The organism is Pseudomonas ogarae (assembly GCF_014268695.2).
Taxonomy (GTDB): Bacteria; Pseudomonadota; Gammaproteobacteria; order Pseudomonadales; family Pseudomonadaceae; genus Aquipseudomonas; species Aquipseudomonas kilonensis.
Map to the genome: position 1 here is coordinate 519,044 of NZ_CP077086.1, position 56,390 is coordinate 575,433.

51 protein-coding genes (2 of these 51 running past the window's edge) are annotated in these 56,390 nt (G+C 61.2%); 17 read left to right on the forward strand and 34 right to left on the reverse strand.

The window, feature by feature from the left end; all coding sequences use genetic code 11:
• A protein-coding gene (ilvA, locus tag HU749_RS02190) for a threonine ammonia-lyase, biosynthetic (RefSeq protein ID WP_003196635.1) crosses the window boundary here: on the reverse strand, nucleotides 1-1,510 show its 5' portion. 5 nt of this gene lie to the left of the window's left edge; the window shows 1,510 of its 1,515 coding nt (coding positions 1-1,510); it begins with the start codon at nucleotides 1,508-1,510; its stop codon lies beyond the left edge, outside the window.
• A 137-nt stretch (nucleotides 1,511-1,647) separates the two neighbouring features.
• Between ilvA and rpiA the strand changes: the two genes are divergently transcribed.
• Nucleotides 1,648-2,322: a ribose-5-phosphate isomerase RpiA gene (gene rpiA / locus HU749_RS02195; protein WP_014336005.1), complete on the forward strand. Its 675-nt coding sequence runs from the start codon at nucleotides 1,648-1,650 to the stop codon at nucleotides 2,320-2,322.
• 148 nt (nucleotides 2,323-2,470) lie between these two features.
• On the opposite strand, the gene HU749_RS02200 is transcribed toward rpiA, so the two are convergent.
• The 4 genes from HU749_RS02200 to HU749_RS02215 form a co-directional block, all read right to left on the reverse strand.
• The gene (locus tag HU749_RS02200) at nucleotides 2,471-3,385 is read right to left on the reverse strand and encodes an SdiA-regulated domain-containing protein (RefSeq protein WP_079301489.1); all 915 of its coding nucleotides are present in this window, start codon (nucleotides 3,383-3,385) and stop codon (nucleotides 2,471-2,473) included.
• 119 nt (nucleotides 3,386-3,504) lie between these two features.
• A complete protein-coding gene (locus tag HU749_RS02205; protein WP_079301488.1) occupies nucleotides 3,505-4,443 on the reverse strand; it encodes an SdiA-regulated domain-containing protein in 939 nt (312 codons plus the stop codon).
• A gap of 235 nt (nucleotides 4,444-4,678) precedes the next feature.
• Nucleotides 4,679-5,344 (reverse strand): fumarylacetoacetate hydrolase family protein, encoded by a 666-nt coding sequence (locus tag HU749_RS02210; protein WP_014336008.1) that lies wholly within the window; start codon nucleotides 5,342-5,344, stop codon nucleotides 4,679-4,681.
• A 42-nt stretch (nucleotides 5,345-5,386) separates the two neighbouring features.
• Nucleotides 5,387-6,781, reverse strand: coding sequence for a D-2-hydroxyglutarate dehydrogenase (locus HU749_RS02215; protein ID WP_041475654.1), 1,395 nt, complete (start codon nucleotides 6,779-6,781; stop codon nucleotides 5,387-5,389).
• 205 nt (nucleotides 6,782-6,986) lie between these two features.
• On the opposite strand from HU749_RS02215, the gene serA reads away from it, so the two are divergent.
• On the forward strand, nucleotides 6,987-8,216 hold the full coding sequence (gene serA / locus HU749_RS02220; protein ID WP_003186856.1) for a phosphoglycerate dehydrogenase: 1,230 nt from the start codon (nucleotides 6,987-6,989) through the stop codon (nucleotides 8,214-8,216).
• A gap of 107 nt (nucleotides 8,217-8,323) precedes the next feature.
• Here the strand turns inward: serA and HU749_RS02225 are convergent, their stop codons facing one another.
• Nucleotides 8,324-8,749 carry a DUF4399 domain-containing protein gene (locus tag HU749_RS02225; RefSeq protein ID WP_186651462.1) on the reverse strand — a complete coding sequence of 142 codons (426 nt, stop codon included), beginning with the start codon at nucleotides 8,747-8,749 and terminating at the stop codon, nucleotides 8,324-8,326.
• A 133-nt stretch (nucleotides 8,750-8,882) separates the two neighbouring features.
• Between HU749_RS02225 and HU749_RS02230 the strand changes: the two genes are divergently transcribed.
• Nucleotides 8,883-9,449, forward strand: coding sequence for a transporter substrate-binding domain-containing protein (locus HU749_RS02230; RefSeq protein ID WP_079301484.1), 567 nt, complete (start codon nucleotides 8,883-8,885; stop codon nucleotides 9,447-9,449).
• A gap of 161 nt (nucleotides 9,450-9,610) precedes the next feature.
• Here HU749_RS02230 and HU749_RS02235 read toward each other — a convergent pair whose 3' ends face one another.
• The 12 genes from HU749_RS02235 to HU749_RS02290 all read right to left on the reverse strand — a co-directional run bounded on the left by HU749_RS02235 (nucleotide 9,611) and on the right by HU749_RS02290 (nucleotide 22,050).
• Complete coding sequence (locus tag HU749_RS02235) at nucleotides 9,611-10,240, reverse strand: class I SAM-dependent methyltransferase (RefSeq protein WP_186651460.1); 630 nt, start codon at nucleotides 10,238-10,240, stop codon at nucleotides 9,611-9,613.
• Nucleotides 10,241-10,408: 168 nt separating this feature from the next.
• A complete protein-coding gene (locus tag HU749_RS02240; protein ID WP_186651458.1) occupies nucleotides 10,409-11,053 on the reverse strand; it encodes a methionine ABC transporter permease in 645 nt (214 codons plus the stop codon).
• Nucleotides 11,043-12,167 carry a methionine ABC transporter ATP-binding protein gene (locus HU749_RS02245; RefSeq protein WP_186651456.1) on the reverse strand — a complete coding sequence of 375 codons (1,125 nt, stop codon included), beginning with the start codon at nucleotides 12,165-12,167 and terminating at the stop codon, nucleotides 11,043-11,045. The genes HU749_RS02240 and HU749_RS02245 overlap by 11 nt, the downstream gene beginning before the upstream one ends.
• 1 nt (nucleotide 12,168) lies before the next feature.
• On the reverse strand, nucleotides 12,169-12,978 hold the full coding sequence (locus tag HU749_RS02250) for a MetQ/NlpA family ABC transporter substrate-binding protein (protein ID WP_046065254.1): 810 nt from the start codon (nucleotides 12,976-12,978) through the stop codon (nucleotides 12,169-12,171).
• 37 nt (nucleotides 12,979-13,015) lie between these two features.
• Nucleotides 13,016-14,374, reverse strand: a complete 1,359-nt coding sequence (locus HU749_RS02255; protein ID WP_186651454.1) for an LLM class flavin-dependent oxidoreductase — start codon at nucleotides 14,372-14,374, stop codon at nucleotides 13,016-13,018.
• Entirely contained in the window at nucleotides 14,374-15,567 is a 1,194-nt protein-coding gene (locus tag HU749_RS02260; RefSeq protein ID WP_186651452.1) for an SfnB family sulfur acquisition oxidoreductase, read from the reverse strand. The genes HU749_RS02255 and HU749_RS02260 overlap by 1 nt, the downstream gene beginning before the upstream one ends.
• Before the next feature lie 23 nt (nucleotides 15,568-15,590).
• A complete protein-coding gene (locus tag HU749_RS02265; protein WP_095974112.1) occupies nucleotides 15,591-16,832 on the reverse strand; it encodes an SfnB family sulfur acquisition oxidoreductase in 1,242 nt (413 codons plus the stop codon).
• Nucleotides 16,833-17,208: 376 nt separating this feature from the next.
• Nucleotides 17,209-17,979 (reverse strand): hypothetical protein, encoded by a 771-nt coding sequence (locus HU749_RS02270; RefSeq protein WP_186651450.1) that lies wholly within the window; start codon nucleotides 17,977-17,979, stop codon nucleotides 17,209-17,211.
• A 535-nt stretch (nucleotides 17,980-18,514) separates the two neighbouring features.
• On the reverse strand, nucleotides 18,515-19,276 hold the full coding sequence (gene tcyN, locus HU749_RS02275) for an L-cystine ABC transporter ATP-binding protein TcyN (protein ID WP_186651447.1): 762 nt from the start codon (nucleotides 19,274-19,276) through the stop codon (nucleotides 18,515-18,517).
• A 3-nt stretch (nucleotides 19,277-19,279) separates the two neighbouring features.
• A complete protein-coding gene (gene tcyL / locus HU749_RS02280) occupies nucleotides 19,280-19,945 on the reverse strand; it encodes a cystine ABC transporter permease (protein ID WP_014336021.1) in 666 nt (221 codons plus the stop codon).
• Nucleotides 19,945-20,745, reverse strand: coding sequence for a cystine ABC transporter substrate-binding protein (tcyJ, locus tag HU749_RS02285; protein ID WP_027911796.1), 801 nt, complete (start codon nucleotides 20,743-20,745; stop codon nucleotides 19,945-19,947). Before tcyJ ends, tcyL begins: the two co-directional genes overlap by 1 nt.
• 312 nt (nucleotides 20,746-21,057) lie before the next feature.
• A complete protein-coding gene (locus HU749_RS02290) occupies nucleotides 21,058-22,050 on the reverse strand; it encodes a D-cysteine desulfhydrase (protein ID WP_079301892.1) in 993 nt (330 codons plus the stop codon).
• Between the two features lie 427 nt (nucleotides 22,051-22,477).
• Between HU749_RS02290 and betT the strand changes: the two genes are divergently transcribed.
• Entirely contained in the window at nucleotides 22,478-24,439 is a 1,962-nt protein-coding gene (gene betT, locus HU749_RS02295) for a choline transporter BetT (protein ID WP_162843731.1), read from the forward strand.
• Nucleotides 24,440-24,605: 166 nt separating this feature from the next.
• Here betT and HU749_RS02300 read toward each other — a convergent pair whose 3' ends face one another.
• Nucleotides 24,606-25,346, reverse strand: a complete 741-nt coding sequence (locus tag HU749_RS02300; protein ID WP_046065261.1) for an SDR family oxidoreductase — start codon at nucleotides 25,344-25,346, stop codon at nucleotides 24,606-24,608.
• A 116-nt stretch (nucleotides 25,347-25,462) separates the two neighbouring features.
• Between HU749_RS02300 and HU749_RS02305 the strand changes: the two genes are divergently transcribed.
• Complete coding sequence (locus HU749_RS02305) at nucleotides 25,463-26,353, forward strand: LysR family transcriptional regulator (protein ID WP_046065262.1); 891 nt, start codon at nucleotides 25,463-25,465, stop codon at nucleotides 26,351-26,353.
• 196 nt (nucleotides 26,354-26,549) lie between these two features.
• Nucleotides 26,550-27,587 (forward strand): L-glyceraldehyde 3-phosphate reductase, encoded by a 1,038-nt coding sequence (gene mgrA, locus HU749_RS02310; RefSeq protein ID WP_014336027.1) that lies wholly within the window; start codon nucleotides 26,550-26,552, stop codon nucleotides 27,585-27,587.
• A gap of 93 nt (nucleotides 27,588-27,680) precedes the next feature.
• Here the strand turns inward: mgrA and tauD are convergent, their stop codons facing one another.
• The 7 genes from tauD to HU749_RS02345 form a co-directional block, all read right to left on the reverse strand.
• Nucleotides 27,681-28,523, reverse strand: coding sequence for a taurine dioxygenase (tauD, locus tag HU749_RS02315; RefSeq protein WP_079301474.1), 843 nt, complete (start codon nucleotides 28,521-28,523; stop codon nucleotides 27,681-27,683).
• 50 nt (nucleotides 28,524-28,573) lie between these two features.
• Complete coding sequence (gene tauC, locus HU749_RS02320) at nucleotides 28,574-29,413, reverse strand: taurine ABC transporter permease TauC (protein ID WP_186651445.1); 840 nt, start codon at nucleotides 29,411-29,413, stop codon at nucleotides 28,574-28,576.
• Nucleotides 29,410-30,204, reverse strand: a complete 795-nt coding sequence (tauB, locus tag HU749_RS02325; RefSeq protein WP_095963000.1) for a taurine ABC transporter ATP-binding subunit — start codon at nucleotides 30,202-30,204, stop codon at nucleotides 29,410-29,412. Before tauB ends, tauC begins: the two co-directional genes overlap by 4 nt.
• A gap of 21 nt (nucleotides 30,205-30,225) precedes the next feature.
• Nucleotides 30,226-31,203 carry a taurine ABC transporter substrate-binding protein gene (gene tauA, locus HU749_RS02330; protein ID WP_186651443.1) on the reverse strand — a complete coding sequence of 326 codons (978 nt, stop codon included), beginning with the start codon at nucleotides 31,201-31,203 and terminating at the stop codon, nucleotides 30,226-30,228.
• A gap of 247 nt (nucleotides 31,204-31,450) precedes the next feature.
• The gene (gene gshA / locus HU749_RS02335; RefSeq protein WP_079301470.1) at nucleotides 31,451-33,034 is read right to left on the reverse strand and encodes a glutamate--cysteine ligase; all 1,584 of its coding nucleotides are present in this window, start codon (nucleotides 33,032-33,034) and stop codon (nucleotides 31,451-31,453) included.
• Nucleotides 33,035-33,304: 270 nt separating this feature from the next.
• Nucleotides 33,305-33,688 carry a PaaI family thioesterase gene (locus HU749_RS02340; protein WP_186651441.1) on the reverse strand — a complete coding sequence of 128 codons (384 nt, stop codon included), beginning with the start codon at nucleotides 33,686-33,688 and terminating at the stop codon, nucleotides 33,305-33,307.
• Nucleotides 33,688-36,012: a Tex family protein gene (locus HU749_RS02345; RefSeq protein ID WP_046064045.1), complete on the reverse strand. Its 2,325-nt coding sequence runs from the start codon at nucleotides 36,010-36,012 to the stop codon at nucleotides 33,688-33,690. The genes HU749_RS02340 and HU749_RS02345 overlap by 1 nt, the downstream gene beginning before the upstream one ends.
• Before the next feature lie 358 nt (nucleotides 36,013-36,370).
• On the opposite strand from HU749_RS02345, the gene ompR reads away from it, so the two are divergent.
• On the forward strand, nucleotides 36,371-37,111 hold the full coding sequence (gene ompR, locus HU749_RS02350; protein WP_003196691.1) for an osmolarity response regulator transcription factor OmpR: 741 nt from the start codon (nucleotides 36,371-36,373) through the stop codon (nucleotides 37,109-37,111).
• 114 nt (nucleotides 37,112-37,225) lie between these two features.
• The gene (locus HU749_RS02355; protein ID WP_003196694.1) at nucleotides 37,226-38,539 is read left to right on the forward strand and encodes an ATP-binding protein; all 1,314 of its coding nucleotides are present in this window, start codon (nucleotides 37,226-37,228) and stop codon (nucleotides 38,537-38,539) included.
• A gap of 134 nt (nucleotides 38,540-38,673) precedes the next feature.
• Here the strand turns inward: HU749_RS02355 and rimK are convergent, their stop codons facing one another.
• Both rimK and rimB read right to left on the reverse strand, forming a co-directional pair.
• Entirely contained in the window at nucleotides 38,674-39,579 is a 906-nt protein-coding gene (rimK, locus tag HU749_RS02360; protein ID WP_003196697.1) for a 30S ribosomal protein S6--L-glutamate ligase, read from the reverse strand.
• Nucleotides 39,576-40,058, reverse strand: coding sequence for a retropepsin-like aspartic endopeptidase RimB (rimB, locus tag HU749_RS02365; RefSeq protein ID WP_018608792.1), 483 nt, complete (start codon nucleotides 40,056-40,058; stop codon nucleotides 39,576-39,578). Before rimB ends, rimK begins: the two co-directional genes overlap by 4 nt.
• A 236-nt stretch (nucleotides 40,059-40,294) precedes the next feature.
• On the opposite strand from rimB, the gene HU749_RS02370 reads away from it, so the two are divergent.
• From HU749_RS02370 to HU749_RS02380, 3 genes are all read left to right on the forward strand, one after another.
• The gene (locus tag HU749_RS02370) at nucleotides 40,295-40,699 is read left to right on the forward strand and encodes an RNA-binding S4 domain-containing protein (RefSeq protein ID WP_014336037.1); all 405 of its coding nucleotides are present in this window, start codon (nucleotides 40,295-40,297) and stop codon (nucleotides 40,697-40,699) included.
• Nucleotides 40,700-40,944: 245 nt separating this feature from the next.
• Entirely contained in the window at nucleotides 40,945-41,847 is a 903-nt protein-coding gene (hslO, locus tag HU749_RS02375; protein ID WP_014336038.1) for an Hsp33 family molecular chaperone HslO, read from the forward strand.
• Nucleotides 41,848-42,025: 178 nt separating this feature from the next.
• On the forward strand, nucleotides 42,026-43,570 hold the full coding sequence (locus HU749_RS02380) for a phosphoenolpyruvate carboxykinase (protein WP_014336039.1): 1,545 nt from the start codon (nucleotides 42,026-42,028) through the stop codon (nucleotides 43,568-43,570).
• Nucleotides 43,571-43,802: 232 nt separating this feature from the next.
• On the opposite strand, the gene HU749_RS02385 is transcribed toward HU749_RS02380, so the two are convergent.
• The gene (locus HU749_RS02385) at nucleotides 43,803-44,156 is read right to left on the reverse strand and encodes a DUF1493 family protein (protein ID WP_046064046.1); all 354 of its coding nucleotides are present in this window, start codon (nucleotides 44,154-44,156) and stop codon (nucleotides 43,803-43,805) included.
• Nucleotides 44,157-44,420: 264 nt separating this feature from the next.
• On the opposite strand from HU749_RS02385, the gene HU749_RS02390 reads away from it, so the two are divergent.
• The 3 genes from HU749_RS02390 to HU749_RS02400 all read left to right on the forward strand — a co-directional run bounded on the left by HU749_RS02390 (nucleotide 44,421) and on the right by HU749_RS02400 (nucleotide 48,148).
• On the forward strand, nucleotides 44,421-46,349 hold the full coding sequence (locus tag HU749_RS02390) for a RecQ family ATP-dependent DNA helicase (protein WP_186651439.1): 1,929 nt from the start codon (nucleotides 44,421-44,423) through the stop codon (nucleotides 46,347-46,349).
• 107 nt (nucleotides 46,350-46,456) lie between these two features.
• Nucleotides 46,457-47,683, forward strand: coding sequence for a 3-hydroxyacyl-CoA dehydrogenase (locus HU749_RS02395; protein ID WP_186651437.1), 1,227 nt, complete (start codon nucleotides 46,457-46,459; stop codon nucleotides 47,681-47,683).
• A 45-nt stretch (nucleotides 47,684-47,728) separates the two neighbouring features.
• Nucleotides 47,729-48,148 carry an acyl-CoA thioesterase gene (locus tag HU749_RS02400; RefSeq protein ID WP_046064049.1) on the forward strand — a complete coding sequence of 140 codons (420 nt, stop codon included), beginning with the start codon at nucleotides 47,729-47,731 and terminating at the stop codon, nucleotides 48,146-48,148.
• A 78-nt stretch (nucleotides 48,149-48,226) separates the two neighbouring features.
• Here the strand turns inward: HU749_RS02400 and HU749_RS02405 are convergent, their stop codons facing one another.
• The 4 genes from HU749_RS02405 to HU749_RS02420 all read right to left on the reverse strand — a co-directional run bounded on the left by HU749_RS02405 (nucleotide 48,227) and on the right by HU749_RS02420 (nucleotide 53,133).
• A complete protein-coding gene (locus HU749_RS02405) occupies nucleotides 48,227-48,706 on the reverse strand; it encodes a glycine zipper domain-containing protein (protein ID WP_079301466.1) in 480 nt (159 codons plus the stop codon).
• 261 nt (nucleotides 48,707-48,967) lie between these two features.
• Nucleotides 48,968-51,316, reverse strand: a complete 2,349-nt coding sequence (locus tag HU749_RS02410) for an FdhF/YdeP family oxidoreductase (protein WP_186651435.1) — start codon at nucleotides 51,314-51,316, stop codon at nucleotides 48,968-48,970.
• Nucleotides 51,313-52,152, reverse strand: a complete 840-nt coding sequence (gene fdhD, locus HU749_RS02415) for a formate dehydrogenase accessory sulfurtransferase FdhD (protein ID WP_079301464.1) — start codon at nucleotides 52,150-52,152, stop codon at nucleotides 51,313-51,315. The genes HU749_RS02410 and fdhD overlap by 4 nt, the downstream gene beginning before the upstream one ends.
• A gap of 93 nt (nucleotides 52,153-52,245) precedes the next feature.
• Complete coding sequence (locus HU749_RS02420) at nucleotides 52,246-53,133, reverse strand: LysR family transcriptional regulator (RefSeq protein WP_014336050.1); 888 nt, start codon at nucleotides 53,131-53,133, stop codon at nucleotides 52,246-52,248.
• Between the two features lie 133 nt (nucleotides 53,134-53,266).
• Here HU749_RS02420 and lysM point away from each other — a divergent pair, with 133 nt between their 5' ends.
• A complete protein-coding gene (gene lysM / locus HU749_RS02425) occupies nucleotides 53,267-53,707 on the forward strand; it encodes a peptidoglycan-binding protein LysM (protein WP_046064053.1) in 441 nt (146 codons plus the stop codon).
• A 576-nt stretch (nucleotides 53,708-54,283) separates the two neighbouring features.
• On the opposite strand, the gene yrfG is transcribed toward lysM, so the two are convergent.
• A complete protein-coding gene (gene yrfG, locus HU749_RS02430; protein ID WP_046064054.1) occupies nucleotides 54,284-54,946 on the reverse strand; it encodes a GMP/IMP nucleotidase in 663 nt (220 codons plus the stop codon).
• An 88-nt stretch (nucleotides 54,947-55,034) separates the two neighbouring features.
• Between yrfG and nudE the strand changes: the two genes are divergently transcribed.
• Together nudE and cysQ are read left to right on the forward strand one after the other, a co-directional pair.
• Nucleotides 55,035-55,601: an ADP compounds hydrolase NudE gene (gene nudE, locus HU749_RS02435; protein ID WP_079301501.1), complete on the forward strand. Its 567-nt coding sequence runs from the start codon at nucleotides 55,035-55,037 to the stop codon at nucleotides 55,599-55,601.
• Nucleotides 55,598-56,390 carry the 5' portion of a 3'(2'),5'-bisphosphate nucleotidase CysQ gene (cysQ, locus tag HU749_RS02440; protein ID WP_186651433.1) on the forward strand. The gene runs 35 nt beyond the window's last position, so the window shows 793 of its 828 coding nt (coding positions 1-793); the start codon lies at nucleotides 55,598-55,600; its stop codon lies beyond the right edge, outside the window. Before nudE ends, cysQ begins: the two co-directional genes overlap by 4 nt.

A 56,390-nucleotide genomic window follows, 5' to 3' on the forward strand; every position in this document is an offset into this window, starting at 1 on the left:
CCAGGAACAGTTGATAGGCCGGGTTATCGCTTTCATCCCAGTATGGGTAGCCGATTTCTTCCAGCGCGGCCGGCACCAGATGGCGCTCATCGTGAGGCACTTGCAGTCCGGCGACCACGCGGCCATCGGCCGCGCCATGGTTGCGGTAGTGGAACATCGAGATATTCCAGCGCCCACCCAGCTTGTTGAGGAAGTTGAACAGCGCCCCCGGACGTTCCGGGAACTCGAAGCGCAGCACCACTTCGTCGATGACATGGGCCGCATGCCCGCCGACCATGTGGCGAATATGCAACTTGGCCAGTTCATTGTCGGTCAGGTCCAGCACCGGGAAGCCTTGTTCGGTCAGGCTGGCGATCAGCGCGCTGCGCGGGTCGTTTTCCGGATGGGTCTGCACGCCGACGAAGATGTGCGCTTCGCTGCCGGTGTTGTAGCGATAGTTGAATTCGGTGATCTGGCGCTTGCCGACGGCTTCGCAGAACGCCTTGAAGCTGCCCGGCTTCTCGGGGATGGTCACGGCGATGATCGCTTCGCGGCCCTCGCCCAGTTCGGCGCGTTCGGCAACGTGGCGCAAGCGGTCGAAGTTGACGTTGGCACCGGAGTCGATGGCCACCAGGGTCTGGCCGCTGATGCCCCGTGACTCGACGTACTTCTTGATCCCGGCCACGCCCAGGGCGCCAGCAGGTTCGGTGATCGAGCGGGTATCGTCGTAGATGTCCTTGATCGCGGCGCAGATCTCGTCGGTGCTGACGGTGATCACTTCGTCCACGTAATGCTTGCAGATATCAAAGGTGTGCTGGCCGATCTGCGCCACGGCGACGCCGTCGGCGAACAGCCCCACGGTCGGCAACACCACGCGCTCGCCAGCGGCCATGGCCGCTTGCAGGCAATTGGAATCGTCCGGCTCGACGCCGATGATCTTGATGTCCGGGCGCAGGTATTTCACGTAGGCCGCGATCCCGGCAATCAGCCCGCCACCGCCCACCGGGACGAAGATCGCATCCAGGCGCCCCGGGTGCTGGCGCAGGATTTCCATCGCCACGGTGCCCTGCCCGGCAATGGTGTGGGGATCGTCATACGGGTGGATGTAGACGTAGCCTTTTTCGTCGACCAGTTTCAGCGAATAGGCCAGGGCTTCGGGGAACGAGTCACCGTGCAGCACCACTTTGCCACCGCGCGAACGCACGCCTTCGACCTTGATTTCCGGGGTGGTCTTGGGCATCACGATGGTGGCCTTGACGCCCAGCACCTTGGCCGCCAGGGCCAGGCCTTGGGCGTGGTTGCCCGCCGAAGCCGTGACCACGCCGCGTGCGCGCTCTTCGTCACTGAGCTGGGTCAGCTTGTTGTAGGCCCCGCGAATCTTGAACGAGAACACCGGCTGCAAGTCTTCGCGCTTGAGCAAAATGCTGTTGCCCAGCCGCTCGGAGAGCTGGCGAGCGGTCTGCAGCGGGGTTTCTACGGCAACGTCGTAAACGCGCGAGGTGAGGATCTTTTTGACGTACTGTTCAAGCATCGGAAAGCATCACTGAGCGGGTTGGGCAGGGCCAAGGAGTCTAACCCGGCTTTTAGCTGGGCGACCACACGAATCCCAAGGTTTTGTTGGGTTATACTCGCGCCCCTCTTTACTTCCTGCCCGCTTTCGGAGCCCGCATGACCCAGGATCAACTCAAACAGGCCGTGGCCCAGGCCGCCGTCGACCTCATCCTCCCGAAGCTGGATGACAAGAGCGTCGTCGGGGTTGGCACCGGCTCCACGGCCAATTGCTTCATCGACGCGCTGGCGCAACACAAGGGTGCGTTCGACGGCGCGGTCGCCAGCTCCGAAGCGACCGCCGCGCGCCTCAAGGGCCACGGGATTCCGGTGTACGAGCTCAACACCGTGAGCGACCTGGAGTTCTACATTGACGGTGCCGACGAAAGCGACGCGCACCTGAACCTGATCAAGGGTGGCGGCGCGGCCCTGACTCGCGAGAAGATCGTTGCGGCCGTGGCCAAGACCTTCATCTGCATCGCCGATGCCAGCAAGCTGGTGCCGGTGCTTGGCGCGTTCCCGCTGCCGGTTGAAGTCATTCCCATGGCCCGCAGCCATGTGGCCCGCCAATTGGTGAAGCTGGGCGGCGACCCGGTGTATCGCGAAGGCGTGTTGACCGATAACGGCAACATCATCCTGGACGTGCACAACCTGCAGATCACCAACCCGGTGGAACTGGAAAGCCAGATCAACGCCATCGTTGGCGTGGTCACCAACGGTTTGTTCGCTGCGCGTCCTGCGGATGTGCTGCTGCTGGGGACCCCTGAAGGGGTGAAGACCCTGCGGGCTGAATAAGTCGGCGAAATAACCTGAAGTATTCCCCTGTGGGAGCGAGCCTGCTCGCGATAGCGGTGTGTCAGCCAACATTGATGTGGCGGATAAGCCGCTATCGCGAGCAGGCTCGCTCCCACATTGGGTTCTGTTGTGGATCGAAATAATTGCATCAAGGCTGTGGCTTCTTGAACACGTAGAACAGATTCGGCTCGCTCACCAGATACAGGTTGCCATCGTCGTCCATGGCGAGTCCTTCGGCCTGGGGCACGTTTTTTTGCAAGCCCTGCCGGCCTTTGCTCAACGACAGGGTGCTCAACGGCCGGCCGTTGATATCCAATTCGATAATCAGCCGAGACTCATCGGACAGCGCCAGCAAATGGCCGCTGCGCTCGTCGTATTGCAGGCTTGAAAGGTCGCGCACGAACAGCCCGGCATCGCGCTTGGGGTTGTTGATCACATGGACCGCGTAGGACTTTTCTGGATTGTGGTGGGGAAACCCATGCACTTCATAAATCAGCATCGGGTCGCGTTCCTTCGCCACGAACAGGCGTTTGCCCACTGAGTCGTAGGCCAGCCCTTCGAATCCCTTGTTGCCGCTCATGTGCACGCCGAGGGTCATTTGCTCGGCGTCGGCTGCGTCGAGGAATCGGGTGTCGGCCTCCAGGTGAATCTTGATCAGGCGATGCTGGCGCTCGTCAGTGATGACATAAGTGTCTTCGCTGATGAATTCCACCGCCTCCGGATCGCCAAAGCCGATCAGGGCGATGCGCCGCAGGATCTTGCCGTCCAGCGACAACTCGATCATTTCGGCATTTTGATTGGTGACGGTGAACAGGCTCTTGCGGATCGGATCGAACGTCAGCGCTGAAACATCATCGTCCAGGCCCTCGATCACCTGCGCTTCGACCGTGACCCGGTATTGATCCAGGGCGATGGTTTCTTCGCTGATGGGTTGCCAATAGGTGTTGAGGTTGAACCAGGCGCGCTCGAACAGGCGCAGGTACTGGCCGGCTGCGATCAAGAGAATCAGCACCAGCGTCAGCAGTATCAGGATCAAGGGTTTGGGGCGGGCGAGTCGACGCATGTTGAGGGGCTCGGATGAGAACAGGTGAGTGGAAATACCACGGCTGCCTGAACTGAAACTTAATGGCTGTGTGCCACACCCTACAACGAAGGAAGACTAATCCTACATAGTTAGTGCTGTCAGCGCTGTTTTTCGAAACGATAGAACAGGTTCGGTTCGCTGACCATGTACAGGTTGCCGGCCTCATCGACGGTGACGCCTTCGGCACGAGGGATCGTATCTTTCAAGCCGTTGAAACCGCCCAGCAAGGTCATGAAGCTGACCTGCTCACCTTTTTCGTCCAGTTCCAGCAGCAGATGGGAGTCGGCCGAAAGCACCAGCATGTGACCGGTTCGCGGGTCGATCGCCAATGCCGAGAGGTTGCGCAGGTCCAGTTCATTGCTAGCATGGATCTGCTTGTCGCCCTTGAGCAGCTGGCTGCCATCGCTTTTCCAGGTAAACAGCGCCGGCGGGCGTTCCTCTCCGAGCGCCAGTTGCTGGTTGCGTGGATCCCAGATGACTCCTTCGAACCCTTTGTTCTGGTTTTCTGAGGCCCCCAGGTCGTAGTGAGGGAAGTCAGTGCTGTTGAGCTCGCGTGTGTTGGCATCCACCTGGACGATCGAGAGCGTGTGACGGCGTTCGTCGGTAATCGCCAACAGGCCATTGGGCATATAGGCCACGCCCTCGGGATTGCTCCAACCCACCAAGGGCATCTTGCGCAGCACATCGCCTTGAAGGCTCAGTTCCACCAGGAACGGGCGCTTGCCCATGACCGCGAACAGGGTCTTGGTCTGGGGGTTGTAGGCCACATCGGACGCTTCGTCCTCCTCCATGCCTGGTAGCGGCTTGGCGTCGATCACGGTGTGGTAGTCCGGCAGCCAGATACTCACCTGGCGTTGAGCCGGGCTCTGGAGGTGTTCCGATAGCCAAAGCAGGCCGCGGTCGTCCCAGTGCATCGCGAACGCCAGGCCGTAGGCAGCGGCCACTGCCAGCAGCGACCAGGCATACCTGGGCCAAGGGAGGGCGAAGCTAGGGCGACGGGCAGGTTTGGCGGCTGGCAGTGCTTGGGTTGTGGCCATCGGGGAATGCGTTCCAGAAAATTCGGCGAGTGGAATGGCTAGCTCAGACGCCCCATTCCCTGGAATTATCCGGATGGCATGTGAAAAAAACGGTAAATGGTGGGACGGGCCTCCATCCGCCCCCTGTGGGAGCGAGCTTGCTCGCGATAGCGGTGTGTCAGCCAACATCAATGTTGGATGTGATGGCTTTCATCGCGAGCAAGCTCGCTCCCACAGGGGGGCACAGGTTCTGCGTTTAGCGAACGCTGCTTTCGAAGCGGCTCGCCCCCGGCAACTCCAGTACCAGTTCATCGCCTGCATTCAACGGCCCGACGCCCGCCGGGGTGCCGGTGAGGATCACGTCGCCGGCCTGCAGCGAGAAGCAGCCGGCCATGTACTGGATCATCGGCACGATGGGGTTGAGCATCAGGCTGCTGTTGCCGTCCTGGCGCACTTCACCGTTGATGGTCAGGCGAACAGGGATGTCGGTCAGGTCGGCAAAAGTGCCGCTCGACACGAACGGTGCGATCACCGCCGCGCCGTCAAAGGACTTGGCAACCTCCCACGGCAGGCCCTTGGCCTTGAGCTCGGCCTGTTTGTCCCGCAAGGTCAGGTCCAGGGCCGGGGCGAAACCGGAGATGGCGTCCAGCACTTCTTCGACGCTCGGGCGGGGCGACAGCGGCTTGCCGATCAGTACGGCGATTTCCGCCTCGTAGTGCACCGAGCCGCGGTCGGCCGGAATACTGAAACCGCCTTCCAGCGGCACCACGCAACTGCCCGGCTTGATGAACAGCAAGGGTTCGGTGGGTACCGGGTTATCCAGTTCCTTTGCATGTTCGGCGTAGTTACGGCCAATACACACCACTTTCCCGACCGGGAAATGAATACGTGTACCGTCGACATACTGGTGCTGATAGCTCATTACCGACTCCTGCTTCTGGGGTTCATCAGGTGTTTTTAGGCGTCAAACCGCGAAAATCTTGCCCGGGTTCATGATGCCGTTCGGGTCGAATACCGCCTTCACCGCTTTCATGTACTCGATTTCCACTGGCGAACGACTATAGGTCAGGTAGTCGCGCTTGGTCATGCCCACGCCGTGTTCGGCGGAAATCGAGCCGTTGTATTTCTCGACGGTTTCAAAGACCCATTTGTTCACGGTCGCGCACTTGGCGAAGAACTCATCCTTGCTCAGGTTTTCCGGCTTGAGGATGTTCAGGTGCAGGTTGCCGTCGCCGATGTGGCCGAACCAGACGATTTCGAAATCCGGGTAGTGCTCGCCGACGATCGCGTCGATTTCCCGCAAGAAACCCGGAACCTTGGAGACGGTCACCGAGATGTCGTTCTTGTAAGGCGTCCAGTGGGAGATGGTTTCGGAGATGTATTCGCGCAGCTTCCACAGGTTCTGCAGTTGGGTTTCGCTCTGGCTCATCACGCCGTCCAGCACCCAGCCTTGCTCCACGCAATGCTCGAAGGTTTCCAGGGCGTGGTTGGCGACTTCTTCGGTGGTGGCTTCGAATTCCAGCAGGGCGTAGAACGGGCACTCGGTTTCAAACGGTGCTGGCACGTCGCCGCGACCGAGGACCTTGGCCAGGGCTTTGTCGGAGAAAAATTCGAAGGCGGTCAGGTCCAGTTTGCCCTGGAAGGCGTGCAGCACCGGCATGATCGAGTCGAAGTCCGGCGTGCCGAGCACCATGGCGGTGAGGTTTTTCGGTGCGCGGTCCAGGCGCATGGTGGCCTCGACCACGAAGCCCAAAGTGCCTTCGGCGCCGATGAACAGTTGCCGCAAGTCGTAGCCGGTGGCGTTCTTGATCAGGTCCTTGTTCAGCTCCAGCAGGTCACCCTTGCCGGTGACGACCTTCATGCCCGCCACCCAGTTGCGGGTCATGCCGTAGCGAATGACCTTGATCCCGCCGGCATTGGTGCCGATATTGCCGCCAATCTGACTTGAACCTGCCGAAGCGAAGTCTACCGGGTAATACAGGCCATGTTCTTCGGCCTTGTTCTGCAGTTGTTCGGTGACCACGCCAGGCTGGCAGACCGCGGTGCGGTCGGTGAGGTTCACGTCGAGCACCTGGTTCATGTAGTCGAACGACACGACCACTTCGCCGTTGGCCGCCACGGCCGCGGCGGAAAGCCCGGTACGCCCGCCCGAAGGCACCAGCGCGATTTTGTGCGCGTTGGCCCAGCGCACGATGGCCTGGACCTGTTCGGTGGTCTTGGGAAAGACGATGGCCGAAGGCGCAGGGGCAAAATGCTTGGTCCAATCCTTGCCGTAAGCGTTCAGGGAGTCGGCATCGGTCAAGACCTTGCCAGGCTCAACCAGGGTCTTCAGCTCATCTATCACGGCAGGATTGGTCATCGACAGAACTCTCGAACAATTCATGGTCATCCTGAGAACGCTTCACGTCGCAGGAATGAGTGTTTAGCGGGGTGCATATGCTAGCATACCGACCCCGCAGCGTAGTGCCCAACGGCTGTTCTGCGGCGACGGCTGTCACGCCGGTCGGGCCAGCATGCGCTGTCCGATTCCCTGCCATTTTTCTCCGGGACACAGGTTTACGCAGATGAGCAAGACTTCTCTCGATAAGAGCAAGATCAAGTTCCTTCTTCTCGAAGGCGTCCACCAATCGGCTGTCGACGTCCTCAAGTCGGCGGGCTACACCAGCATCGAGTACATCACCAGTTCTCTGCCGGAAGCCCAGCTCAAGGAAAAGATCGCCGATGCTCACTTCATCGGCATTCGCTCCCGTACCCAATTGACCGAAGAGATCTTCGACCACGCCAAGAAACTGGTGGCGGTCGGCTGCTTCTGCATCGGCACCAACCAGGTTGACCTCAACGCGGCGCGCGAGCGCGGTATCGCGGTGTTCAACGCGCCGTACTCCAACACCCGTTCCGTTGCCGAGCTGGTGCTGGCCGAAGCGATCCTGCTGCTGCGCGGCATCCCTGAGAAGAACGCTTCCTGCCACCGTGGTGGCTGGATCAAGAGCGCGGCCAACTCCTTCGAAATCCGCGGCAAGAAGCTGGGTATCGTCGGCTACGGCTCGATCGGCACCCAGTTGTCGGTACTGGCTGAAGGCCTTGGCATGCAGGTGTTCTTCTACGACACCGTGACCAAGCTGCCCCTGGGCAACGCCACCCAGGTCAACAACCTGCACGAGTTGCTGGGCATGTCCGACATCGTGACCCTGCACGTGCCGGAAACCGCTGCCACCCAGTGGATGATCGGCGAGAAGGAAATCCGCGCCATCAAGAAGGGCGGGATCCTGATCAACGCCGCGCGTGGCACCGTGGTCAAGCTCGACGCCCTGGCCGACGCGATCAAGGACAAGCACCTGATCGGCGCCGCCATCGACGTGTTCCCGGTGGAGCCACGCTCCAACGACGACATCTTCGAAAGCCCGCTGCGTGGCCTGGACAATGTGATCCTGACCCCGCACATCGGCGGTTCCACCGCTGAAGCCCAGGCCAACATCGGTCTGGAAGTGGCGGAAAAGCTGGTCAAGTACAGCGACAACGGTACTTCGGTATCGTCCGTGAACTTCCCGGAAGTGGCCCTGCCGGCACACCCTGGCAAGCACCGTTTGCTGCACATCCACGAAAACATCCCGGGTGTGATGAGCGAGATCAACAAGGTCTTCGCGGAAAACGGCATCAACATTTCCGGTCAGTTCCTGCAGACCAACGAGAAAGTCGGCTACGTCGTGATCGACGTCGACGCCGAATACTCGGACCTGGCGCAAGAGAAGCTGCAGCACATCAACGGCACTATTCGTTGCCGCGTGCTGTTCTAAGCAGGCCTGGCTTGCAATAAAAAACGGGAGCCCCAAAAGGGCTCCCGTTTTTTTGCCTGACACAACATCAAAACCCTGTGGGAGCGGCGGTGTGTCGGCCAGGGCTGTTACTTCACATCCACCGTGATTTTCTCGGACACGATCGACGGATCGAACGGCATATGGCCGCTGTCGCCCAGGATCAATTGCAGGGTGTGCTTGCCCGGGGTCAGTTTGATGGTGGCTTCGGTTTGTGCCTTGCCGAAGTGCATGTGATGCGCGTCGGTCGGAATCGGCGCGCCGGCGGCAGGCAGTTTGTCGGCATCGATGAGCAAATGGTGATGGCCAGTATTCTTGGTCATATCGCCCGCCGGAGCCAGGGCGATGTTCTTGACGCCGAACTTGACCTTGAACTCTTGGGCGACGGTGGCGCCGTCTGCCGGGGAAACGATGAACACTTCTGCACCTTTGGGCGCCGGGGTCGCGGCGCTTGCCAGCATCGAAGCGCCCAACAACAGGCCGGCCAACGCGGCACGAGACATAAAGCTTTTCATTTTTTTCTCCAGTTTTTCCATGAAATCCGCCTGGCCATGACAACTTCATGACCAATCGTTGTCGAAGCCTGCAACAACCATAGCAAAGCGAGCCTGAAACGAGCGTCGCTTGTAAAAATACAAAGGAGTGACCATGCGCTTTCTGCCTGGCCTGATTTGCCTGCTACCCCTTTTGAGCCCCCTGGCTCATGCCGAACTGATCGATGACATCAATGACCGTGGCGAACTGCGCATTGCCCTCGAGGCCAACACCGCGCCCTTCAACTTCAAGGAAGACGGCAAACTCACCGGTTTCGAAGTGGAACTGGGCGAAATGCTTGCCGGTGAGCTCGATGTACGCCCCGACTTCGTGGTCACCGATGCCGCGGATCTGCTGCCTGGAGTGGAGAGCGGCAAGTACGACGTTGCCATCAACCACATAGCAATGACCCCGGAACTGGCGGAACGTTTCGACCTCAGTGCGGCTTACAGCCAACCGGATGCACAACTGCTGGCGAGCAAGGATGAGACGCCACGCCCGTTGGTCATGGCGCAGTCGTTCCAGCCGGAAAAAAAGAGCGGCCCGCCGCCGAGCCTGGTGATTCCGTTCCAGAAGGGCAACCCGGCGTTCAAGGCCAGCCTGGACAACGCCCTGACACGTATCAAGGATGACGGGCGGTTGGAGCAGTTATCGCAGAAGTGGTTGGGCAAGCAGGAGTGAAGCCGTTCAGGTGATGAGGCCTGACATCAATCTTCATTGGCCGATAGACCGCCATCGCGAGCAAGCTCGCTCCCACATTGGATCTGCGGTTGCTCACAGATCATGAGTCCACCGCTGATCGAGTGTGGGAGCGAGCTTGCTCGCGATGGCGTCTTCAAATGCTAAGCAGGTTTACGCCAGACACTCGCCAACCAAGGCTGTTGCTCCCGCGGCAGGCCCGCTGGTCGGTAGTAATGTTCCAGTTCCACGAAGCCTGCGTCGCCAAGCAGCGTGCGCCACGCCGCGAGGTCGTGGTAAGCGCCGAAGCGCTGGCCGTTCCAGCCCTCCTGGTTTTCGCCCCGTGGGTTTGAGCTGAACAGCACGCCGCCGGGCTTGAGGGTGGCGTGCAGTTGTTTGAGCACCCGAGGCAGTTCCTGGACGGGCACGTGAAACAGCACCGCGTTGGCGAAAATGCCGTCAAAGCGTCCGGCCGGCAGGTCGAGTTCCAGGAAGTCCTGTTGCCACACTTCGCAACCGCTGTCCTGGCGCGCCATCCGGGCAAACTCTTCTGAGCCGTCGAGGCCGACCGCCACATGGCCCAGGCCGGTAAACGTGCGCAAGTCGCGCCCCGGGCCGCAGCCGAAGTCCAGGATGTGCAGCGGTGCCTGGCCCTGGATATGGCGCAGCAAGGCGTCGATGTTCTGGCTCACATCGTGATCGCGGGTGCCTTCGCGAAAGCTTTCTGCCACGGCGTTGTAATGGCCCAGGGTCGTGGCGGTGATGGCGTGCAGGTCTTCGGTGGTGTGCTTCATGATTGGGGGCTTGAGTGGGGAGCGTCAGCCGACTATACCGCAAGATCATTGGTCTACCTGTGGGAGCAAAGCTTGCTCGCGATGCGGTCGTCCAGCTGGCATCCATGTTGGATGGAATTCTGCTATCGCGAGCAAGCTTTGCTCCCACAGGTCAACTGCTCTCCCCGGTCAGCGCTTGTTCAAGCCCCGCGCCAGGCGGTCACCACTCAATTGGATAACAGCGACCAACGCCACCAGCAAAACGATCACCGTGAGCATGATCTGGCTGTCGAATCGCTGGTAGCCGTACCGGTAGGCGATGTCGCCCAGGCCGCCGGCGCCGATCGCGCCGGCCATGGCCGAAGAGTTGATCATGGTCACCAAGGTGATGGTAAAACCGCCGACGATGCCCGGCAGGGCTTCGGGCAGCAGCACATGCCAGACAATGTGCCAGCGCCGGCAACCCATGGCCTGGGCCGCTTCGATCAGGCCATGGTCGACCTCCCGCAGGCTGACTTCGGCGATGCGGGCAAAGAACGGTGTGGCGGCGATGGTCAGCGGTACTACCGCTGCCCACACGCCATAGGTGGTGCCGACGATGAGCCGGGTGAACGGGATCAGCGCCACCATCAGAATCAGGAACGGTATCGAGCGAAACAGGTTCACGAACGCGCCCAGGGCCCGGTTCAAGGCCGGCGCTTCATAGATCCCGTCCTTGCCGCTGGTCACCAGGATCACCGCCAGCGGGATGCCCGCCAACAGCGCGATCAGCGACGACACGCCGACCATCAGGAACGTGTCGATGAAACCCTGCAACAACCGATCAAACCACATAACCCAGCACCTCCACCCGTTGGGCCCAATTGCCCGCCCGTTGCCGCAGTTCCTCGGCGCCCCACGACGAACCGCTCACGGCCAGCAGCAATTGCCCCAGCCCGTGGCCTTGAATTCGCTCGATGCCGCCGTGCAGCAGCCGCACCCGTCCACCGAGGGCGCTGAACAAGGCGGCGAGATCCGGCTCTTCACGATCGATGCCGGTGAATTGCAGGCGTAGCACAGTGGCGGCATCCGCCGATGCCGGCTGCGCCTGCAAGCGGCTTTGCAGCTCTTCCGGTATCGCGTGTTGCAACGGTGCCAGCAGTGTTCGACTGACCTCGTGTTGCGGGTTGCCAAACACTTCCCAGACCGGCCCCTGCTCGACGACTCGCCCTTGCTCGAGCACCACCACCCGGTCGCAGACTTCGCGAATCACCGCCATTTCATGGGTGATCAACACGATGGTCAGGCCCAGCCGCTGGTTGATTTCGCGCAGCAGGCCGAGGATCGATTGAGTGGTCTCCGGGTCCAGGGCCGAGGTGGCTTCATCGCACAACAAAATCTGCGGGTCATGCACCAGCGCCCGGGCAATCCCCACCCGCTGTTTCTGCCCACCCGAAAGTTGCGCCGGATAGGCCTTGTGCTTGCCTTGCAGACCGACCAGTTCCAGCAGCTCGCGAACTTTGCGCTGGCGTTGCTCCTTGGGCACACCGGCGACTTTCAGCGGCAGCTCGACGTTCTGCCACACGGTCTTGGCCGACATCAGGTTGAAGTGCTGGAAGATCATGCCGATGCGCCGACGCAGTTCCACCAGGCGGTCTTCATCGAACTCGCCGATGTCTATCTGATCGATCAACACCCGGCCACTGGTGGGTTGTTCGAGGCGGTTGATGGTGCGGATCAGCGACGACTTGCCGGCGCCGCTGCGGCCGATGATGCCGAACACCTCGCCGCGCTGGATCGCCAGGTCGATGTCTTGCAGCGCGGCCACCGGACCCTGGGCACCGTTATAGGTCTTGCCCAGGCCGATGAAGCGCACATGAGCACGGTTGAGCTCGGGATGCAGTTCGGTCTGCCCGGCGCTCTGGAGCGTGGGGGCTTCGTGTCGGAGTCGAGCGTTGACGGCGTTCATGTCAGCTTTCCCAGCCGGCTTGGTAGAGCTTGCCGTGGGCCTTGTCCAGGGCGGCGCGCACGGCTGGCGAGTGTTGGTAGATGTCGACGAACTTGATCAATCGTGGATCGTTCTTGCTCTTGGGCTGGATCACGAACTGAATCACGTATTCCTTGTGATCGAGGCCGTCGAACAGCAAGGCAGAGCTGGCATCGAAGGTCTTGGCCAGGCGGATGTAGGCGGGATAACCCTGCACCAGGTCGGCATCTTCATAAGCGCGCACCAACTGCACGGCTTCGACCTGCAGGATCTTGAGTTTCTTCGGGTTGGCGACGATGTCGTCTTCAGTGGCCTTGTAGCCGACGCCCGGCTTGAGACTGATCAGCCCGGCCTTGGCCAACAGTTGCAGGCCGCGACCGCTGTTGATCGGGTCGTTGGCAATGGCGACGCTGGCGCCTTCTGGCAGCTCGTCGAAGCTTTTGTATTTTTTCGAATAGAGGCCGACGTTGTTGATGATCCCCGGCGCAAAGGGCACCAGATCGAACCCGGCGGCGGCCTTGGCATTTTCCAGGAACGGGATGTGCTGGAAGTAATTCACGTCGATATCGCCGGAGGCCAGGCTGACGTTGGGCGCGATCCAGTCGCTGAACTCCACCAACTCGACCTTCAAGCCTTGCTTGCCGGCTTCTTCGACGGCCGCCTCCAGGGGAATGGCGAACGCGGCGGTGGTGCCGATTTTCAACGGCGCATCGGCGGCAAACAGCGCCGAGCTGAACAGGCCGAGGGCCAGGGCCAGGGTTTTGACTGGCAGGGTCAGGAAGTGCTTGGTCATGTCGGGTATTCCAGTCATTGATGGATGAGTCACAGGGTCAGTGCCGGTAGGTCGAGCCAGTGTGTTGTTCGGGTAGGTGAGCCTCTGCGTGAAACAGTTTTTCGCGCAGGGTGCCGTTGTCGTATTTGGTCTTGTACGAGCCGCGTCTCTGCAACTCGGGGATCACCAGGTCGATGAAGTCCACGTAGCTTTGCGGCGTAACGATGCGGGTCAGGTTGAAGCCATCGAGGCCGGTTTCGGCGATCCAGGACTCCAGCTCGTCGGCCACTTGCTCGGGTGAACCCACCACCGTGATGTAGCGACCGCCCAGGGCGTGTTGCTCCAGCAATTTGCGCCGGGTCCAGTCGTTGTTCTGCAAGGTCTTGGTGGCGGACTGGATGGCGTTGCTCTTCACGTACTGGATCGGTTCGTCCAGTTCGTACTGGGAAAAATCGATCCCCGTCGACGCGGAAAAATGCGCCACCCCGGCCTCGGCGCTGGCGTAGCCCAGGTACTCGGCATGCTTGGCCCAGGCGGCCGCTTCGGTCTCGCCGACAATCACGTTCAGGCCCATGAACACCTTGATGTCCTCGGGGTTGCGCCCGGCCTCTAGGGCGCTGGCGCGGACCTTGTCCACCTGAGCCTTGGTCGCCGGTTTGTTCTGGCCGCTGATGAATACGCACTCGGCATGCCTCCCGGCGAACAGCAGGCCGCGCTCGGAACTGCCGGCCTGGAACAGCACTGGCGTGCGCTGGGGCGAGGGTTCGCAGAGGTGATAGCCCTCGACCTGGTAGAACTCGCCCTGGTGCCGGACCTTGTGCACTTTCTCTGGCCGGGCATAGATCCGCTGCTCGCGGTCGTTGAGCACCGCGTCGTTTTCCCAACTGCTCTCCCACAGTTTGTAGAGCACTTGCAGGTATTCGTCGGCCTGGTCGTAGCGGCGGTCATGCTCGACCTGCGCCGTCAGGCCCATGGCCTTGGCGGCACTGTCCAGGTAGCCGGTGACGATGTTCCAGCCGACCCGACCACGACTCAGGTGGTCGAGGGTGCTCATGCGTCGGGCGAACAGGTAGGGCGGTTCGTAGGTCAGGTTGGCGGTGAGGCCGAAGCCGAGGTTTTTCGTCACGGCAGCCATCGCGGACACCAGCAGCAACGGGTCGTTGACTGGTAGCTGGATCGACTCCTTGAGCGTGACGTCCACTGATTGTTGATAGACGTCGTAGACGCCGACGATGTCGGCGATGAACAACCCGTCGAACAATCCGCGCTCAAGCAATTGCGCCAGGGCGGTCCAGTATTCGATCGTATTGAACTGGGTCGACGTGTCCTGAGGGTGGGTCCACAGGCCGTGATTGATGTGCCCGATGCAGTTCATGTTGAACGCGTTGAGCAGGATCTTTTTCTTGCCGGCCGCCATCAGATAGTCCCTCGCAGCGGCGGTTTTTCATCGTTGAGGTAGAAGTTGCCCACCGCGTGGTATTTCCAGCGCACCGGGTCATGCAGGGTGTGCACCCGGGCGTTGCGCCAGTGGCGGTCTAGGCCATGTTCGGCCAGGGTCGCCTGGCTGCCGGCCAATTCGAACAGCGTGCTGCTGGCGGCCAGGGAAATTTCGGTGCTGATGGCACGGGCTTCGGCCACGGCAATCGAGGCGGCGGCGACTGTGTCGGCCTGAGTGTCGGCCTGGGCCCGGTCGAGAAACTCACCGGCGCGTTCCAACAGGGCTTCGGCGGCATGCAGGCGGATGCTCAGTTGGCCGAAACTCTTGAGGGTGTGTGGGTCGTCGGTGGCGACGTCGCTGGTGGCGTCGATCCAGGGGCGGGTTTTATTGCGGACAAAATGCAGGGCGTCTTCGTAGGCGGCGCGGGCGATGCCGGTGTCGATGGCGGCGTGAAGAATCTGCGCCAGCGGCCCGACCGGCGTCGGGCGTTCGAAGGCGCTCTGGAAGGGCACGATGTCTTGAGCGTCGACATAGACGTCTTCGAACACCACCGAACCACTGCCCGTGGTGCGCTGGCCGAAACCGCTCCAGTCGTCGATCACTGACAGGCCTTGGCTGTTGCGAGGGACGAACGCCAGTTGTTGCACGCCGTTTTCGTCCACCACCGATGTAGGGATGCGCTGGGCGTAGATCGCGCCCGTGGCGTAGAACTTGCGACCGTTGATGCGATAGCCCTCGCCCTCGCGGCGCAGTTGGGTGATGCGGTCATGGGCAGTCTTGGTGCCGAGCTCCGCCAACGCATTGCCAAAACGTTGGCCGGCCAGGACTTCGGCATACAGGCGTTGTTTTTGCGCTTCGCTGCCGTTTACCCGCAGTACTTCCAGGGCGTAGAAATGATTTTGTGGGATCTGCCCCAGCGAGCCGTCGGCCTGAGAAATCAGCGCAATGACCTTGGCCAGCGTGACGTTGGAAACACCGGCGCCGCCGTAGGCCTTGGGCACGCTGATGCCCCACAGGCCCGAGCGGGAGAAGGCCTCCAGTTCCGGGTACGGCAAGCGGCGCTCGCGGTCGCGCAGGGCGCTGTCGCGCTTGAAGTCATCGGCCAGGTCGCTGGCCACGATCAGGGCTTGTTCATCGCTGGTGATCACCGCGACGTGTTGAGAAAACGTCATGTACTGCTCCAGAGGTCGGGTCGTCAGATCCAGGAATGGCGGGCTGGCAAGGTGCCGTTCAGGTGGTAGGCGCCTACCGCGTGATACTTCCAGCGCACCGGGTCGTGCAGGGTGTGGACCCGTGCGTTGCGCCAGTGACGGTCGAGGTTGAATTCGGCGAGGGTGGCGCGGCTGCCGGCCAGCTCGAAGAGTTTTTCGCTGGCTTGCAGGGCGATCTCGGTGGTGAGCACCTTGGCCTCGGCCACGGCAATCGAGGCGCGGGCGGCCGATTGCGCCGTGATGGGGGCGGCACTGACCTGGTCCAACACCTGTCCGGCCTTGCGCAGCAAAGCTTCGGCGGCGTGCAGTTCGATTTTCAGTTTGCCAATGTCGGCGATCACGTAGAGGTCGTCACTGGCTCGGTCGACCTTGGCATCGATCCAGGGTCGGGCCCGCTCGCGAACGAAGGCGATGGCGTCGTCGATGGCACCACGGGCGATCCCCGCATCGATGGCGGCCTGGATCAGTTGGGAAATCGCGCCTTGCACACCGGGCGTTTCGTTGATACGCCAGTTATCCAGGACCAAGTCGGCATCCACCCGCACATTGTTCAGCAGCACGGTGCCGCTGGCGGTGGTGCGTTGGCCGAACCCTGACCAGTCGTCGACGATCCGCAGGCCCGGGGTGCCGCGCCGCACGAACGCCAGCACCTGGCGGCCTTCGTCATTCAACGCCTTGACCGCGACCCAATGAGCAAACAGCGCGCCGGTGGAGTAGAACTTCTGACCATTGATGACAAACCCGTCACCGTCAGCGGTAATCCGAGCCTTGAGTTCAAGGGTATTGCGAGTGCCGCGTTCCGGCCCGGCGTTGCCGATGCGCCAGCCTTCGAGCACGCTCTGCAAGAGGATTTTTTTCTGCCGTTCGGTGCCGGTGCCGAGAATCAGTTGGAGCACGCCGAACTGGTTTTGCGGGATCTGCCCGAGGGCCGGGTCAGCGGCGGAAATAATCGCGAACACGTCGGCCAGGGTGACGAACGAAACCTGTGGGCCGCCGTATGCCCGGGGAATGGCGATGCTGCCCAGCCCGCTGCGGGTGAATTGCTCGATTTCTGCCCAGGGCAGCTTGCGTTGCTGATCACGACGCGCGGCCTGCTGACGGGCGACCTGCGCCAGTTCATGGGCAGCTTTGATGGCCTCGGCATCGTTGCGCAACACCTGTGCAGGCAACAACAGCGGTGCGATGTCCAGGTCGCTCTGGACTTTTGCTTGCGCCAGATCCGACATTACAGCCACTCCGTGGCTGCAGGCAGTGCCTGGGCGTATTGCACTGGGGTGATTGTGTTTCGTTCCATACCCACCTCACATCTCAAGAAACGCCGCGATGAAGGCGGCGAGCGAAAATCAAGAATGTCCGGTGGTCCGGTGTATATACCCTAAGCGTGTATAAATTATTTTTGAACTAACTTTTAGGAATATATATAGGTTGGTTTTAAATTGAGGGCCGTATGCTCGCTTAGGAGCGAAGCAGCTTTTGTGGCGAGGGAGCTTGCTCCCGCTGGGTTGCGCAGCGACCCTTCTTTGTTTGCCAGTGGGTGCTAGGCACCCAAGCGGGAGCAAGCTCCCTCGCCACAAAAGCATGCTTGCCGCATGAGTATTTGCATCAGGGCTCTCGGCGGCGCGTTTCGGCGGCCATGAGCGGCTGTTTCGGTGCAGTGTTCAGGTACGGATTGGCGCAACCGATCTTCAACGTCCGTGGCGGTGCCCAGTGGGAGTTGTTGCCCACGCGGTCGAGGATGCAGTAGGTCACTTCCAGGCGCAGGTCTTCTCCTGCCTCCAGGATGATCTGCGGCGGGACCCAGATATTGATTGGTTGGCCGACCTCGCTGGCGGTAACCGCCGGCAAGTCCATGCGCACATCGCCCCAGCGCAGGGTCACGGCATCGCCGGCGGCCATGTTCAGGTAGGGTTCGATGGTCAGCGGTACGCCGCGCTTGATCTGGTTGGGGTTCACCCCTTGGCGTCGGATAGTGCCGGGGATGCGCACTGGCGTCAGGCCCTGGTTTTCATCGCCGCTCAGGGCCGACGGCTGCCCGCCGGGGCAATCGAGCTTCGCGTGTACCCGTTGCTTGGCGGATAGCGCCGGCCCACGTCCGACTTGCATCACCCGATAGTGAATGTGCGAGGCTCCATCGGCGATGAAACTCTCCGGGACCCGCAGGATGATGCTGTCTTGCACATCGGTCTGCGACAGCAAGCGCGAGCCGACGTAGCAGTTGTCCCAGAACAGTTCGATCAGGTCACCTGCGTCCATGCCCGGGTAGGGCGCAATGGCAACCTCCAGGTGAGCGGCGTTGGCGATATTGATGCCGGTAGGGTGGGCATTGGCCAGGGTGGGGGCGGCCAGTTCAGGACTCTTCGACTTACATGTCATGGTGTTCTCCTTGATGCTTGAAAACTAAGTCCGTTTCGGAAAGATCAACGGCGATGGCTGATCGCGACATATTTTTATGTGTGCAGCCATATAGGTTGGCTGTGCTTGGTCACTGTGCAGAACATAAATAATGTGCATCGCCTGTTGGACACTAGTATTTGTGATACAGGGCACTAGATAAGGGCTCAATAGTTTCAGTGTCAATAGAGGCACTTGCTTAATAATTCATTGTGAAAGGCTTCAGAAACGTCCTACGCATGAATGTTAAGAATGCTCGGCGTCACAGGCCCTTTTCCTAAGCTCGCCGGTTTATTAAAAGGCTCGAAAGAGCGTCTTTAGACTAAAGAGGAGGGGGGGGTGGGCCGCAGGGAAGTGTTGCGAGGGTGTGTCCATGCCGCACATAAAACGCTCGCGGATATTGAGTGGGGCGCAAGTTTCAAGTTGTTTCTTTATAGCGAAGTTGATGGCAGTGTTGTGTTGAGTGTGTGGCAGTGGTCCCACTTCCATCCCTGGAAGTGATGACACTCACCATAACTTACTGGGCGCCATGTCCGGCCGAGAGGAACTTGCTGAGGAACTGTCGCGTGCGTTCTTCCTTGGGCGCTGCAAACAAGGCCTTGGCTTCGCCTTGTTCGACGATCACACCTTTGTCGAAAAACACCACGCGGTTGGCCACATCCCGGGCGAAGCCCATTTCGTGGGTCACGATGACCATGGTGCGTTTTTCTTCGGCCAAGCCACGAATGGTTGCCAGCACCTCGCCCACCAGCTCCGGATCGAGGGCCGAGGTCGGCTCGTCGAACAGGATCACCGCCGGTTCCATCGCCAACGCCCGGGCAATCGCCACGCGCTGTTGCTGGCCGCCGGAAAGGCGTCGTGGATAGGCGTCTTCCTTGCCGGCCAAGCCGACCTTGGCCAAGAGCTTGCGCCCTAGGGCTTCGGCTTCGGCACGAGGAATTTTCTTCACCACCTGCGGGCCTTCAGTGACATTTTCCAATGCGGTGCGATGGGGAAACAGGTTGAAGTTCTGGAACACGAAGCCCACCTGCTGGCGCAAACGACGCACCAGGCCCTGTTGCTGGTTCAGCGGGCGACTGCCATCGATCTCGATGTCGCCGACCTTGATCCGGCCGCTGTTGGGCTCTTCGAGGAAGTTCAAGCAGCGCAGGAAGGTGGTCTTGCCCGAGCCGCTGGGGCCGATGATCGCAACCACTTCACCTTCTTCGATCTTCAAGTCGATGCCGTTGAGCACCACCTGACCCTTGAACTGCTTTGTCAGTTTTTCCACGACAATCATGGGTCAGGACTCCTGGTCATGCCGATTGACCCGGGCTTCCAGGACGTTCTGCAGGTGCGAGAGCACGCTGGCCAGAACCCAATAGATCAGCGCGGCGGCAAGGTACATGGTGAAGATTTCGAAGGTTCGTGCGGTGATCAACTGCGCTTGGCGGAACAGCTCCGGTACCTGGATGGTCGCCGCCAGCGCGGTGTCCTTGACCAGGGAAATGAAGCTGTTGCCCAACGGTGGCAGGGCCGTGCGTGCGGCTTGCGGCAGGATGGCCCGGCGCAGGGTCTGGGCGCGGGTCATGCCGATGCTTGCCGCCGCTTCCCACTGGCCACGCTCGATGGAACTGATGGCGGCCCGCAGGATTTCACACGCGTAGGCGGCCATGTTCAGCGAGAAACCGATCAGGGCCGCCGGTAGTGGATCCAGCTCGATGCCCAGTTGTGGCAACCCGTAATAGATCACGAACAACTGCACCAGCAACGGCGTGCCGCGAAAGAACGACACGTAGATGCGGGCGATCCAGTTCACCAGTTTGAAGCGCGACAGGCGCATCAGCGCCAGGCCGAACCCCAGCAGCAAGCCGAAAAACATGCCGCCCAGGCTGAGGATGACCGTGTAATACGCGCCCTTGAGCAGGAAGGGCGCGGAGTCCAGTGCGAGTTGAAGAGCTGCTTCCATTATTGGGTAACGTCAGCGCTGAAGTATTTTTCCGAAAGCTTTTTCAGCGTACCGTCGGCGCGCAGTTTTTCGATGGCCTTGTTCACTGCTGCCAACAGCTCAGGCTCGCCTTTGCGCAGGGCAATACCGGACTCCTGGCGCGAAAAGGCTTCGCTGGTGACGGTGGTGTCCTTGGCTTTCTTGGCGTATTCCAGAGCGGCCAGGCGGTCGATCAGGATGGTGTCGATACGACCGACGCGCAGGTCCTGGAACTTGGTAGGGTCGTCATCGTAGGTTTTGACTTGGGCGCCCGGTACTTCTGCCTTGACCCACTGTTCGTAGTTGGTGCCCAGGCCCACGCCGACTTTTTTACCGTCCAGGTCGGCGGCCTTCTTGATGTTCAATTCGTCGGCTTTCTTGGTCAGCACCAGCGCTTGAATCCCGGAAACGGTGTACGGCTCGGAGAAATCGTACTTTTTCTTACGCTCCTCGGAGATGGTCACCTGGTTCACCACTGCGTCCAGACGCTTGGATTCCAAAGCCGCGAGGATGCCGGCCCATGGGGTCGTCTGCAGCTTGACCTTCACACCCAGCTCCTTGGCCAGGGCTTCGGAGAACTCCACTTCGAAGCCGGTCAGTTTGCCGCTCTCATCAACGAAACTGAACGGTGGATAAGTGCCTTCCAAGCCGATCTTGATTTCGCCGGCGTCCTTGATCTTCTGCAGTTGCTCACCGGCAACCGCTTGCCCCAACAAGCCGGCGCTCAATGCCAGGCCCAGCGAACCTACCAACAGGTTGCGACGTAATGCGGAAAAATTCATGACAAGCCCCTGTGTTTTCTTATGAAGAGGTTATTTTGGCTGAGATAAGGCGTAGCCGCGATCTGAAAAGATTGCCACATCCTGCCTTAAAGCAGCTTGGGCGTCTCGCGGCAAATGCGCCTGCGGCGAGACTATAGGATGGGTTTTATAGATTGGAAAATAATATTAAATCATCCACATATTCCAATATGTAATGGGATTCTTCTGTGGGAGCGAGCCTGCTCGCGATGGTCTGTCAGCCAAATTGATCTTGGCTGATCCACCGCTATCGCGAGCAGGCTCGCTCCCACATAGAGGTTCCCCCCCGACATCTCAGAACGCCGCGCTGTAGGCAAACAACGCCGGTGCGCCACCGGTGTGCAGGAAGATGATCGGGCCTTCGTCGAAACGGTCGCGACCCATGCCGTCGAGCAGGCCGGCCATGGCCTTGCCGGTGTAGACCGGATCGAGCAACAGCCCTTCCTGGCTGGCCAGTAGCTTGACCGCTGCCAGTGTCCCGGCGTTGGGTTCGCCGTAGCGGGGGGCGAAATATTCGTCCCACAGGTTCACTTTGAACGCCTCTGGAAGGGCGACTTCGAGCAACGCTGCCGTGCGCTCGGCCAGGCCCTGGACCTTCGGAAACTGGTCCTCCTCGCTGCGCGAAACCGTTACGCCGATGACAGGCAGCGCCGGCAGGGCTTCACTCAGCGCCAGCGCCAGGCCACTATGGGTCCCGGCACTGCCCGAGGCCAGTACCACGGCGGCGAACTCAATCCCGGTGTCCTTGATCTGCTCGGCCAGTTCCAGGCCAGCGCGCACATAACCCAGTGCGCCCAAGGCGTTCGAACCCCCAATCGGCACCAGGTAGGGTTTTTTCCCGTTGCTGCGCAGGCGACCGGCCAGCGCCTGTAGCTGCTCATCGGCGTTGTCCAGGTTGTCCACCAGCTCGACCTTGGCGTCGAACAACTCCAGCAGCAACCGGTTGCCGTTGCCCAGGTAATTGCTGTCTTCGGTGCCGATGGGGTTTTCCAGCAAGGCCACGCAGCCCAGGCCCAGCTTTGCGGCGAGGGCAGCGGTCTGGCGTACATGGTTGGACTGGATCGCCCCGGCGGTGATGAGGGTATCGGCGCCTTGGGCGATGGCATCGGCGGCCAGGTATTCGAGCTTGCGCAGTTTGTTGCCGCCCAAGGCCAGGGGCGTCAGGTCGTCACGCTTGATATAGATGTCCCGGCCGAGCCAGGTGGAGAGGCGGTCGAGTTTTTCCAGCGGTGTCGGATGGCCGAGCAGGTCGAGACGGTTAAAGCGAGACAGCTGTTGTTTGATCATGGGTCCGTACTGGTTGTAGGCGATGCCTGGACTATAGGCACGCCGATATTCATGGGCAACCGGCATGTGGGAGCGAGCTTGCTCGTGATAGCGGCCTGACATTCAACATCTTCATTGACTGCTACACCGCTATCGCGAGCAAGCTCGCTCCCACAGGGGCTTGGCGCCAGTGAACGAATGCCCTCCAGGCAACGTCATACCCTCTCGTGGGCTAGTGTAGGAAGCGTGCCGTCGAGCCCTGCGATTAGTCCTTAGCTACCTATTCATGTTTAACTTGAACGCTCATTCAAGTTAAACCGTCGGTTTGCTGCCCGCTCACAACAGGAGGCTTGCCTTTGCCGAGTCCGTTTTCGACCACCCCGATTCTTTTTCCCGAGGAGCTTGTTTCATGAGTGCCTCGTCCCTTCCACCCAGCGGCCTGGTCCGCATGAACCCGCCGGTCTTTTACTTCGCCGCGACCTTCATCCTGCTGTTCGGCCTGGTGGTGATTGCCATGCCCGCGCAGGCCGGCGCCTGGCTGCTGGCGGCCCAGAACTGGGCGGCCAATACGGTCGGCTGGTACTACATGCTGGCGATGACGCTGTATCTGGTCTTCGTGGTGGTCACCGCCTTGTCCGGCTACGGCAAGATCAAGCTCGGTGCCGACCACGACGAACCCGAATTCAGTTATCTGTCCTGGGCCGGCATGTTGTTCGCCGCCGGCATCAGCATCACGCTGTTTTTCTTCTGTGTTTCCGAGCCGCTGACCCACATGGTCCAGCCGCCCCAGGGCGAGGCTGGCAACGCGCAAGCGGCACGGCAGGCCATGCAGATCCTGTTCCTGCACTGGGGTCTGCACGGCTGGGGCGTTTTCGCGTTCGTCGGCATGGCCCTGGCGTACTTCGCCTACCGGCACAATTTACCGCTGGCCCTGCGTTCGGCGCTGTACCCGCTGATCGGCAAGCGCATCAACGGTCCCATCGGCTACGCCGTGGACGGCTTCGGCATTATCGCCACGGTGTTCGGCCTCGGCGCGGACATGGGCTTTGGTGTGCTGCACCTCAATTCCGGGCTCGACTACCTGTTCGGCATCGCCCACACCCAGTGGATTCAGGTCGGCCTGATCGTGCTGATGATGGGCGCGGCGATCATTGTGGCGGTGGCCGGTGTCGACAAGGGCGTGCGGGTCATGTCCGACATCAACATGTTGCTGGCCTGTGCGCTGTTGCTGTTCGTGTTGTTCGCCGGGCCCACCCAGCATTTGCTCAACACCTTGATCCAGAACATCGGCGATTACCTCGGCGCCCTGCCGATGAAGAGCTTTGACCTGTACGCCTACAACGAACCCAGTGACTGGCTGGGCGGCTGGACGGTGTTCTACTGGGCCTGGTGGATCGCGTGGTCGCCGTTCGTGGGGCTGTTCATCGCGCGGATTTCCCGTGGCCGCACCATCCGTGAATTCGTGTTTGGCGTGCTGCTGATTCCCCTGGGTTTCACCCTGGCGTGGATGTCGATCTTCGGCAACAGCGCCATCGACCAGGTGCTGAACCACGGCATGAGTGCCCTGGGCATGTCCGCCCTGGAAAACCCATCGATGAGCCTTTATCTGCTGCTGGAAACCTACCCCTGGAGCAAGACCGTCATCGCCGTCACGGTGTTCATCAGCTTCGTGTTCTTCGTCACGTCCGCCGACTCCGGCACCGTGGTGCTGTCGACGTTGTCGGCCAAGGGCGGCAACCCCGATGAGGACGGGCCGAAATGGCTGCGGGTGTTCTGGGGCGCGATGACGGCCCTGGTGACCAGTGCGTTGCTGTTCTCCGGCAGCATCGATGCCTTGAAGTCGGCGGTGGTACTGACGTCCTTGCCGTTCTCGTTGATTCTGCTGCTGATGATGTGGGGCCTGCACAAGGCGTTCTACCTGGAGTCCCAGAAGCAGATCGCGCAATTGCACTCCCTGGCTCCGGTATCGGGTTCACGTCGGGGCACGGGCGGCTGGCGCCAACGCTTGAGCCAGGCGGTGCATTTTCCGTCCCGTGATGAGGTGTACCGTTTCCTCGACACCACGGTGCGTCCGGCCATTGAAGAGGTGACGGCGGTGTTCGTCGAAAAGGGCCTGACGGTGGTGACCCAGCCCGACCCGGCCAACGACAACGTCAGCCTGGAGATCGGCCACGGCGAGCAGCATCCGTTCATCTATCAGGTGCAGATGCGCGGCTACTTCACGCCGTCCTTCGCCCGCGGCGGCATGGGCTCGAAGGAACTCAACAACCGTCGTTACTACCGTGCCGAGGTGCACTTGAGCGAAGGCAGCCAGGATTACGACCTGGTGGGCTACACCAAGGAACAAATCATCAACGACATCCTCGACCAGTACGAGCGCCACCTGCAGTTTCTGCATTTGGTGCGCTGATCGAGGCGCTAGGCCTTCCATTGTCACTGGCCTCATCGCGAGCAAGCTCGCTCCCACAGGGTTAAGTGGTTCCCTCCTGTAAGGTTAGTGATTTCCTTGTGGGAGCGAGCCTGCTCCGGGCGGCGATCCGACGATAGCGGCTTGACTGGCGACGCAGGAAAAAGCCTCAGACCAGCCCGCCATTGGCCCGCAGGATCTGCCCGTTCACCCAGCCAGCGGCCGGGCTCACCAGGAACGCGATGATGCTGGCAATGTCTTGCGGCTGGCCGAGGCGTTCCAGGGGCGGCATCTTGGCGTAGTGCTGCACCTGCTCCTCACTCTTGCCGTGCATGAACAGTTCGGTCGCGACGGGGCCGGGGGCCACGGCATTGACCGTGATCTGCCGACCGCGCAATTCCTTGGCAAACACCTGGGTCAGGGATTCCACCGCGGCCTTGCTGGCGATGTACACCGAGTAGCCGGGCAGGTTCAGGCCCACGGTGCTGCTGGAAAAATTCACGATCCGGCCCCCGTCATTCAAACGGGTCGCGGCCTCGCGCAGGGTATTGAAGGTGCCACGGGTGTTGATAGCGAACGTCTGGTCGAACAGCTCGTCGCTGTGCTGCGCCAGGGGCATCACCTGGAGGATGCCGGCGTTGTTGATCAACACATCGACCTTGCCCAGTTGCGCTTCGGTTTCATCGAACATCCGACGAACATCGGTGGCAGAGGACACGTCTGCCTTCACCGCTATGGCTTGGTGGCCGGCCTGGCGCAATTGCACCACCAACTTGGACGCCTCGCTGGCGCTGTTGGCGTAGTTGATGACGACGGCGAAACCCTCGCTGGCCAGTTGCTTGGCGATTTCGGCGCCGATGCCGCGGGAAGCACCGGTAACGATGGCAACTTTGGACGTTTGAGTCGGCATGTTTGAGTCCTCTTGAAGTGGGTGAAGTCAGGTTCACATGTTTACTCTCGGCGATAAATGCCCGAAAGTTGCCTTGACTGTTCAACAATCACTAACAATAAAGGCGCCGGATTCAGATGGATCAAGTCAAAGCGATGAAGGTGTTCGTGCGCATCTACGAGCGAAGCAGCTTCACCCTGGCCGCTGAAGACTTGAACATGCCACGGGCCACGCTGACCCACACCCTCAATCAATTCGAAGCCTGGCTGGGCGTTCGCTTGTTGGAGCGCAGCACTCGCAAGGTGCGCCCGACCCTCGATGGCGAAGCCTATTACCCACGCTGCGTGCAATTGCTGGCGGAACTTGAAGAAGCCGAACTGGCGTTTCGCGGCGTGGCGCCCAAAGGCAAGTTGAGGGTGGACTTGCACGGAACCCAGGCACGGTATTTCGTGATTCCGGCGTTGCCGCAATTCATGGCCCGCTATCCCGAAATAGAACTGTTCATCAGCGAGGCCGATCGTTTCGTCGATCTGATCGCCGAAGGCGTCGATTGCGTGCTGCGCTCCGGTGAGCTGGCGGATTCGTCATTGATCGGTCGGCGTGTCGCCAATCTCCGGCAGATCACCTGTGCCAGTCCCGGTTACTTGCGCCAGTATGGCGAGCCGAAAAGCCTCGATGACTTGAAACATCACAGAGCGGTGAACTACGTCTCGCGGACCACCGCCAAACTCTATCCGTTTGAGTTCATGGTCGATGGCGAACTCAGGGAGGTACCGATCGGAGGCTCGCTGTCGGTGTCCGGCGCCGAAATCTATGCCGCCTCGGCCATCGCCGGCCTGGGCCTGATCCAATGCCCGCATTACCGGATGGAAGAACCGATCCGGCAAGGCCTGATGCAGGAAGTCCTCACCGCCACCCCACCACCGTCCATGCCGGTGTCGGTGCTCTATCCGCACAACCGACTCATGTCGCCGCGGGTTCGTGTATTCGTGGATTGGGTGGCGGAGGTGTTTGCGCAGGCGCGTTAGTGTGCCCCGTAGTTATCGTTGTCCTTGTGGGAGCGAGCTTGCTCGCGATGAGGCCTTGCCAAGCGATATTTTCATTGGCTGATCCACCGCTATCGCGAGCAAGCTCGCTCCCACTCTATTTGCGAACTTTCAGCCTGACCGATGCGTCTGTGAAGTGTTAGCTTCTGCCACCAGCGTCCGAACAGAGAGCCTTTCGATGACCTACACCGCTGCGCAAAACCGCTACGAGTCCATTCCTTATCGCCGCGTCGGTCGCAGCGGGCTGGTGCTGCCGGCGCTGTCGCTGGGGTTGTGGCACAACTTTGGCGACAGCACGCCCATCGATACCCAGCGCGCCTTGCTGCGCACGGCGTTTGACCTGGGCATCAACCACTTCGACCTGGCAAACAACTACGGTCCTCCCTACGGCAGCGCCGAGATCAATTTCGGCCGGTTGCTGCGTGAAGATTTCAAGCAGTACCGCGATGAGTTGATCATCTCCAGCAAGGCCGGTTGGGACATGTGGCCGGGTCCTTACGGCCAGGGCGGTGGCTCGCGCAAATACGTGCTCGCCAGCCTCGACCAGAGCCTGCAACGCCTGGGGCTGGACTATGTGGATATCTTTTATTCCCACCGCTTCGATCCCGACACCCCACTGGAAGAAACCGCCAGCGCACTGGCCACTGCCGTACAGCAGGGCAAGGCGTTGTACATCGGCATTTCCTCGTATTCCGGGGTGAAGACCCGGGAAATGGCAGCGCTGCTCAAAGAGTGGAAAGTCCCGCTGCTGATTCACCAGCCGGCCTACAACCTGCTCAACCGCTGGGTGGAAAAGGACCTGCTGGACGCCACCGACGAACTGGGTACCGGTGTGATCGCTTTCACGCCACTGGCCCAGGGCCTGTTGACCGACAAGTACCTCAAGGGTATTCCGGCCGATGCGCGGGTGAATCGTCCGGGCGGCGGCTCTTTGCAGGCTTCGCACCTGTCGGAGGAAAACATCGCCCATGTACGTGCCCTCAATGAGATCGCCCAGCGGCGCGGCCAAAGCCTGGCGCAAATGGCCCTGGCCTGGACCCTGCGCGATCCCCGCGTGACCAGCGCGCTGATTGGTGCCAGTCGGCCGGAGCAGATTATCGAGAACGTCGGGGCGCTGAAGAACCTGAGCTTCAGCGCTGAAGAGCTGGCCGAGATCGACCGGTTTGCCCAGGAAGGCGGGATCAATCTTTGGGAGAAGCCTTCGTCGGCTGAGTAACGAATCGGCTGATCTGCAATGATCAGCTGAATACACAATCCTGTGGCGAGGGGATAAATCCCCTCGCCACAAGAACAATTCAGATTCAGTGCCTCACCTGAAAAACGGCACATCCCCCAACACCGTCGCCCGGTGCATCACCCGGCGGGCGGGGCGGTAGTCATCGACGGCAAAGTGCTGGGTGACGCGGTTGTCCCAGAACGCCACGTCGTTGACCTGCCAGCGCCAGCGCAGGGTGAACTCCGGGCGGGTGGCGTGGGCGAAGAGCAGTTTCAGGATCACCTCGCTTTCGGTTTCCGACAGCTCGTTGATCCGCGTCGTGAAGCCTTCATTGACGAACAGCGACCGTCGCCCGCTCACCGGATGAGTGCGGATCACCGGATGGGACAGTGGCGGGTTTTTCCGCCGTGCCTCTTCCCAGCGCGCCAGGTCTTCGGCGGTGTTGCCAAACCGTTCCAATGGAAAGGACCGGGTGAAATCGTGGGTCGCTGTCAGGCCTTCCAGCAAGCGTTTCAAAGGGGCTGACAGCGCTTCGTAGGCCGCGATGCCGCTGGCCCACAACGTGTCGCCGCCAAACGCCGGCAGTAGCTTGGCGCTGAGCACCGCGCCCAGGGCCGGCGTCGGTAAAAAAGTTACGTCGGTGTGCCACACGGCGTTGTCGCGGACATCGGTGACGGCGGTGTCGAGCACCAGTACTTCGGGCTGCTCCGGTACGTTGGGGTAGATCGGGTGAATGTGCAGGTCGCCAAAATACGCGGCGAAACGCGCTTGTTGCGTCGGGTCGATCGGCTGGTCGCGAAAGAACAACACCTGATGCTTGAGCAAGGCCTGCTCGATGGCCTCGCGATGTTCCGGGTTCAGCGGCTGGCTGATATCGATCCCACTGATCTGCGCGCCGAGGGCTGTGCTCAAGGGAGTAATGGTCGGGCGGTTCATCGTCGTGTTCTCGGATTGGGGCGCCGAATGGTCGGCGTGGTCATTGGCTATCAATGGGCCTGGCCGTGCCATGGCACCAGTTTGCGTTGCAGGGCGCGCAGGCCCATTTCCATGGCGAAGGCGATCAGTGCGATCATCAGGATCCCCAGCACCACCACGTCGGTGACCAGGAACTGCGCCGCCGACTGCACCATGAACCCCAGGCCACTGGTGGCGGCGATCAACTCGGCGGCCACCAGCGTCGACCAACCCACGCCCAGGCCAATGCGAATGCCGGTGAGAATGTCCGGCAGGGCACCGGGCACGATCACATGGCGAATCAACTGGGCCCGGGTGGCGCCCAACGATTGCGCAGCGCGTAGCTTGGCCCGGTCGACGGTGCGCACACCGGTGGCGGTGGCAATGGCAATCGGGGCGAAGATCGCCAGGTAGATCAACAGCACCTTCGACAACTCGCCGATGCCGCACCAGATCACGATCAACGGCAAGTACGCCAACGGCGGAATTGGCCGGTAGAACTCGATCAACGGGTCGAGCACGCCGCGCGCGATGCGGTTGGCGCCAATGGCGATGCCCACCGGCACCGCCGTCAGCACCGCGAACAACAGGCCCAGGCCGATGCGTTCAAGGCTGGCGGCCAGGTGCTGCCAGAGGGTCGAGTCCATGTAGCCGCTGGTCGCCAGCAGCCAACCTTTTTGCAGTACGGCAGACGGCGAGGGCAGGAACAGCGGTTCGATCAGGCCGCTGGCGGTGACGGCCCACCAGACCGCCAGCAGTGCGATCAGGGTCAAGCCGCTGATCCAGCGCGTACTCAGGCTGGGCCTCAAGCCGCCGGCCGGGCGCTTGCTCGTCGTTTCACTGACGGCGGCTGGAATTTCGTAGCTGCTCATGCGCGCTCCTGTGGCCGAGTGGCGCTGCGTTGGGAGAACACCTTGGCGAGCACATGCTCGCGGGTTTCGATAAAGCGCGGGTCGGACTTGATCGACCGCGCCGACTCCCCGGCCCCGTAGCGCTGGCCGAAATCCAGGCTCAGGCGCTCGACGATCTGCCCCGGGTTCGGTGCCAACAGAATCAAGTCAGTGGCGAGGAACACGGCTTCTTCAATGTCATGGGTGATCAGGAACACCGGCTTGGCGGTGCGCTGCCAGACCTGCAGCAACAGTTCCTGCATCTGCTCGCGGGTGAAGGCGTCCAGCGCCCCGAAAGGTTCGTCCATCAACAGCACGCGCGGGTCGGCTGCCAGTGCCCGGGCCAGGCCGACGCGTTGCTTCTGGCCGCCGGAGAGCTGCCAGACACGGCGTTGCTCGAAACCGGCCAGGTCCACCAGGGCAAGCATTTCCCGGGCCCGGGCTTCGCGCTTTTGCTTGCCGACCCCAGCCAGTTCCAGGCCGAACCCAACGTTGGCCAGCACGTCCTGCCAAGGCAGCAGTGCATCGTCCTGGAACACCACGCCGCGCTCGGCGCTCGGGCCCTTGACGGGCGTGCCGTCGAGGGTGATCTGCCCGGCGCTGGGCTCGACGAACCCGGCAATCAGGTTCAACAGCGATGTCTTGCCACTGCCGGACGGGCCGAGGGCAACCAGCAATTGCTGGGGCCCCAGGGTCAGTGAAATATCCGCCAGCACCGGTTCCGCCGCGCCGGGGTACTGTGCGCTGATGCGCTCCAGCTGTAGCAAGGCCATCGCGTGTCTCCCTTTTTTCGCTCAACGAGTGATGTATTTGGCGCTGACGTAGGGCGCGTAGTCCGGCAGCACCGCTTCGACCTTGCCTTGCTGCTTGAGGAAGGCTGCGGTGTCGGTGATGGCTTGGGTGGTCGGTGCGCCGAGGCTCACGACCTGATCGGCCGCCAGGGGAAAGACGTTGCCTTGCAGCAACAGCGGGATATCGCTGGCCTTGGCGCCGGAGAGCTTCACCAGTTTGTCGACGTTGGACGCATCGGCCAGCCAGGCTTGTGGGTCATTGCGGTATTGGGCGTAGGCATCCAGGGTCACTTTGGCGAAGGCTGTGACAATTTCAGGATGTTTCTGGGCGAAGTCCTTGCGCACGATCCAGGCGTCGAAGGTCGGGGCGCCGAACTTGGCCAGTTCCGCGGAGGTGATCAGGACCTTGCCGTTTTCCTTGGCCACGCCCAGGGCCGGGTCCCAGACGTAGGTGGCGTCGATGTCGCCGCGCTTCCAGGCGGCGATGATGGCCGGTGGCGCCAGGTTGAGTACGGTGACTTTCGACGGATCGATGTTCCAGTGTTTCAACGCGGCGAGCAGGCTGTAGTGCCCGGTGGACACGAAGGGCACGGCGATTTTCTTGCCGATCAGGTCCTGTGGAGAGTTGATGCCCGAACCGTCACGAACCACCAAGGCTTCGGCGGCGCCGATCTGGGTGGCGATGAGGAAGGTTTCCACCGGGACCTTGCGGGTGATGGCCGCCGTCAACGGGCTGGAACCGAGGTAGCCGATCTGCACGTCGCCCGAGGCGATGGCGGTGATGACATCGGCGCCGTTGTCGAACTTGCGCCAGTCGATCTTGGTTTGGGTGGCTTTTTCATAGGCGCCGTCGGCCTGGGCGACTTTGGCCGGGTCGACGGTGGTCTGGTAAGCGACGGTCAGGTCGGCCGCCTGGGCAAACAGACTCGTTGCAGCCAGGGAGGCGGCCGCGAGAATGCGAAGGGGGAAACTCAAAGACATGGGAAGCTCCTCAACAGGCCGCCGGATGTTCGGCGTTGGAGGAGACTAAATGATCTAAGAATTAGAAAATAAATAACTTTTTAGAATGAGCTTATTTTCGAAAAAATCTATAAACATCGACTGGAAACCCTTGTGGCGAGGGAGCTTGCTCCCGCTGGACTGTGCAGCAGGCCCATTTTTACGACTGTTGCGCAGCCGAGCGGGAGCAAGCTCCCTCGCCACAAAAAGCGTTCTCGCACGCAGGGATTCAGTTACTGATCGCCAGGATGCTCGCCTGATACGAACCCACGAACACGTCGAAATCCCCCACCTCGTTCTGCTCCAGCTCAGTTTGCCGAACCAGGGATGCACTGGCGGTTTCTTCGAATGCAGCCTGTTCCTGGGCAGGCAAGGGCTCGGCGCGGAAGAATTCGGCGTGGGCCTTGCTTTGACGCAGGGAGAACTGGGCGAAGCTTTCCTGATGCTCGGCCATGGCGGCCAGCACTTGGGCGGAGGGCGTCAGGGACGGATCGCGGACTTTCGCCAATTGCGCGTCCAGTGCCTGGCGGTGGGCATCGCCACCTTGGCTCTGGTCGAGCAGCGAGGCCAGCGGGGCGATTTTTTCCAGCAATTCGACGGCCCAGGCCTGCATGTCCACCGACTGACCCTGGCGCTGCAATTGCAGGCCAGGTTTGCGGCCTTCCTTGACCACGGTCAGGAAGTTGCTCGTGGCGTTGCCGCATTCGTTGTTTTCCAGCTGCGGGCTGTCATTGAGACCGCAATACAGCAGGAACGCATCGAGGAATCGCGACTCGGTGAGGTCGATGCCCATCGGCAGGAACGGGTTGATGTCCAGGCAACGCACTTCGACGTACTGGATACCCCGGGCCATCAAGGCCTGGATCGGCCGCTCGCCGGTGTAGGTCACGCGTTTGGGGCGGATGTTGGAGTAGTACTCGTTTTCGATCTGCAGGATGTTGGTGTTGAGCTGCACCCACTCGCCGTTCTGGTGAGTGCCGACTTCGACGTACGGTGCATAAGGCGTCGCCACCGCTTTGCGCAGGCTGTCGGTGTAACTGGCCAGGTCGTTGTAGCAAGGCGTGAGGCCGGCCTGGGCGTTGCTCTGGTAACCCAGGTCGCTCATGCGCAGGCTGGTGGCGTAGGGCAGGTACAAGGTGTCCGGGTCCAGTTGCTCCAACTGGTGCGGGCGACCCCGCAGGAAACCGGCGTCCAGGGCCGGCGAGGCACCGAACAGGTACATCAGCAACCAGCTGTAGCGGCGGAAATTGCGGATCAGCGCGATGTAGGCCGACGACTGGAAGTCACGGTCGCTGGCCTCGACGCCTTCGGCCTGCCGGAGCAGGGGCCAGAGCTTTTCCGGCAGGGAAAAGTTGTAGTGGATCCCGGCAATGCATTGCATGGTCTTGCCGTAGCGCAGGGCCAGGCCCTGGCGATAGACGTACTTGAGCCGACCGATGTTCGAGGTGCCGTAATACGCGATCGGGATGTCCTCTTCCGCCGGCAGCGGGCACGGCATTGAAGGGCTCCACAGGTACTCGTCGCCAAGTTTGCTGTAGGCAAACCGGTGAATCTTGTCGAGGCTGCGCAGGGTATCGGCCGGGTTGGCCAGGGCCGGCGTGATGAACTCCAGCAGCGACTCGGAATAGTCGGTAGTGATCTGTTCGTTGGTCAGCGCCGAACCCAGGGCCTTGGGATGCGGGGTCTGCGCCAGGTGCCCATCGCCGGTGACGCGCAGGCATTCACGCTCGATGCCGTGCAGGCACTGTTCGAGCAGGGAGAGGTTGGCGCGCTCGCCGAGCAGGGCCAGGCGGCGGTTTAAAAGGTCGCTCAAGTTGAATTCCTTCACGCGTCAGTCGCCCCAATATGGGGGTGGGCAAGACGGTCTACAAGGGTGAAGTTGAAACTGGCGTTTTCGCCTGGTTTTCATGCTGCCAAAGACAATCATCACACCCCCTGTGGGAGCGAGCCTGCTCGCGATAGCGGTCTGTCAGTCAACTTTTATATTGACTGGTCCACCGCTATCGCGAGCAGGCTCGCTCCCACAAGGGGTTTCGGCGCGGCATTCATGGCATCGAAATTAACTCAAATCGATGACAGGGAGCTATAGGACAGCGAACGTGCCTTGCGCTTTTGCGACCAGTTTGTCGCCTTGCATCACCTCGGCCTCGACCACCAGCGTGCGCCGGCCGGGGTGGATGACCCGGGCGGTGCACAACACGTCGCCGTCGGACACGGCGCGAATGTAGTTGATCTTGCATTCGATGGTCGCGCTCTGCTGGTCAAAGCCATGGACACCGGAGCAGGCCAGTCCCATGGCAATGTCCACCAGGCTGAACAGCGCGCCGCCGTGCAGCTTGCCGCCGCGATTGCGCAGCGGCGGCTCAAGGCTCAGGGCGACTTGCGCCACCCCGTCCCCAAGGCTGTGCAGACGGCAGCCGAGCAGCTTGAAGAACGCGCTCTCCACCAACCCGGCAGGCACGTCCATCAGCGTTTCTTCAACTGCTTGGCGTTGGCGAACAACGAGGCCATGGCGTTGTTGGACGGAGCCGCGGTGGTGGTCTCCTTGCGTGGCGCGGTGTTCTGCGACTGGCGTGGCGTCGAACCAGGACGTGCACCACGGGCACCGTCGACTTTCTCGCCCGGCGTGTCGCTCATGCGCATCGACAGGCCGACGCGTTTGCGCGGGATGTCGACTTCCATGACCTTCACTTTCACCACATCACCGGCCTTCACCGCTTCGCGCGGGTCCTTGATGAACTTCTCGGACAAGGCCGAGATGTGCACCAGACCGTCCTGGTGCACGCCGATGTCGACGAAGGCACCGAAGTTGGTGACGTTGGTCACCACGCCTTCGAGGATCATGCCCGGTTGCAGGTCCTTGAGGTCTTCGACGCCGTCCTGGAACTCGGCGGTCTTGAACTCGGGGCGCGGGTCTCGGCCCGGTTTCTCCAGTTCCTGGAGGATGTCGGTGACGGTGGGCAGGCCGAAGGTTTCGTCGGTGAACTTCTTAGGATCCAGGCGCTTGAGGAACCCGGCGTCACCGATCAGCGAACGAATGTCGCGGTCGGTCTGGGCGGCGATGCGTTGCACCAGCGGGTAGGCTTCAGGGTGGACAGCGGAGGAGTCCAGCGGGTTGTCGCCGTTCATCACCCGCAGGAAGCCGGCGGCCTGTTCGAAGGTCTTTTCACCCAGGCGCGGGACTTTCTTCAGCGCGGCGCGGGTCTTGAACGCGCCATGTTCGTCACGGTGGGTGACGATGTTCTGCGCCAGCGTGGCATTCAGGCCAGAGATACGCGCCAACAGCGCCACCGAAGCGGTGTTCACGTCCACGCCCACGGCGTTCACGCAATCTTCCACCACCGCGTCCAGGCCGCGGGCCAGTTTCAGTTGGGAAACGTCGTGCTGGTACTGGCCGACACCGATGGATTTCGGGTCGATCTTCACCAGTTCCGCCAGCGGGTCCTGCAGGCGACGGGCGATGGACACCGCGCCACGGATCGACACGTCCAGGTCCGGGAATTCCTTGGAGGCCAGTTCCGATGCCGAGTAAACCGAAGCGCCGGCCTCGGAGACCATGACCTTGGTCATCTTCATGGCTGGGTATTTCTTGATCAGTTCGGCGGCCAGCTTATCGGTCTCGCGGCTGGCGGTGCCGTTGCCGATGGCGATCAGGTCCACTGAATGCTTGGCGCACAGGGCGGCGAGCACGGCGAGGGTCTGGTCCCACTTGTTGTGCGGCACGTGCGGGTAGACCGTGGCGTGGTCCAGCAGTTTGCCGGTGGAATCCACCACCGCCACCTTGCAACCGGTGCGCAGGCCCGGGTCCAGGCCCAGGGTGGCGCGTGGGCCGGCCGGTGCGGCCAGCAGCAGGTCATGCAGGTTGTGGGCGAACACGTTGATCGCCTCGGTCTCGGCGTTATCGCGCAACTCGCCCAGCAGGTCGGTTTCCAGGTGGGTGTAGAGCTTGACCTTCCAGGTCCAGCGCACCACCTCGGCCAGCCATTTGTCGGCGGCGCGATTCTGGTTCTGGATGCCGAACTGCTGGCCGATCATGCCTTCGCACGGGTGCATGGTGCCGGGCAATTCTTCACCGACTTTCAGTGCGGAGCTGAGAATGCCTTCGTTGCGACCACGGAAAATCGCCAGGGCGCGGTGGGACGGCATGCTCTTGAGCGGTTCGTCGTGTTCGAAGTAGTCGCGGAACTTCGCGCCTTCCTCTTCCTTGCCTGCGATCACCCGGGCACTGAGGGTGGCTTCCTGCTTGAGGTAGCTGCGCAGTTTTTCCAGCAGGTTGGCGTCTTCGGCGAAACGCTCCATGAGGATGTACTTGGCGCCTTCCAGCGCCGCTTTTACGTCCGCCACGCCTTTTTCGGCATCGACGAAGCGCGCGGCTTCGGCTTCCGGGGCCAGGGTCGGATCGTTGAACAGGCCGTCGGCCAGCTCGCCGAGGCCCGCTTCCAGGGCGATCTGGCCCTTGGTGCGGCGCTTTTGCTTGTAGGGCAGGTACAAGTCTTCGAGGCGGGTCTTGGTGTCGGCCAGCTTGATGTCGCGCTCAAGTTGCGGGGTCAGCTTGCCCTGCTCCTGGATGCTGGCCAGGATGCTGATACGCCGTTCGTCGAGTTCTCGCAGGTAGCGCAGGCGTTCTTCCAGGTGCCGCAATTGGGTGTCATCGAGGCTGCCGGTCACTTCTTTCCGGTAACGGGCGATGAAAGGCACCGTGGAGCCTTCATCGAGTAGCGCGACGGCCGCTTCGACCTGTTGTGGGCGTACACCGAGTTCCTCGGCGATGCGGCTGTTGATGCTGTCCATAAAACCACCTGACAAATTGTGAAATCAGGCTCGCCGCCGCAGAAGCAGGGCTCGGCGAGACTGGTTGAGCGGCCTGGCATGCGCCGCTGCCTGGGTCAAAAGGCTGCCTGTTGACCCGCGAAATTCAAAAAGTGCTGCCTGGCCAAGGGCAAAAAAATGTCACGCCGGGGTCACGATCCGGCATTCCCTGGCACAAAAGGCCGCGCATTATAACCAGCGTTCCGTCCTGAGGGGGGGACATGGTCTGTAGGCTTGATGCCCGGATTTGTGGAGATAGAGGAAAAATCTGCTAACAATGCACACGGTGCGTATAACGGCAGCTAGGCCATAATGCGCGCCGAGATCAAAGGAGCTTCCTATGAGCAGCACTGCACAAACTGCTGAAGGCGAAAAAATTCTTATTGTTGACGACGATCCGGGGCTGAGCAGCTTGCTGGAACGCTTTTTCGTCAGCAAGGGCTACCGCGCCCGCACCGTACCGAACACCGAGCAAATGGACCGACTGCTGGCCCGTGAAGTTTTCAACCTGGTGGTGCTCGACCTGATGCTGCCCGGTGAGGACGGCCTGACAGCCTGCCGCCGCCTGCGCGGTGCCAACAACCAGATCCCGATCATCATGCTCACCGCCAAGGGCGACGAGCTGAGCCGTATCAAGGGCCTTGAACTGGGCGCCGACGATTACCTGGCCAAGCCGTTCAACCCCGACGAGCTGATGGCCCGCGTCAAGGCGGTGCTGCGTCGCCAGTCGGCGCCGGTACCTGGCGCGCCAGGCAGCGAAGATGAGAGCGTGACCTTCGGCGACTATGAGCTGTCCCTGGCCACTCGCGAGCTCAAGCGCGGCGATGAGGTCCACATGCTCACCACCGGTGAGTTCGCCGTGCTCAAGGCGCTGGTGATGAACGCCCGCCAGCCGCTGACCCGCGACAAGTTGATGAACCTGGCCCGTGGTCGTGAATGGGATGCGCTGGAGCGCTCCATCGACGTGCAGATTTCCCGCCTGCGCCGGATGATCGAACCCGATCCTTCCAAGCCGCGGTATATCCAGACCGTCTGGGGCGTGGGTTATGTGTTCGTACCGGATGGCGCCGCCAGCAAGTGATCGGCGATTTGTAGGAGCGGGTGGCCTGGCCGGTTGAAATGTCTTCTTCCAGGCGACTCGCGGTCTGTCATTGTGCGAGCATCGCTCGCTCCTGCAAGTGTGTAGCGGTTATTCATGAAAACCCCCGTTTGGTTCCCCCAGAGTTTCTTCTCCCGCACCCTCTGGCTGGTGCTGATCGTCGTGCTCTTCTCCAAGGCACTGACGCTGGTGTACCTGCTGATGAACGAAGACGTTCTCGTGGACCGGCAGTACAGCCACGGCGTTGCCTTGACCCTGCGGGCCTATTGGGCGGCGGACGAAACCAACCGAGCGAAAATTGCCGAGGCGGCGACGCTGATCCGCGTTGTCGGGGCCGGCGTGCCGGAGGGCGAGCAGCACTGGCCCTACAGCGAGATCTATCAACGCCAGATGCAGGCCGAACTGGGCGCCGATACCGAGGTGCGATTGCGCATGCACTCGCCGCCGGCGCTGTGGGTGCGGGCCCCGAGCCTGGGGGATGGCTGGCTGAAAGTGCCGTTGTACCCGCATCCGCTGCGCGGCCAGAAAATCTGGAACGTGCTCGGCTGGTTCCTGGCCATCGGCCTGCTGTCGACGGCGTCGGCTTGGATTTTCGTCAGCCAGCTCAACCAACCGTTGAAACGCCTGGTCTACGCCGCCCGCCAACTGGGCCAGGGGCGCAGCGTGCGGCTGCCCATCAGCGATACGCCCAGCGAGATGACCGAGGTCTACCGTGCTTTCAACCAGATGGCCGAGGATGTCGAACAGGCCGGGCGCGAGCGCGAACTGATGCTCGCTGGCGTCTCCCATGACCTGCGCACGCCGCTGACCCGGCTGCGGTTGTCGCTGGAGTTGATGGGCGAGCACACCGACCTGACCGACGAGATGGTCCGCGACATCGAGGACATGGACGCGATTCTCGACCAGTTCCTGGCGTTCATTCGCGACGGTCGTGACGAGTCGGTGGAAGAGGTGGACCTCAGTGAACTGGTGCGGGAAGTGGCCGCGCCCTATAACCAGAACGATGAGAAAGTGCACCTGCGCCTGGAGCCGATCCAACCGTTCCCGTTGCGCCGCGTGTCGATGAAGCGTTTGCTGAACAACCTGATCGGCAATGCGCTGAACCACGCGGGCACCGGTGTCGAAGTCGCGGCCTATGTCTCCGGTGACACCAGCGCGCCTTACGTGGTGCTGAGCGTCATGGACCGTGGCGCCGGCATCGATCCCTCTGAGCTGGAAGCCATTTTCAACCCCTTCACTCGCGGTGATCGCGCCCGGGGCGGGAAGGGCACGGGGCTGGGCCTGGCCATCGTCAAGCGCATAGCCTCGATGCACGGCGGCAATGTCGAGCTGCGTAACCGCGTCGGTGGTGGGTTGGAAGCTCGGGTGCGCTTGCCGTTGGGCTTGATGCTGCCTCGGGATGCGGTGTAGCGGTCTCTCTCAAGTCAGGCAGAGAACCTGTGGGAGCGGGCTTGCTCGCGAAAACGGTGTATCAGGGACAATGATGTTGACTGACACACCGCTTTCGCGAGCAAGCCCGCTCCCACAGGTTTTGTACTGGTGCGTTAACCCTTGCCCTTGGTCCGGGTCATGTTCGGCCCGCCATTCTTTTCCAAATGCTCGATGATGATCCCTGCCACGTTCTTGCTCGTGGTGGTCTCGATCCCTTCCAGGCCGGGCGAGGAGTTGACCTCCATCACCAGCGGTCCGTGGTTGGAGCGCAGGATGTCCACGCCCGCCACGGCCAGGCCCATGACTTTTGCGGCCCGCAGGGCGGTCATGCGTTCTTCCGGAGTGATCTTGATCAGGCTGGCACTACCACCGCGATGCAGGTTGGAGCGAAACTCTCCGGGCTTGGCCTGGCGTTTCATCGAGGCAATCACTTTGTCGCCGACGACGAAGCAGCGGATGTCCGCGCCACCGGCTTCCTTGATGTACTCCTGGACCATGATGTTCTGCTTCAGGCCCATGAACGCCTCGATCACCGATTCCGCCGCCGTTGCGGTTTCACACAAGACCACTCCGATGCCCTGGGTGCCTTCCAGCACCTTGATCACCAGCGGTGCGCCATTGACCATCGCAATCAGGTCGGGAATGTCGTCGGGGGAGTGGGCAAAACCGGTTACGGGCAGGCCGATCCCGCGCCGTGACAGCAACTGCAGCGAGCGCAACTTGTCCCGGGAGCGGGCGATGGCCACCGACTCGTTGAGGGGAAACACCCCCATCATTTCGAACTGACGCAACACGGCGCAGCCATAGAACGTCACCGATGCGCCGATGCGCGGGATCACCGCATCGAACCCTTCCAGCGGCTTGCCACGGTAATGGATCTGCGGCTTGTGGCTGGCAATGTTCATGTAGGCGCGCAGGGTATCGATCACCACCATTTCATGGCCTCGTTCGGTCCCGGCTTCAACCAGGCGACGAGTGGAATACAGACGCGGATTACGCGACAGCACAGCGATCTTCATGCAACACCTGTGGCAGAGGTAGTGGACACCGGGAATGCCGGCTTGTCTTGAACGTATTTGGTACCCGGATTGACCACCAGTTGGCCGTCGATCAAGGCTTTGGAACCCAGTAGCAGGCGATATCGCATGGATTTGCGGCAGGCAAGGGTGAACTCGACCCGCCAGACCCGGTCACCCAGCGCCAGCGTGGTGCTGATCACGTAGCGGACCTGAGCGTGGCCGTTGGAACTCTTTATGGTCTTGCGGGCCACCAGCGGCGCTTCGCAGCGGCGATGGCGCAACTGCACCACCGTGCCGAGGTGCGCAGTGAAGCGCACCCACTTTTCGCCATCGCGCTCGAACGGCTCGATGTCGGTGGCATGCAGGCTGGAGGTGCTGGCGCCGGTGTCGATTTTTGCCCGCAGGCCCACGACTCCCAGATCCGGGAGCGCCACCCACTCGCGCAGACCGACAACGGTCAAATGGTCAAAAGTCTTCAATAAAAAAACCTGCGATCAGTACATCGGATCGTGGACTCCGCGAATCGCGGTATTCACGCAGAATAATCACAAAATGGCGACAGTTATCTACGCACTTGTTTGTGCTTGTAACCGATTGCGACCCAAGCCATGTGTGTGACGGTGGTTCGGCGGGCATTCTATCCGTCGGGCCGGATTCGTGCGCTCGACAAAAACGGTAGTACAGTTCCGGCTATTGGCAGAAAAGAGGAAACGCAGTGGCACAAAAAAAGGAAGAGGACGACAAGGTCCGTCTCGATAAATGGTTGTGGGCGGCACGATTCTACAAGACGCGGGCCCTGGCCAAGACCGCCATCGAAAGCGGCAAGGTCCATCACCGGGGAGAGCGTTGCAAACCGGGCAAAGAGCCCCGCGTTGGCGATGAGTTTGTCATCCGCACCGGGTTCGATGAAAAGACCGTGGTAGTCGAGGCCCTGTCGATCGTGCGTCGCGGCGCACCTGAAGCGCAGACGCTGTATCGCGAAACCGAAGCCAGTATCGCCAAGCGTGAAACCGCCGCCGCGCAACGCAAGGCCGGCGCCCTGGGTGTCAGCACCGACGGCAAGCCGAGCAAGAAGCAGCGCCGGGACCTGTTCAAGTTTCGTGGCAGCAATAGCGAATAAAGCGCCGATCATTTCACCGGTGGCGAGGGAGCTTGCTCCCGCTCGGTTGCGCAGCGACCGTAAGATTTTGGGGGCGCTGCGCAGCCCAGCGGGAGCAAGCTCCCTCGCCACAATGTGTCAGCCTACACATTCAGATGAGGCGTCAGCCCCTTCCCGTCAGGCAAACCCAAGCCTTGCTTGGAACCCGCCCTGAATGCCCATAAAATGCCCGCCATCATTTGTCATCACCTCAGATACCAGACCCTATGACTGATTTACCGGATACCGACTACACCCAACGTTTCATCTTCGATGACAGCGACGCCCGTGGCGAGCTGGTGGCGTTGGAGCGTAGCTACGCCGAAGTCCTCGCCAAGCACCCCTACCCCGAGCCGGTCGCACAAATGCTCGGCGAGCTGATGGCGGCTGCGGCGTTGTTGGTGGGCACCTTGAAGTTCGATGGCTTGCTGATTCTCCAGGCGCGTTCCGATGGTCCGGTGCCGTTGCTGATGATCGAGTGCTCCAGTGAGCGCGAAATCCGTGGCCTGGCCCGTTATGACGCCGAGCAGATCGGGCCTGACGCAACGCTGGCCGATATGATGCCCAATGGCGTGCTGGCCCTCACGGTCGATCCGACCCAAGGCCAGCGTTACCAGGGAATTGTCGATCTGGACGGGGCAACCCTGGCCGATTGCTTCACCAACTACTTCGTCATGTCCCAGCAGACCAATACCCGCTTCTGGCTTTACGCCGACGGGCGGCGCGCTCGCGGTTTACTGCTGCAGCAACTGCCTGCCGACCGTCTGCGCGACCCGGAAGAACGTGACGCCAGTTGGCAGCACATCACCGCTCTGGCCAGCACCCTGAGCGCCGATGAGCTGTTGAGCCTGGACAACGAAACCGTGCTGCATCGCCTCTATCACGAGGAGCAGGTACGCTTGTTCGACGGCCAGCCGTTGCGCTTCCAATGCAGTTGCTCTCGTGAACGTTCCGCCAATGCGCTGGTCAGTCTGGGTCTGGAAGATGCGCAGCAACTGGTGATCGAGCATGGCGGTGCCATCGAGGTCGATTGCCAGTTTTGCAACGAGCGCTACCTGTTCGACGCGGCGGACATCGCTCAATTGTTCGCTGGTGCGGGTGTCGACACACCGTCAGATACTCGTCACTAAAACGTTTCAGCGCAGGTAAATCTCCTGGCAAACGCCGGATTTACGCCGTACTGACGGGAGGGCCCTACTCTTTTTGGGGTTTTCTGGCATAATCCGGCCCACTTTTTTCGGGTAGTAGTGCGCGACTTCCTACTACAAAACGTTTGGAGCACTCGGCCACGGGCCGACGGGGAATCTCATGACGCAAGCCAATAACGCCGTGTACACCGATCTGAGTGTCGATGATCTGGTCAAAGAAGCCCTGAATCGCGGTGAAGGCGAGCTTGCCGATACTGGCGCGCTGGTTGTTCGTACCGGTCATCGTACCGGTCGCTCGCCAGTCGACCGTTTCATCGTGGAAGAGCCAACCACCCAGGACGCCATCGCCTGGGGCCCGATCAACCGCAAGTTCCCGGCCGACAAGTTCGATGCCCTGTGGAGCCGCGTCGAAGCCTACCTGGGCGAGCGCGAGCGTTTCGTCTCCCACGTGCATGTAGGCTCCGATCCTGCGCACTACCTGCCAGTCAAGATGACCACCGAGACCGCGTGGCACAATCTGTTTGGCCGTTGCCTGTTCATCAACCCCGAGCAATACAACGCCGGCGGCAAGGATGAGTGGCAGATCCTCAACGCGCCGAATTTCGTTTGCGAGCCTGAGCGTGACGGCACCAACTCCGACGGCACCGTGATCATCAACTTCGCGGCCAAGAAAGTGCTGATCGCCGGCATGCGCTACGCCGGTGAAATGAAGAAAGCCCTGTTCTCCGTGCAGAACTTCCTGCTGCCGGCCGTTGACGTGCTGCCGATGCACTGCGCCGCGAACATGGGCGAAGAAGGCGATGTGACCCTGTTCTTCGGCCTGTCGGGCACTGGCAAGACCACCCTGTCCGCCGATGAAAGCCGTTACCTGATCGGTGACGACGAGCACGGCTGGGGCGTGGGCGTGGTCTTCAACATCGAAGGCGGCTGCTATGCCAAGTGCATCGACCTGTCCGAGAAGAACGAGCCGGTTATCTGGAAAGCCATCCAGCACGGCGCCGTACTGGAAAACGTCGTCCTGGACCCGGTCACCAAGAAAGCCGACTACGCCGACGACAGCCTGACCCAGAACAGCCGCGCCGCCTACCCGCGTGAGCTGATCGAAAAACGCGCACCGAAAAACCTCGGTGGCGAGCCAAACGCCGTGATCTTCCTGACCTGCGACCTGACCGGTGTACTGCCGCCAGTGTCGATCCTCAGCGAAGAACAAGCCGCCTACCACTTCCTGTCCGGCTACACCGCGCTGGTGGGTTCGACCGAAATGGGTTCGGGCAGCGGCATCAAGTCGACCTTCTCCACCTGCTTCGGCGCCCCGTTCTTCCCGCGTCCGGCTGGTGAATACGCTGAGCTGCTGATCAAGCGCATCCGTGGTTTCGGCTCCAAGGTCTACCTGGTCAACACCGGCTGGACCGGCGGCGGCTACGGCGTCGGCAAGCGCTTCAACATTCCGACCACCCGTGCGGTGATCGCGGCGATCCAGAGCGGCGCGCTGATCGGTGCTGAAACCGAACACCTGGACATCATCAACCTGGACGTGCCGCTGGCTGTCCCAGGCGTCGAGACTGTCCTGTTGAACCCACGCAACACCTGGGCCGACAAAGCTGCCTACGACGAAGCGGCCAAGGCATTGGCCGGTCTGTTCACCGAGAACTTCAAGAAGTTCGACGTGAGCGACGCGATCAAGGCTGCCGGTCCACAGCTGTAAGGCTTGGTTAGCGAATGAAAAAACCGCCCTTCATGGGCGGTTTTTTATGGGCGGCTATTTGTGTGAAAGCTGGAATGCACTTAGTTTGGAGGCTCGCTGCGCTGGCTTGGGGAAAATGAAAAGGCTGCGATTCCTGCGAGGCTTATGAACGTCGACCTAAAGTAACTGCCATTATTCCACCTGAAATAGAGGAATACAGCCAGAATAATGCCACTTAAGCCGTGCAGGTTGACTAGCCCCCTTCCACTTCCCGCGTATCCCATCGTTGCGCCTTGATTGCCTTGTAGAGCATGCCGATGGTCAGTGGCGTCTTGTTCCCACGGCCCTTGGCCCTGCGCTTTTGAAACACATCAAATCCTTCAGGCTGAAAATAGCGGTAGGCGTCATAGTCGATGAGCTCGATGGCGAAGCGCTCCTCCAGTGCCTCCATCAGATGCCGGGCGTCCGCGCCATCGCAACCCAGGTCGAGATTGATCGCGGTGTCCAGCCGGATGGTCTTGCGTTCAGGCAGGCCGATTTCTTCGTGTAGCAGCTCCATGAGCTGGCGCATGGTGTGATCGTCGGGGAAGTCTGGGGCGAGGTACATGGCGAGGTACATGGCGAGGTTTCCGGGGTGTTGGGGCGCGTCTGCATGGATGGAAAGCTTAGGGTGAAATCGTTGCCCGTTGGAAAAAGAAGAAACGTCGCACATATAGCGGCGAAAACGGATGTGGCATGGTTCCGTTTCATGAACAAAGTCTTGAGCGCCAGGCTGTATCATCCCGTATCGATTCGACCCCGACCTTTTCTCGACTCGCTGCATTGTCCCGCTAGGCTTTGGGCATCGCAGCAGTCAAAGGAGCGACCGCGCATGCACAGCACCCTGGAACAGGTTTTCGGTTATCCACAGTTTCGTCCCGGTCAGGAGGCGGCCATCGGCGCCGTGCTGGCCGGTCGGTCGGCGGCGGCCATTTTCCCCACCGGCTCGGGCAAGTCCCTGTGTTATCAATTGTCGGCCCTGCTCTTGCCGCACCTGACCCTGGTGGTCTCACCGTTGCTGGCGCTGATGCAGGACCAGTTGGCGTTCCTCAAGCGCCACGGCATCGCGGCGGCGAGTATCGATTCGGCCCAGGGCCGTGACGAAACCAACGATGCCATGGCGCGGGCCCGTTCGGGCGAGTTGAAGATCCTGATGATCTCCGTGGAGCGCCTGAAGAACGAGCGCTTTCGCAATTTCCTGCAGCAGGTGCCGATCTCGTTGCTGGTGGTGGACGAGGCCCACTGTATTTCCGAATGGGGGCATAACTTCCGACCTGACTACCTCAAGCTTCCCGATTACCAGCACCAGTTCAACATTCCCCTGGTTTTGCTGCTGACGGCCACCGCCACACCCAAGGTCATCGCCGACATGCAGGCGAAATTCGCCATCGCTGCCACGGATGTGGTGACGACCGGTTTCTATCGGGCAAACCTCAATCTGCTGGTCGAGCCCGTGCTGGGTGCCGACAAGCGCGCACGGCTGGTGCAATGGCTGGGCGAGCGGGCCGGGCAACCGAGCATTGTCTATGTCACCTTGCAGCGAACCGCCGAGCAGATCGCCGAACACCTGGGCCAGCACGGTATCGTGGCCGAGGCCTATCACGCCGGTTTGCCCCATGAACAACGCGAAGATATCCAGCGGCGGTTCATGGGCGGGCAATCCAATTGCATCGTCGCGACCATCGCTTTCGGCATGGGCATCGACAAGAGCGATATCCGCAATGTCGTGCATTTCGACCTGCCCAAATCCATCGAGAACTACAGCCAGGAAATCGGCCGGGCCGGGCGGGATGGTCAGCCGTCCGATTGCCTGGTGCTGGCCAACCGCGACAGTCTCAACGTGCTGGAAAACTTTGTGTATGGCGATACGCCGGAACTTGCAGGCATTCGTTGCGTGCTCGATGAACTCAAGGCCGCCGGCCCCGATGGGCAATGGGAGTTCTTGCTGGGACCATTGGCGGACCAGAGCAACATCCGGCAACTGCCGCTCAAGACGCTGCTGGTCCAGTTGGAGCTGCGCCGGCTGATCGCGCCACGCTATGCCTATTTCGCGGAGTACCGCTTCAAGTTCCTGACGGAGCCACAAGAGCTGCTGGAGCGCTTCGAAGGCGAGCGAAGGGACTTCGTCTCGGCCATCATCCAGACCTCCAGTCGCGCCCGGGCCTGGGCTACGGTAAATTTCGACGGGATGTACCAGCAGTATCACGCTGAGCGTAATCGCGTGGTCAAAGCGCTGGATTATTTCCAGGAAAAGGGCTGGATCGAGCTGGAAAGCAAACAGATGACCGAGGTGTACAGCGTGTTGGACGTGGACCTGGATGTGCAGGTCTTGAGTGCCGAGCTGCATGCCTATTTCACCCGGCACGAGCACGGTGAAATCGCGCGGATCCACGCCATGCTCGAGTTGTTCGCCACCGACCATTGCCTGGGTTACCGCCTGGCGCAATATTTCGGCGATGACAATGCGCCACGCCAGTGCGGCCATTGTTCGGTGTGCCATGGGCATGTCGCTCGCCTGCCGGAGCCGCCTGTGTTGCCGGCGCTTGTGGATAAAAACTTCGAGGCGCTGTGTGGTGACTTTATCCACAAGCACGAGCAGCATAGCGGCAGCGTGCCGTCTGCCGAGCGCCTCACCCGCTTCCTGTGCGCAATCAGCGTGCCGCTGTTCACCCGATTGAAGGCGCGGAAGATCCACGGCTATGCCGCACTGGAAGCGTATCCATACGCTGAAGTTCGCCAGTGGATCCAAGCGCACCTGTGAGCTGTATCCATCCGCTGAATGCCCTTCATCACACGAATAAATTTCAAAAATATTCGGCGGCTGACTAAGGTGAAGGCTGTCTTCGGATCGCCAACAAGAGAGCCAACATGAACCAGACACCTTTCGATATTCAGCGTGCCGCGGTGGTCGGAGCAGGCACCATGGGCAGGGGCATCGTGATGTGCCTGGCCAACGCTGGCGTGGCGGTGCAGTGGGTCGACAACAATCCACAGATGCTCGAGCAGGCACTGGTCGCCGTGGCCGAGACCTATGCCCATGGTGTGCGCCAGGGCCGTATCGACCAGGGTGAGGCCGATGCGCGGATCGCCCGGGTGACACGGGCGGAGGATTACGCGGCAATCCGCAATGTGGACCTGGTGATCGAAGCGGTTTACGAAAACCTTGAGCTCAAACAGAAAATCTTTCGTGAGCTGGACGGCCTGCTCAAGCCCGAAGCCATCCTGGCGAGCAACACCTCGGCGCTGGACATCAATGCTATCGCCGCTGTCACCCGCCGGCCAACCCAGGTCCTGGGCCTGCATTTTTTCAGCCCGGCGCACATCATGAAGCTGCTGGAAATCGTCCGCGGCGCACAAACCTCCAAAACGGTGCTGGACGCGGCGTTGGTGCTGGGCAAGCGCATGGGCAAGGTCAGCGTTGTATCGGGCAATTGCCATGGATTCATTGGCAACCGAATGCTTCATCCTTATGTGCTGGAAGCGCGCAAGATGCTGCTGGAGGGGGCATTCCCCCATCAGGTGGATGCGGCGTTGCAAGGCTTTGGCTTCGCCATGGGACCGTTTCGTATGTACGACGTGGTTGGCATCGATCTGGAGTGGCGCGCCCGTGAGCTGGCGGGCAAGGGCCAGGACGCGCCCGAGGTGCAAGTGGACAACCGTTTGTGCGAGCTGGGGCGGTTCGGCCAGAAAAGCGGCAATGGGTACTATCACTATGAGCCGGGCAGTCGACAGGCCGAGCATGATGTCGAGGTGGATGCGCTGGTACTAGGGGTCAGTGAAGCGCTGGGTTTCCAGCGACGCGAGATCGGCCCGGAAGAAATCCTCGAGCGGTGCTTGCTGGCGCTGGTCAACGAGGGGGCAAAGATCCTGCAGGAAGGCATTGCCGAGTCGGCCCACGATATCGACCTGGTCTACCTGAACGGTTACGGCTTCCCAGTGGACAAGGGCGGGCCGATGGCTTGGGCCGACGGGCAGGGGCTGGAGAATATCCACACACGCCTGCTGGAGCTCGAAACGAAGCAGGGCGACCAGTGGAAGCCCGCGCGCCTGATCGGTGAGCTGGCAGCGCAGGGCAAGGGGTTCGCGCAGGCCTGAGGCCGTGCAACGCCAGGATCATTGAACAACCATGACGGACACCTGATGCCCCAACGCAACGAATACCCATACTTGCAAGCCATCACCACGCGCTGGCACGACAACGATGTGTACGGTCACGTCAATAACGTCACCTACTACAGCTTTTTCGATAGCGCAGTGAATACCTACCTGATCGAAGTTGGCGGCCTGGATATCCATGACGGAGAGGTGGTGGGGTTCGTGGTGAGTTCAGCCTGCGACTACTTTGCCTCGATTGCCTTTCCGGACCGGATTGAAATTGGCCTGCGGGTCGGCAAGCTGGGCAGCAGTTCGGTGCAATACGAGCTGGCGGTGTTCAAGGCGGGCGAGGAGGAGGCTTGCGCGGCGGGACGTTTTGTTCACGTATTCGTGGACCGGGCGTCGAATCGGCCAGTGGCGATTCCGGATCGGCTGCGTGGGGCTTTGGAACAGTTGGTGGTCTGAAACAAAAAATCGCAGCCTCCTGCCAGCTCTGGGAGCTGCCGGAGGCTGCGATCTTCAACGGCGGATATCAGTCAGCCGTTAGTCGCGGTAGTGGCGATGATGTTTTTTGCGATGCCCGTAGGCATGGCCGCGACCTGGGTGGCCGTCACGGTAGTAGCGGCGGTCACCACGGCGACCGTCATAACGACGATCATCGTCATCGTCCTTGCCCATGTAGTTACCCAGCGCGCCACCAGCGCCGCCGCCCGCCGCCGCACCGATCAGGCTGCCAGTGGTGCCGCCAACGCTACGGCCGACCACGTTACCGCCGGCTGCGCCCAGCGCACCGCCGATCGCTGCTTCGCCGCGGCTGCGTTTGTCTGCACCGACTGCACTGCCGCCCGCACCGCCCAGCGCCGCGCCGATAGTGGAACCGGTGTTGCCGCCCAGGGACTGGCCGACGACCGAACCCAAAACCCCGCCCAATGCGCCGCCCACGCCTGCTTCGGCAGTGCCACCGGCAGAAGCGATGCCACTGGTCAGGCTAAGGGACAACAAGAGAATGGAGGAGAACTTCATAGAGGAGCCTCAAAGGGATGACGGCGCGATCCTGAGGCTGGCTTCGCTTGGTTACAATAGAAATCCGACGAGTAACACGACTTGTGCACAATTCTCTAAGTTATTGTTTTTTAGTGGGAACTTAAGACGAATTGGCCGGTCTTTAGCTACTTCGGACAGGCCGTTTTCTATGGAAAACGGCCTTTTTTGTGGGCGTTCGAAAAGATGTGAGTGTGGGAGCAAAGCTTGCTCCCACACAACCTAATCTACTCGCACGCTATATCAGGCCGACTTGGCCAGGATCAGTCCATCCTCACTCGCCGCTTCCAGGCGGATCGCGACGAATTTCGACGTTGGGGTATGGCTGCCGTCGCCCGTGCTTTCCAGTGGCACCAGCGGGTTCACTTCAGGGTAGTAGGCCGCTGCCTGCCCGGCGGGTATGTCGAACGCCAGCAGGGTAAAGCCCTTGACCCGGCGTTCACGCCCGTCATCCCAGAGCGAGACGATGTCGGCTTTCTGTCCCGGCTTGAAGCCCAGGCGAATGATGTCCGCTTCGTTGGCAAACAACACGTCACGCTGGCCCTTCACACCGCGATAGCGGTCATCCAGGCCATAAATGGTGGTGTTGTACTGATCGTGGGAACGCATGGACTGCATGATCAGGTCGGGCAACTGGCCGGTGGCCCGAGTGCGTTCATGCACAAGGTCGGTCGGCAACCGGTTGGGCTTGAAGTTGGCGCGGCCCGACGGGGTGTTCCAGCGCCGCGAGCCGGCGCTGTTGCCCAGATAGAATCCGCCGGGGTTCTTCAGCTTTTCGTTGAAGTCCTTGAAGCCGGGTACGGTCTCGGCGATCAGATCGCGGATGCGACTGTAGTCGGCCACCAGCCAGTTCCAGTCCACCGGGCGGCTACCCAGCGTGGCGGCGGCAATGCCGGCGATGATCCACGGTTCAGAGCGCATCTGGTTCGACAGCGGCTGCAACTGGCCCCTGGAGGCATGCACCATGCTGAAGGAGTCTTCCACGGTCACCGCTTGCGCACCTTCGGTCTGCAGGTCGATGTCGGTGCGACCCAGGCACGGCAGGATCAGCGCCTCCTTGCCGTGAGCCAGATGGCTGCGGTTGAGCTTGGTGCTGATCTGCACCGTCAGGTCGCAATTGGCCAAGGCCTGGAACGTGCGATGGCTGTCCGGTGTGGCTTGGGCAAAGTTTCCGCCCAGGGCGATGAACACCTTCGCCTGGCCGTCGGCCATGGCGTGGATCGCCTCGACTACGTTGTGGCCGTTTTCACGCGGCACCTTGAATTGGAAGCGCCGCTCCAGCGAGTCGAGGAACGCCACTGGCGGACGCTCGTTGATGCCCATGGTCCGGTCGCCCTGAACGTTGCTGTGGCCGCGTACCGGACACAGGCCTGCGCCTGGCCGGCCGACGTTGCCGCGCAGCATCATCACGTTGGCGATTTCCTGGATGGTCGCCACCGAATGACGGTGCTGGGTAATACCCATCGCCCAGCACATGATCACGTTCTCGCTTTTGGCGTACATGCGCGCCGCTTGCTCGATGTCGACCAGGGTCATGCCCGATTGCTCGACGATCTGTTCCCACGGCGTATCGTCGACCGCAGCCAGGTAGTCCAGCACGTTGGTGCTGTGTTCGTTGAGGAACGCGTGGTCGAACACCGCCGCAGCGCCAGTGTTCTGCGCTTCGCGCTCCCACTGCAGCAGGAACTTCGCCATGCCGCGCAAGATCGCCATGTCGCCACCCAGGGCCGGGCGGAAATAGGCGGTGTTGGTCGGCTTATTGCCGTTGGTGAGCATTTCGATCGGGCTCTGCGGATGCTGGAAGCGCTCCAGGCCACGCTCCTTGAGCGGGTTGATGCAGACCACTTGGGCGCCGCGTTTCACCGCCTCGCGCAGCGGTTCGAGCATCCGCGGATGGTTGGTGCCGGGGTTCTGGCCCCAGACGAAAATCGCGTCGGCGTGCTCGAAATCGTCGAAGGTCACCGTGCCCTTGCCCACGCCCACGCTCTGGGACAGCGCTACGCCGCTGGCCTCGTGACACATGTTCGAGCAGTCGGGGAAGTTGTTGGTGCCATAGGCGCGCACGAACAGTTGATACAAGTAGGCCGCTTCGTTACTGGCTCGGCCCGAGGTGTAGAACTCGGCCTGGTTCGGGCTGGACAGCCCTTGCAGGTGCTTGCCGACCAGGGCGAACGCCGCTTCCCAACTGATGGGCTTGTAGCGGTCGGTTTCGGCGTCGTAGCGCATTGGCTCGGTCAGGCGACCCTGGTACTCGAGCCAGTAGTCGCTCTGCTCCAGCAGTGAGCTCACGCTGTGCTTGGCGAAAAATGCACCATCGACGCGGCGCTTGGTGGCTTCCCAGTTCACGGCCTTGGCGCCGTTCTCGCAGAACTTGACCACGCCGCTTTCCGGCGAATCACCCCAGGCACAACCTGGGCAGTCAAAACCGCCATTCTGGTTGGTCTTGAGCATCATGCGGATGTTCTTCAGCGCGTTGTCGCTGGTCAACCAGGCCTGAGCGACGCTGATCAGCGCTCCCCAGCCACCGGCCGGGCCCTTGTAGGGCTTGTAGCGCGGTACGGGTTTCTGGTCGGCTTGTTGATGATTGCTCACGCTTGTTTCTCCATCGCAGGGCTGTAGACCCGCGGCGCACTTTTTTGCGGCAGGTGGATGAGGTTGAGGTTGTGTTGGCGGGCCCACTGCACCGCAAGGCCCGTGGGTGACGACAGGCTGACCAGGGTCTGGATGCCGGCCCGCAGGACTTTCTGGATCAGTTCGAGGCTGCAACGGCTGGTGACGATCGCCACGCCGCCGGCCACCGGGATCTGCTGCCGGATCAATGCGCCGATCAGCTTGTCGAGGGCGTTGTGTCGGCCAATGTCTTCGCGACCCAGCAGCAATTCGCCCTGGGCGTTCATGAACAGCGCGGCGTGGACTGCGCCGCAGTACTGGCCCAGGGGCTGGAACTGGCTGATACGGTCACGCAGGCCATCAAGCCACTGGGCCGGTGGCAGCGGTGCGCCGGGCAGCACCTTGAGGTTTGGCAATGCCTGTTCCACTGCTTCCACGCCGCACAAGCCGCAGCCACTGGTGCCCGTCAATTGCCGGCGTTGCTGCTTGAGGTTCCAGAAGGCACGGTTGGCGATGGTCACCTCGGCATGGTGCGCAGCACCCGTACCGCTCAGTTGCAGGTCATAGATGTCCGATGAGTCTTCAATGATGCCGCTGCCGAGGCTGAAGCCGACGATGAAGTCTTCAAGGTCGGTGGGGGTGACCAGCATGACCGCCTGGCTGATGCCGTTATAGGCAATCGCCAGCGCCACTTCCTCGGCCAGCGCGGTGCTGTCCGATTGGGAGTGGTCCAGGTTGCAGTAGCGATAGCTCTGGCTGGCGGCCGGCGCGGATGTTTCCATCGCAGGCGCTGGACTGACCGGAGGCTTGTCGTTCATAGGCATCACTGAAAGTAGGAATAGTGTTAAGACTAAATGCGGCAATCTGCCACGTCTAATCGCTATTACTGATCTTCCAATAGATGACGTCGATCAAGAAGTCGTCGCTGATTTCTGATAAAGGGCAAAACAGGCCTCTGCCAAGGCCGAGCGTGGGGCGCCGCGTCGCATGATCAGGCCCAGCGGGACTAACGTCTGTGCGCTTTCGATGGGTTGGATGCGCAAGTCTTCGGTCAGCACATTCAGGCCGCTGTCCAACGGCATCACCGCGCAACACAGCCCGCCGTGCACAGCTTGTAACAATTGATGCACCGCGTCGGTTTGCAACAGCGGTTGAGGCGTGAGGCCCCGGCTGTGGAAGTTGTGATCGATGGATTGGCGAAAATGCATGCCACTGGTGAGCATGCCCAGGGGCAGTTCGATCAGCGCTTCCCAGCTAAGCGGTTGTTCGCCGAAAAAGAAAAAGCGCTGGTCGTAGAGCAAGCCCATGCGGGTGTGGCTGAAGGGCAGGGCTTCGAAACGTTCGTTGTCCAGGCGTTCCAGATAGGAAATACCCAGGTCGATACGGTTGTTCGCCAACTGTTCAAGGATGCGTTCGGAGCTCAGGGACGACAATTCGAAACGCAGGCTGGGGTGCTCGGCGTGCAAGCGCTGCATCATTGCCATCGGGTCGAAGTCCGACAGCGGCACCACGCCCAGGCGCAGTGTACCCACCAGGTTGCCGCGACAGGCCGCCGCTTCGGCCTGCAGCCCGTCATAGGCCGCCAACACCGTGCGCGCCCAGGCCAGCACCCGTTCCCCCGGCGCGGTGAAACCTTCAAAGCGCTGGCCGCGGTTGACCAGCGGCAGGTCGAGCTCTTCTTCAAGGCTGCGCAGGCGCATCGACAGGGTCGGCTGGGTGATGTGGCAGCGTGCGGCGGCTTGGCCGAAGTGGCGGGTTTCGTCGAGCGCGATGAGAAATTTCAGCTGCTTGATGTCCATCTTCGCTCCAGGGCGCGGGAAGGTTCGGATTCTAGCGCTTGCGCGTGGCGGGGTCATTGGTCGGTTGGGAACCGGGTTCGTCTCGCCTGGTCTAGTCTTTGCGTCTGGACACTTAAATCAAGGAGCGTATGCCATGAGTATCTTTAGCTTTGTGAAGGAAGCCGGTGAAAAGCTGATCGACCTGCTGACCCCCGGCAATGCCAATGCCAGCGAACAACTGAAAGAGCATATTGAAAAGGTCGGCCTGGGTAATCCGAATGTCCAGGCGACCATCGACGGCGACAAAGTCATCGTCACCGGTGAAGTAGCGAGCCAGGAAGAGAAGGAAAAGATCCTGTTGGCGGTGGGCAATATCGCAGGTGTCGGCAGTGTCGACGACCAGATTACGGTGACTGGTCCGGTGGCTAAAGAGGCCAAGTTTGTGACAGTCGAAAAAGGTGACACCTTGAGTGCCATTTCCAAGCGTGTTTATGGTGATGCGAATAAGTACCAGAAAATTTTCGAGGCCAACAAACCGATGCTGTCGCACCCGGACAAGATCTATCCGGGGCAGGTGTTGCGTATTCCCGAGTAACCTTCAGGCCTGACAGCCCGGATGTTGTCGATCGAGTGCATATCCATTGCTGCGGTAACGGCGGCTTATGGTTCCGCTCTTACAGCGGGTCACTTTTGAAGAGCGCAAAAGTAACCAAAACGCTCTTGCCCCACCACTCGGCACCTCGCCTAGGCTCGGTGTGCCCTCACTCCGGCATTGCTCCGTGGGCCCGCCGCGAAGGGCCGTCCATGGCCCAGCGCGGCTACCCCGGCATCCATGCCGGGATGCCCACTCCACAATGCCTGCGTTCGGCCAGCGTGGTTAACGGGGCGCCGAGATCAACGTCCACCACGAGGCGGCCTAGTAGCCGACCTGGCTCTCCCGGTCGTACACCCATCAGCTCTGTTTGAGCAGGACCTGTGGGAGCAAAGCTTGCTCGCGAGGCGGCCTGACAGCCGACCTGACTCTCCCGGCCGTACACCCGTCAGATCTTTTTGGGCAGGACCTGTGGGAGCAAAGCTTGCTCGCGAGGCGGCCTGACAGCCGGCCTATTTCTCCGGCCGTGCCCCGATCCAACTGTGGGAGCGAGCCTGCTCGCGATGAGTACGACACGGTTCAAAGCCCGGCAATCAAGTCCCGATAATCCCCCAACGCCTCAAACTCCCCCGTGTCCTTCGGTCCTTTGCGGCTATCCGGCTCGCTCACGGCCAGCAAGTGCGCCACGCCGAAGTCCCGGGCGCTGCGCAGCACCGGCAGGGTGTCGTCGATGAACAGGCTGCGGGCCGGGTCGAAATTCAAGTCGGCTTGCAGCGCATCCCAGAATTGCGGGTTTTCCTTGGGAAAACCGTAGTCATGGGAACTGATCAAGCGGTCGAAGTAAGGGGCCAGTTCGATGCGTTCCAGCTTCAAGGACAATGAATCGCGATGGGCGTTGGTGATCATCACCACGCGTTTGCCGGCCCGCTGGATCGCCGCCAGGAAGGTATCGGCGTCCGGGCGCAAGGCGATCAGGTGCGCGGTTTCCAACTTCAGTTCGCGCACCGGCAGTTTCAGCTCGGTGCTCCAGAAATCCAGGCAATACCATTGCAACTGGCCAGCGTTGCGCTCGAACAGCGGTTGCAGCTCCATCTCGGCCATCGCCCGGCTCACGCCATGCAGTTCGGCGTAGCGCTGGGGCAGGTGTTCGAGCCAGAAATGGTTGTCGTAATGCAGGTCCAGCAGGGTGCCGTCCATGTCCAGCAGAACCGTATCGATCTCATGCCAGGGCAGCAAAGCCATAAAACTTCTCCAGCGGTAATCGGATATCCGACACAAACAATCAGAATAGGCCGGGTATAGTAGCCCGCTATCGCCCAGGGAGCCGTTTATGCGCCAGAAACCCACCATACTCGATCGCCAGATCGTCGCTACCAGCCGCCTGTTTTGCGTGGAAGAACTGAAATTGCGGTTTTCCAACGGTGTTGAGCGCACCTATGAACGTCTGGCGAGCAAGGGGGCGGGCTACGGCGCGGTGATGATCGTGGCGATGCTCGATGCCGACCACGCGGTGCTGGTGGAAGAGTATTGCGGTGGCACCGACGCCTACGAACTGTCCCTGCCCAAGGGCTTGATCGAGCCAGGCGAAGACGTGCTGGCGGCGGCCGAACGGGAGCTCAAGGAAGAGGCTGGTTTCGGTGCGCGCCAGTTGGAACACCTGACCGAGCTGTCGTTGTCCCCCGGCTACATGAGCCAGAAGATCCAGGTGGTGCTGGCGACCGATCTGTATGAAGAACGGCTGGAGGGTGACGAGCCCGAGCCGATGCGCGTGGACAAGGTCAACCTGCGTGAGCTGTCGGCCCTGGCACAGAACCCGCAGTTCACCGAGGGCCGGGCCTTGGCGGCGCTGTACCTGGCCCGTGACCTGCTGGCCCAGCGTGGAGCATTCCTGTCATGACATTTCCTCATTCGCTGATGGCCCCGGTGGTCGAGCTGGCGCTCAAGGCCGGCGAGGCAATCCTGCCGTTCTGGCGCGCCAACGTGCAGGTCAACCACAAGGCCGACGAGTCGCCGGTGACGGCCGCAGACATGGCCGCTCATGATGTGATCGTGGCCGGGCTGATGGCACTGGCCCCGGATATTCCGATCCTCTCCGAAGAAGACGCCGATATTGCCCAAAGCGTGCGCGCCGGCTGGCATCGCTGGTGGTTGGTGGACCCGTTGGATGGCACCAAGGAATTCATTTCCGGTAGCGAGGAGTTCACCGTCAACATCGCGTTGGTGGAGCAGGGCCGTGTGGTGTTCGGGGTGGTGTCGATGCCCACCAATGGGCGCTTTTACGTCGGCGGCGCAGGGCTGGGTGCCTGGCGTGGCGACAAGGGCGGCGTGCCTTTGCCTATCGCGGTTCGTGACGTCCTGGCCCCGGGTGAAGCTTTTACCGTGGTCGCCAGCCGTCGGCACACCAGCCCGGAGCAGGAGCGCCTGCTGGATGGCCTGAGCGGGAGCCTGGGTGAGCTGCAACTGACCAGTATTGGCAGTTCGTTGAAGTTTTGCCTGGTGGCTGAAGGTGCGGCGGATTGCTATCCACGGCTGGCGCCGACCTCCCAATGGGACACCGCCGCCGCCCAGGGTGTATTGGAAGGTGCGGGTGGCGAGGTGTTGGACTTGAGCGGCGAACCGTTCTGTTATCCACCGCGTGAGTCGCTGCTGAATACGTCGTTTCTGGCGTTGCCGGCGAAAGCAGCTT

Bases quoted from the DNA above. Each gene is read 5' to 3' on its own strand.
- rimK (WP_003196697.1), bottom strand. From the start codon at position 39,579: ATGAAGATCGCTGTGCTGTCGCGTAATCCGCGTCTGTATTCCACTCGT.
- tauA (WP_186651443.1), bottom strand. From the start codon at position 31,203: ATGTCTTTGAGTTTCCCCCTTCGCATTCTCGCGGCCGCCTCCCTGGCT.
- tcyN (WP_186651447.1), bottom strand. From the start codon at position 19,276: ATGATTGTCGTGGAAAAACTGACAAAGCAGTTCAAGGGTCAGGTGGTG.
- fdhD (WP_079301464.1), bottom strand. From the start codon at position 52,152: ATGAACGACAAGCCTCCGGTCAGTCCAGCGCCTGCGATGGAAACATCC.
- mgrA (WP_014336027.1), top strand. From the start codon at position 26,550: ATGACCTACACCGCTGCGCAAAACCGCTACGAGTCCATTCCTTATCGC.
- HU749_RS02230 (WP_079301484.1), top strand. From the start codon at position 8,883: ATGCGCTTTCTGCCTGGCCTGATTTGCCTGCTACCCCTTTTGAGCCCC.
- HU749_RS02240 (WP_186651458.1), bottom strand. From the start codon at position 11,053: ATGTGGTTTGATCGGTTGTTGCAGGGTTTCATCGACACGTTCCTGATG.
- HU749_RS02290 (WP_079301892.1), bottom strand. From the start codon at position 22,050: ATGATCAAACAACAGCTGTCTCGCTTTAACCGTCTCGACCTGCTCGGC.
- HU749_RS02245 (WP_186651456.1), bottom strand. From the start codon at position 12,167: ATGAACGCCGTCAACGCTCGACTCCGACACGAAGCCCCCACGCTCCAG.
- HU749_RS02200 (WP_079301489.1), bottom strand. From the start codon at position 3,385: ATGCGTCGACTCGCCCGCCCCAAACCCTTGATCCTGATACTGCTGACG.
- HU749_RS02355 (WP_003196694.1), top strand. From the start codon at position 37,226: ATGAAAACCCCCGTTTGGTTCCCCCAGAGTTTCTTCTCCCGCACCCTC.
- HU749_RS02420 (WP_014336050.1), bottom strand. From the start codon at position 53,133: ATGGACATCAAGCAGCTGAAATTTCTCATCGCGCTCGACGAAACCCGC.
- HU749_RS02250 (WP_046065254.1), bottom strand. From the start codon at position 12,978: ATGACCAAGCACTTCCTGACCCTGCCAGTCAAAACCCTGGCCCTGGCC.
- ompR (WP_003196691.1), top strand. From the start codon at position 36,371: ATGAGCAGCACTGCACAAACTGCTGAAGGCGAAAAAATTCTTATTGTT.
- HU749_RS02395 (WP_186651437.1), top strand. From the start codon at position 46,457: ATGAACCAGACACCTTTCGATATTCAGCGTGCCGCGGTGGTCGGAGCA.
- HU749_RS02405 (WP_079301466.1), bottom strand. From the start codon at position 48,706: ATGAAGTTCTCCTCCATTCTCTTGTTGTCCCTTAGCCTGACCAGTGGC.
- HU749_RS02260 (WP_186651452.1), bottom strand. From the start codon at position 15,567: ATGACGTTTTCTCAACACGTCGCGGTGATCACCAGCGATGAACAAGCC.
- tauD (WP_079301474.1), bottom strand. From the start codon at position 28,523: ATGAACCGCCCGACCATTACTCCCTTGAGCACAGCCCTCGGCGCGCAG.
- tcyL (WP_014336021.1), bottom strand. From the start codon at position 19,945: ATGGAAGCAGCTCTTCAACTCGCACTGGACTCCGCGCCCTTCCTGCTC.
- lysM (WP_046064053.1), top strand. From the start codon at position 53,267: ATGAGTATCTTTAGCTTTGTGAAGGAAGCCGGTGAAAAGCTGATCGAC.
- HU749_RS02205 (WP_079301488.1), bottom strand. From the start codon at position 4,443: ATGGCCACAACCCAAGCACTGCCAGCCGCCAAACCTGCCCGTCGCCCT.
- HU749_RS02265 (WP_095974112.1), bottom strand. From the start codon at position 16,832: ATGTCGGATCTGGCGCAAGCAAAAGTCCAGAGCGACCTGGACATCGCA.
- HU749_RS02380 (WP_014336039.1), top strand. From the start codon at position 42,026: ATGACGCAAGCCAATAACGCCGTGTACACCGATCTGAGTGTCGATGAT.
- serA (WP_003186856.1), top strand. From the start codon at position 6,987: ATGAGCAAGACTTCTCTCGATAAGAGCAAGATCAAGTTCCTTCTTCTC.
- HU749_RS02270 (WP_186651450.1), bottom strand. From the start codon at position 17,979: ATGACATGTAAGTCGAAGAGTCCTGAACTGGCCGCCCCCACCCTGGCC.
- HU749_RS02210 (WP_014336008.1), bottom strand. From the start codon at position 5,344: ATGAGCTATCAGCACCAGTATGTCGACGGTACACGTATTCATTTCCCG.
- hslO (WP_014336038.1), top strand. From the start codon at position 40,945: ATGACTGATTTACCGGATACCGACTACACCCAACGTTTCATCTTCGAT.
- HU749_RS02255 (WP_186651454.1), bottom strand. From the start codon at position 14,374: ATGGCGGCCGGCAAGAAAAAGATCCTGCTCAACGCGTTCAACATGAAC.
- tauB (WP_095963000.1), bottom strand. From the start codon at position 30,204: ATGGCCTTGCTACAGCTGGAGCGCATCAGCGCACAGTACCCCGGCGCG.
- HU749_RS02235 (WP_186651460.1), bottom strand. From the start codon at position 10,240: ATGAAGCACACCACCGAAGACCTGCACGCCATCACCGCCACGACCCTG.
- tcyJ (WP_027911796.1), bottom strand. From the start codon at position 20,745: ATGAATTTTTCCGCATTACGTCGCAACCTGTTGGTAGGTTCGCTGGGC.
- HU749_RS02305 (WP_046065262.1), top strand. From the start codon at position 25,463: ATGGATCAAGTCAAAGCGATGAAGGTGTTCGTGCGCATCTACGAGCGA.
- HU749_RS02215 (WP_041475654.1), bottom strand. From the start codon at position 6,781: ATGACCAATCCTGCCGTGATAGATGAGCTGAAGACCCTGGTTGAGCCT.
- tauC (WP_186651445.1), bottom strand. From the start codon at position 29,413: ATGAGCAGCTACGAAATTCCAGCCGCCGTCAGTGAAACGACGAGCAAG.
- HU749_RS02300 (WP_046065261.1), bottom strand. From the start codon at position 25,346: ATGCCGACTCAAACGTCCAAAGTTGCCATCGTTACCGGTGCTTCCCGC.
- HU749_RS02345 (WP_046064045.1), bottom strand. From the start codon at position 36,012: ATGGACAGCATCAACAGCCGCATCGCCGAGGAACTCGGTGTACGCCCA.
- HU749_RS02340 (WP_186651441.1), bottom strand. From the start codon at position 33,688: ATGGACGTGCCTGCCGGGTTGGTGGAGAGCGCGTTCTTCAAGCTGCTC.
- betT (WP_162843731.1), top strand. From the start codon at position 22,478: ATGAACCCGCCGGTCTTTTACTTCGCCGCGACCTTCATCCTGCTGTTC.
- HU749_RS02400 (WP_046064049.1), top strand. From the start codon at position 47,729: ATGCCCCAACGCAACGAATACCCATACTTGCAAGCCATCACCACGCGC.
- HU749_RS02225 (WP_186651462.1), bottom strand. From the start codon at position 8,749: ATGAAAAGCTTTATGTCTCGTGCCGCGTTGGCCGGCCTGTTGTTGGGC.
- rpiA (WP_014336005.1), top strand. From the start codon at position 1,648: ATGACCCAGGATCAACTCAAACAGGCCGTGGCCCAGGCCGCCGTCGAC.
- yrfG (WP_046064054.1), bottom strand. From the start codon at position 54,946: ATGGCTTTGCTGCCCTGGCATGAGATCGATACGGTTCTGCTGGACATG.
- nudE (WP_079301501.1), top strand. From the start codon at position 55,035: ATGCGCCAGAAACCCACCATACTCGATCGCCAGATCGTCGCTACCAGC.
- HU749_RS02390 (WP_186651439.1), top strand. From the start codon at position 44,421: ATGCACAGCACCCTGGAACAGGTTTTCGGTTATCCACAGTTTCGTCCC.
- HU749_RS02385 (WP_046064046.1), bottom strand. From the start codon at position 44,156: ATGTACCTCGCCCCAGACTTCCCCGACGATCACACCATGCGCCAGCTC.